General features: G+C 65.4%; 53 protein-coding genes (1 of these 53 only partly in view). 19 read left to right on the forward strand and 34 right to left on the reverse strand.

The window, feature by feature from the left end:
• Nucleotides 1–515, forward strand: partial view of a gamma carbonic anhydrase family protein gene (locus AC54AG_RS15765; protein ID WP_331777765.1) — the 3' portion only. The gene continues 25 nt to the left of window position 1, outside the view; 515 of the gene's 540 nt are visible here — the last part of the coding sequence; the start codon falls outside the window, past its left edge; the stop codon is at nucleotides 513–515.
• 4 nt (nucleotides 516–519) lie between these two features.
• On the opposite strand, the gene AC54AG_RS15770 is transcribed toward AC54AG_RS15765, so the two are convergent.
• From AC54AG_RS15770 to AC54AG_RS15810, 9 genes are all read right to left on the reverse strand, one after another.
• Nucleotides 520–879 carry a hypothetical protein gene (locus AC54AG_RS15770; RefSeq protein ID WP_219328290.1) on the reverse strand — a complete coding sequence of 120 codons (360 nt, stop codon included), beginning with the start codon at nucleotides 877–879 and terminating at the stop codon, nucleotides 520–522.
• The gene (locus AC54AG_RS15775) at nucleotides 861–1,256 is read right to left on the reverse strand and encodes a helix-turn-helix domain-containing protein (RefSeq protein ID WP_072454667.1); all 396 of its coding nucleotides are present in this window, start codon (nucleotides 1,254–1,256) and stop codon (nucleotides 861–863) included. The genes AC54AG_RS15770 and AC54AG_RS15775 overlap by 19 nt, the downstream gene beginning before the upstream one ends.
• An 82-nt stretch (nucleotides 1,257–1,338) precedes the next feature.
• Nucleotides 1,339–2,253, reverse strand: a complete 915-nt coding sequence (locus AC54AG_RS15780) for an acyl-CoA desaturase (protein ID WP_496630897.1) — start codon at nucleotides 2,251–2,253, stop codon at nucleotides 1,339–1,341.
• Nucleotides 2,253–2,570, reverse strand: coding sequence for a DUF3144 domain-containing protein (locus AC54AG_RS15785; RefSeq protein WP_034757267.1), 318 nt, complete (start codon nucleotides 2,568–2,570; stop codon nucleotides 2,253–2,255). The genes AC54AG_RS15780 and AC54AG_RS15785 overlap by 1 nt, the downstream gene beginning before the upstream one ends.
• Nucleotides 2,571–2,641: 71 nt before the next feature.
• Nucleotides 2,642–3,142, reverse strand: coding sequence for a gluconokinase (locus AC54AG_RS15790; RefSeq protein ID WP_496630898.1), 501 nt, complete (start codon nucleotides 3,140–3,142; stop codon nucleotides 2,642–2,644).
• Nucleotides 3,143–3,144: 2 nt separating this feature from the next.
• Nucleotides 3,145–3,648 carry an outer membrane lipoprotein YfiB gene (gene yfiB, locus AC54AG_RS15795; RefSeq protein ID WP_070304319.1) on the reverse strand — a complete coding sequence of 168 codons (504 nt, stop codon included), beginning with the start codon at nucleotides 3,646–3,648 and terminating at the stop codon, nucleotides 3,145–3,147.
• 16 nt (nucleotides 3,649–3,664) lie between these two features.
• Nucleotides 3,665–4,924 carry a diguanylate cyclase DgcN/YfiN gene (dgcN, locus tag AC54AG_RS15800; protein ID WP_319992728.1) on the reverse strand — a complete coding sequence of 420 codons (1,260 nt, stop codon included), beginning with the start codon at nucleotides 4,922–4,924 and terminating at the stop codon, nucleotides 3,665–3,667.
• Nucleotides 4,925–4,932: 8 nt separating this feature from the next.
• Nucleotides 4,933–5,514, reverse strand: coding sequence for a regulatory sequestration protein YfiR (gene yfiR / locus AC54AG_RS15805; RefSeq protein ID WP_072454665.1), 582 nt, complete (start codon nucleotides 5,512–5,514; stop codon nucleotides 4,933–4,935).
• Between the two features lie 193 nt (nucleotides 5,515–5,707).
• Entirely contained in the window at nucleotides 5,708–7,360 is a 1,653-nt protein-coding gene (locus AC54AG_RS15810; protein WP_128139749.1) for a Na+/H+ antiporter, read from the reverse strand.
• A 190-nt stretch (nucleotides 7,361–7,550) separates the two neighbouring features.
• On the opposite strand from AC54AG_RS15810, the gene AC54AG_RS15815 reads away from it, so the two are divergent.
• The 4 genes from AC54AG_RS15815 to AC54AG_RS15830 all read left to right on the forward strand — a co-directional run bounded on the left by AC54AG_RS15815 (nucleotide 7,551) and on the right by AC54AG_RS15830 (nucleotide 12,459).
• Nucleotides 7,551–8,849: a cytochrome c gene (locus AC54AG_RS15815; RefSeq protein WP_496630899.1), complete on the forward strand. Its 1,299-nt coding sequence runs from the start codon at nucleotides 7,551–7,553 to the stop codon at nucleotides 8,847–8,849.
• Nucleotides 8,850–8,864: 15 nt separating this feature from the next.
• Nucleotides 8,865–9,332 carry a (2Fe-2S)-binding protein gene (locus AC54AG_RS15820; protein WP_496630901.1) on the forward strand — a complete coding sequence of 156 codons (468 nt, stop codon included), beginning with the start codon at nucleotides 8,865–8,867 and terminating at the stop codon, nucleotides 9,330–9,332.
• Nucleotides 9,325–11,643 carry a xanthine dehydrogenase family protein molybdopterin-binding subunit gene (locus AC54AG_RS15825; RefSeq protein ID WP_496630902.1) on the forward strand — a complete coding sequence of 773 codons (2,319 nt, stop codon included), beginning with the start codon at nucleotides 9,325–9,327 and terminating at the stop codon, nucleotides 11,641–11,643. Before AC54AG_RS15820 ends, AC54AG_RS15825 begins: the two co-directional genes overlap by 8 nt.
• 150 nt (nucleotides 11,644–11,793) lie before the next feature.
• Nucleotides 11,794–12,459, forward strand: a complete 666-nt coding sequence (locus AC54AG_RS15830; protein ID WP_051991852.1) for a dienelactone hydrolase family protein — start codon at nucleotides 11,794–11,796, stop codon at nucleotides 12,457–12,459.
• Nucleotides 12,460–12,468: 9 nt separating this feature from the next.
• Here AC54AG_RS15830 and fghA read toward each other — a convergent pair whose 3' ends face one another.
• From fghA to AC54AG_RS15860, 6 genes are all read right to left on the reverse strand, one after another.
• Nucleotides 12,469–13,335 (reverse strand): S-formylglutathione hydrolase, encoded by an 867-nt coding sequence (gene fghA / locus AC54AG_RS15835; protein ID WP_331777771.1) that lies wholly within the window; start codon nucleotides 13,333–13,335, stop codon nucleotides 12,469–12,471.
• Between the two features lie 56 nt (nucleotides 13,336–13,391).
• Nucleotides 13,392–14,255: an NAD-dependent protein deacetylase gene (locus AC54AG_RS15840; RefSeq protein ID WP_496630904.1), complete on the reverse strand. Its 864-nt coding sequence runs from the start codon at nucleotides 14,253–14,255 to the stop codon at nucleotides 13,392–13,394.
• 49 nt (nucleotides 14,256–14,304) lie between these two features.
• Entirely contained in the window at nucleotides 14,305–14,976 is a 672-nt protein-coding gene (lepB, locus tag AC54AG_RS15845) for a signal peptidase I (protein ID WP_034757284.1), read from the reverse strand.
• 172 nt (nucleotides 14,977–15,148) lie between these two features.
• Nucleotides 15,149–15,391, reverse strand: coding sequence for a hypothetical protein (locus tag AC54AG_RS15850; RefSeq protein WP_070304326.1), 243 nt, complete (start codon nucleotides 15,389–15,391; stop codon nucleotides 15,149–15,151).
• Nucleotides 15,388–15,639, reverse strand: a complete 252-nt coding sequence (locus AC54AG_RS15855; protein WP_034757293.1) for a hypothetical protein — start codon at nucleotides 15,637–15,639, stop codon at nucleotides 15,388–15,390. The genes AC54AG_RS15850 and AC54AG_RS15855 overlap by 4 nt, the downstream gene beginning before the upstream one ends.
• A 131-nt stretch (nucleotides 15,640–15,770) precedes the next feature.
• Entirely contained in the window at nucleotides 15,771–16,310 is a 540-nt protein-coding gene (locus tag AC54AG_RS15860) for a GNAT family N-acetyltransferase (RefSeq protein WP_070304328.1), read from the reverse strand.
• An 83-nt stretch (nucleotides 16,311–16,393) separates the two neighbouring features.
• Between AC54AG_RS15860 and AC54AG_RS15865 the strand changes: the two genes are divergently transcribed.
• A complete protein-coding gene (locus AC54AG_RS15865) occupies nucleotides 16,394–16,786 on the forward strand; it encodes a VOC family protein (RefSeq protein ID WP_496630906.1) in 393 nt (130 codons plus the stop codon).
• A 1-nt stretch (nucleotide 16,787) separates the two neighbouring features.
• On the opposite strand, the gene AC54AG_RS15870 is transcribed toward AC54AG_RS15865, so the two are convergent.
• Nucleotides 16,788–17,372: a DinB family protein gene (locus AC54AG_RS15870; RefSeq protein WP_496630907.1), complete on the reverse strand. Its 585-nt coding sequence runs from the start codon at nucleotides 17,370–17,372 to the stop codon at nucleotides 16,788–16,790.
• A 150-nt stretch (nucleotides 17,373–17,522) separates the two neighbouring features.
• Here AC54AG_RS15870 and AC54AG_RS15875 point away from each other — a divergent pair, with 150 nt between their 5' ends.
• A complete protein-coding gene (locus AC54AG_RS15875) occupies nucleotides 17,523–18,518 on the forward strand; it encodes an HDOD domain-containing protein (protein WP_496630908.1) in 996 nt (331 codons plus the stop codon).
• A 26-nt stretch (nucleotides 18,519–18,544) separates the two neighbouring features.
• Here AC54AG_RS15875 and AC54AG_RS15880 read toward each other — a convergent pair whose 3' ends face one another.
• From AC54AG_RS15880 to AC54AG_RS15930, 11 genes are all read right to left on the reverse strand, one after another.
• Complete coding sequence (locus tag AC54AG_RS15880; protein ID WP_496630910.1) at nucleotides 18,545–19,246, reverse strand: ABC transporter ATP-binding protein; 702 nt, start codon at nucleotides 19,244–19,246, stop codon at nucleotides 18,545–18,547.
• A complete protein-coding gene (locus tag AC54AG_RS15885; protein ID WP_034757316.1) occupies nucleotides 19,239–19,952 on the reverse strand; it encodes an ABC transporter ATP-binding protein in 714 nt (237 codons plus the stop codon). The genes AC54AG_RS15880 and AC54AG_RS15885 overlap by 8 nt, the downstream gene beginning before the upstream one ends.
• Nucleotides 19,945–20,907 carry a branched-chain amino acid ABC transporter permease gene (locus AC54AG_RS15890; RefSeq protein WP_496630911.1) on the reverse strand — a complete coding sequence of 321 codons (963 nt, stop codon included), beginning with the start codon at nucleotides 20,905–20,907 and terminating at the stop codon, nucleotides 19,945–19,947. Before AC54AG_RS15890 ends, AC54AG_RS15885 begins: the two co-directional genes overlap by 8 nt.
• The gene (locus AC54AG_RS15895; RefSeq protein WP_072454651.1) at nucleotides 20,904–21,776 is read right to left on the reverse strand and encodes a branched-chain amino acid ABC transporter permease; all 873 of its coding nucleotides are present in this window, start codon (nucleotides 21,774–21,776) and stop codon (nucleotides 20,904–20,906) included. The genes AC54AG_RS15890 and AC54AG_RS15895 overlap by 4 nt, the downstream gene beginning before the upstream one ends.
• 109 nt (nucleotides 21,777–21,885) lie before the next feature.
• The gene (locus AC54AG_RS15900; protein WP_072454650.1) at nucleotides 21,886–23,052 is read right to left on the reverse strand and encodes an ABC transporter substrate-binding protein; all 1,167 of its coding nucleotides are present in this window, start codon (nucleotides 23,050–23,052) and stop codon (nucleotides 21,886–21,888) included.
• Nucleotides 23,053–23,112: 60 nt separating this feature from the next.
• Entirely contained in the window at nucleotides 23,113–24,651 is a 1,539-nt protein-coding gene (locus tag AC54AG_RS15905) for a class I adenylate-forming enzyme family protein (RefSeq protein ID WP_496630913.1), read from the reverse strand.
• 11 nt (nucleotides 24,652–24,662) lie between these two features.
• Nucleotides 24,663–25,817, reverse strand: coding sequence for an acyl-CoA dehydrogenase family protein (locus AC54AG_RS15910; protein WP_219328303.1), 1,155 nt, complete (start codon nucleotides 25,815–25,817; stop codon nucleotides 24,663–24,665).
• A gap of 50 nt (nucleotides 25,818–25,867) precedes the next feature.
• A complete protein-coding gene (locus tag AC54AG_RS15915; RefSeq protein WP_035817702.1) occupies nucleotides 25,868–26,692 on the reverse strand; it encodes an IclR family transcriptional regulator in 825 nt (274 codons plus the stop codon).
• 256 nt (nucleotides 26,693–26,948) lie between these two features.
• Nucleotides 26,949–27,878, reverse strand: a complete 930-nt coding sequence (locus AC54AG_RS15920; RefSeq protein WP_496630914.1) for an alpha/beta hydrolase — start codon at nucleotides 27,876–27,878, stop codon at nucleotides 26,949–26,951.
• Nucleotides 27,875–28,735 (reverse strand): alpha/beta fold hydrolase, encoded by an 861-nt coding sequence (locus AC54AG_RS15925; protein WP_496630915.1) that lies wholly within the window; start codon nucleotides 28,733–28,735, stop codon nucleotides 27,875–27,877. The genes AC54AG_RS15920 and AC54AG_RS15925 overlap by 4 nt, the downstream gene beginning before the upstream one ends.
• 13 nt (nucleotides 28,736–28,748) lie before the next feature.
• Complete coding sequence (locus tag AC54AG_RS15930; protein WP_319992743.1) at nucleotides 28,749–29,810, reverse strand: sugar phosphate isomerase/epimerase family protein; 1,062 nt, start codon at nucleotides 29,808–29,810, stop codon at nucleotides 28,749–28,751.
• 140 nt (nucleotides 29,811–29,950) lie between these two features.
• Here AC54AG_RS15930 and AC54AG_RS15935 point away from each other — a divergent pair, with 140 nt between their 5' ends.
• Nucleotides 29,951–30,559, forward strand: a complete 609-nt coding sequence (locus AC54AG_RS15935) for a TetR/AcrR family transcriptional regulator (protein ID WP_219328305.1) — start codon at nucleotides 29,951–29,953, stop codon at nucleotides 30,557–30,559.
• Between the two features lie 16 nt (nucleotides 30,560–30,575).
• Here AC54AG_RS15935 and AC54AG_RS15940 read toward each other — a convergent pair whose 3' ends face one another.
• Complete coding sequence (locus AC54AG_RS15940) at nucleotides 30,576–30,947, reverse strand: flagellar basal body protein (protein ID WP_219328306.1); 372 nt, start codon at nucleotides 30,945–30,947, stop codon at nucleotides 30,576–30,578.
• Between the two features lie 214 nt (nucleotides 30,948–31,161).
• Here AC54AG_RS15940 and AC54AG_RS15945 point away from each other — a divergent pair, with 214 nt between their 5' ends.
• From AC54AG_RS15945 to AC54AG_RS15960, 4 genes are all read left to right on the forward strand, one after another.
• On the forward strand, nucleotides 31,162–32,301 hold the full coding sequence (locus AC54AG_RS15945; RefSeq protein WP_331777786.1) for a dienelactone hydrolase family protein: 1,140 nt from the start codon (nucleotides 31,162–31,164) through the stop codon (nucleotides 32,299–32,301).
• Nucleotides 32,302–32,412: 111 nt separating this feature from the next.
• Nucleotides 32,413–33,891, forward strand: coding sequence for an NYN domain-containing protein (locus AC54AG_RS15950; protein WP_496630916.1), 1,479 nt, complete (start codon nucleotides 32,413–32,415; stop codon nucleotides 33,889–33,891).
• A 101-nt stretch (nucleotides 33,892–33,992) separates the two neighbouring features.
• Nucleotides 33,993–34,610: a PAQR family membrane homeostasis protein TrhA gene (trhA, locus tag AC54AG_RS15955; RefSeq protein ID WP_034757360.1), complete on the forward strand. Its 618-nt coding sequence runs from the start codon at nucleotides 33,993–33,995 to the stop codon at nucleotides 34,608–34,610.
• A gap of 80 nt (nucleotides 34,611–34,690) precedes the next feature.
• Entirely contained in the window at nucleotides 34,691–35,572 is an 882-nt protein-coding gene (locus tag AC54AG_RS15960) for a LysR family transcriptional regulator (RefSeq protein WP_070304341.1), read from the forward strand.
• A 16-nt stretch (nucleotides 35,573–35,588) separates the two neighbouring features.
• Here AC54AG_RS15960 and AC54AG_RS15965 read toward each other — a convergent pair whose 3' ends face one another.
• Both AC54AG_RS15965 and AC54AG_RS15970 read right to left on the reverse strand, forming a co-directional pair.
• Entirely contained in the window at nucleotides 35,589–38,474 is a 2,886-nt protein-coding gene (locus tag AC54AG_RS15965; protein WP_070304342.1) for a bifunctional diguanylate cyclase/phosphodiesterase, read from the reverse strand.
• 154 nt (nucleotides 38,475–38,628) lie between these two features.
• Complete coding sequence (locus tag AC54AG_RS15970) at nucleotides 38,629–39,405, reverse strand: spermine/spermidine synthase domain-containing protein (RefSeq protein WP_034757369.1); 777 nt, start codon at nucleotides 39,403–39,405, stop codon at nucleotides 38,629–38,631.
• A gap of 157 nt (nucleotides 39,406–39,562) precedes the next feature.
• Between AC54AG_RS15970 and AC54AG_RS15975 the strand changes: the two genes are divergently transcribed.
• Both AC54AG_RS15975 and AC54AG_RS15980 read left to right on the forward strand, forming a co-directional pair.
• Nucleotides 39,563–39,838 carry a hypothetical protein gene (locus AC54AG_RS15975; protein ID WP_331777788.1) on the forward strand — a complete coding sequence of 92 codons (276 nt, stop codon included), beginning with the start codon at nucleotides 39,563–39,565 and terminating at the stop codon, nucleotides 39,836–39,838.
• Nucleotides 39,839–39,875: 37 nt separating this feature from the next.
• Nucleotides 39,876–41,027, forward strand: coding sequence for a GGDEF domain-containing protein (locus tag AC54AG_RS15980; RefSeq protein WP_496630917.1), 1,152 nt, complete (start codon nucleotides 39,876–39,878; stop codon nucleotides 41,025–41,027).
• A 10-nt stretch (nucleotides 41,028–41,037) separates the two neighbouring features.
• On the opposite strand, the gene AC54AG_RS15985 is transcribed toward AC54AG_RS15980, so the two are convergent.
• Nucleotides 41,038–41,382: a hypothetical protein gene (locus tag AC54AG_RS15985; RefSeq protein ID WP_496630918.1), complete on the reverse strand. Its 345-nt coding sequence runs from the start codon at nucleotides 41,380–41,382 to the stop codon at nucleotides 41,038–41,040.
• 304 nt (nucleotides 41,383–41,686) lie between these two features.
• Between AC54AG_RS15985 and AC54AG_RS15990 the strand changes: the two genes are divergently transcribed.
• From AC54AG_RS15990 to fdhD, 4 genes are all read left to right on the forward strand, one after another.
• Nucleotides 41,687–42,769: a calcium:cation antiporter gene (locus tag AC54AG_RS15990; protein WP_034757382.1), complete on the forward strand. Its 1,083-nt coding sequence runs from the start codon at nucleotides 41,687–41,689 to the stop codon at nucleotides 42,767–42,769.
• A 163-nt stretch (nucleotides 42,770–42,932) separates the two neighbouring features.
• Nucleotides 42,933–44,390 (forward strand): Ppx/GppA phosphatase family protein, encoded by a 1,458-nt coding sequence (locus tag AC54AG_RS15995; protein WP_034757385.1) that lies wholly within the window; start codon nucleotides 42,933–42,935, stop codon nucleotides 44,388–44,390.
• A gap of 101 nt (nucleotides 44,391–44,491) precedes the next feature.
• A complete protein-coding gene (locus AC54AG_RS16000; protein ID WP_331777790.1) occupies nucleotides 44,492–45,178 on the forward strand; it encodes a hypothetical protein in 687 nt (228 codons plus the stop codon).
• 77 nt (nucleotides 45,179–45,255) lie between these two features.
• The gene (fdhD, locus tag AC54AG_RS16005) at nucleotides 45,256–46,074 is read left to right on the forward strand and encodes a formate dehydrogenase accessory sulfurtransferase FdhD (RefSeq protein WP_442907264.1); all 819 of its coding nucleotides are present in this window, start codon (nucleotides 45,256–45,258) and stop codon (nucleotides 46,072–46,074) included.
• Here fdhD and AC54AG_RS16010 read toward each other — a convergent pair.
• Nucleotides 46,050–48,374 carry an FdhF/YdeP family oxidoreductase gene (locus AC54AG_RS16010; RefSeq protein WP_496630920.1) on the reverse strand — a complete coding sequence of 775 codons (2,325 nt, stop codon included), beginning with the start codon at nucleotides 48,372–48,374 and terminating at the stop codon, nucleotides 46,050–46,052. The genes fdhD and AC54AG_RS16010 overlap by 25 nt on opposite strands.
• A 144-nt stretch (nucleotides 48,375–48,518) precedes the next feature.
• On the opposite strand from AC54AG_RS16010, the gene AC54AG_RS16015 reads away from it, so the two are divergent.
• On the forward strand, nucleotides 48,519–49,280 hold the full coding sequence (locus tag AC54AG_RS16015; RefSeq protein ID WP_034757395.1) for a GNAT family N-acetyltransferase: 762 nt from the start codon (nucleotides 48,519–48,521) through the stop codon (nucleotides 49,278–49,280).
• On the opposite strand, the gene AC54AG_RS16020 is transcribed toward AC54AG_RS16015, so the two are convergent.
• Both AC54AG_RS16020 and AC54AG_RS16025 read right to left on the reverse strand, forming a co-directional pair.
• Nucleotides 49,213–54,678 (reverse strand): CHAT domain-containing protein, encoded by a 5,466-nt coding sequence (locus AC54AG_RS16020; RefSeq protein ID WP_331777793.1) that lies wholly within the window; start codon nucleotides 54,676–54,678, stop codon nucleotides 49,213–49,215. The genes AC54AG_RS16015 and AC54AG_RS16020 overlap by 68 nt on opposite strands.
• Nucleotides 54,679–54,948: 270 nt before the next feature.
• Nucleotides 54,949–55,236, reverse strand: coding sequence for a hypothetical protein (locus AC54AG_RS16025; protein WP_034757399.1), 288 nt, complete (start codon nucleotides 55,234–55,236; stop codon nucleotides 54,949–54,951).
• Nucleotides 55,237–55,412 lie beyond the last annotated feature (176 nt).

The following is a 55,412-nucleotide window of genomic DNA, read 5'->3' on the forward strand; positions in this document are numbered from 1 at the left end:
CCCGCCCCGTCGTGGGCGAGCGCGTCTACCTGCATGACACGGCGCAAGTGATTGGCGACGTGCAGATCGGCGACGACTGCTCGATCTGGTGCAACAGCGTGCTGCGCGGCGACGTCAACCGCATCGTCATCGGTGAAGGCAGCAATATCCAGGACTTTTCCATGGGTCACGTATCGCACAGGAACGCGGCCAAGCCCGACGGGTCACCGTTGACCATCGGCAAATACGTGACCATCGGCCACTCCGTCATCTTGCACGGCTGCACGATTGGCGACGAGTGCCTGATCGGCATGGGCAGCATCGTCATGGATGACGTGGTGGTGGAAAAGCACGTGATGCTGGGCGCGGGCAGCCTGGTGTCGCCGGGCAAGGTGCTGGAAAGCGGGCACCTGTACGTGGGCCGTCCCGCCGCCAAGGTACGCGCGCTGACGGAAGCGGAAATCGCCTACCTGCGCTATTCGGCCGAGCACTATGTGCGCGTGAAGAACAACTACCTGGTTGGCGAACCGGACTGATGCTTCAGGCTGGCGCCATGGCCAGCGCATTGATGCGCGCCGCCATGGCGCGTGCATCAGGCACGCCCAGCACCAGGCGCGCCCATTTTTCGCCTTGCAATTCGATGACCAGTGGCTGCATGCCACGCGTCATGAAGACGAACTGGCGGTCGCCGCCCTTGTGATACGTGCCTGCCGAAATGACTCCCGGCAGGTTGGTGCCCGGTGCGCGCAAGCCAAGGGCCGCGCCGCGGAAACCGTCATCGTCGGTGGCTCCACGCACATGTTGCAGGGGAATGCACAGGTTGCCCTGAAAGGACGCCAGTTTTTCCCACAGGGCCAGGCGGATGGTCAGTGCATCGTCGTTCAATTCGAGGCTAGGCATGGTGTCTCCTTCGTTGGTTGATCCAGATGGCTTAACAGGCGTTCGCCCAGCAGGCGGGACGTATCGGCACCCGTGTCCAGTACGGCGGCACGGCACAGCGCCGTGATGGCGGCGTCAGAGGGCGCCAGTTCCTTCAAGGCGATGATCAGCAAATCGACCGCTTCTTCCCGCGCTGGCCAGCCAGGCTGCAGTGCTTGTGTCAGCACGCGCTCAAACAGATGGCGTTTGGAGCCGAAAGCCTTGTACAGGCTGCCGCGCAGCAAACCCGTCGCCTTGACCAGGTCATCGATCGACGCGGCGTTGTAGCCCAAGCTGCCAAAGACGGCGGCGGCCTGGCTGGTGACGGTCGCTTCGTCAAAGTTGCGTGGTCTGGCCATGGTAGGTAGGCGATGGGTGCGACGGGGCGGGATGCCCTGTTTCTGGCACCACTATATGCATTGGTGAACGATTGGTCAATAACTATCTGCAGCCAGCCGTTTCGCGCAGTTCCGGCCGCGGCGCCAGGTCTTGCGGCAGGCGCAGGCCGGAGACGAGCCCCAGGCGCCGCAACAGCAGCAGCATCCACCAGCCCGGGTCCCATTCTCCCGGCAGCAGGCCCAGCCTGGCTGAGCCCGGATACGCGTGATGGTTGTTGTGCCAGCATTCGCCCATCGTCAGCAGCGACGTCAGGCGGATATTCCGGCCCTGCACGGCGGCGCCGTCGACGTGGAAGTGCATCTGGCCATGGTTGTGGGCGAAGTAGCCGATCAACCAATGGCCGAGCACGCCGGCGCTGACCCGCGCGCAGACGCCCCAGCAGACCAGGCCCCAGCCGCCCCAGACAAAGAACAGCAGGGCCCATGGCAGTTGCTGCAGCATCCAGCTTCTTTCCAGAAAACGGTAAAAGCGGTCGTGCGCGATGCGCGGCTCGATGGCGATGTGCGGCGGGTGGTCGAGGTCGAGGTGGCAGAACAATTGCCACCAGGCATCGCGCCAGAAACCGGCGCCGTGGCGCAAATAGGGGTGGCAATCGGGCAGGCGCTGCGCATAGTCGCGCAGTTCGTGCTGGCGCAGCAGGCCCAGCGGACCGCTGAGGCCCACCAGCACGCCCAGGTACACCAGCAGGTATTCCAGCCATTGCGGGCATTCAAAGCTGTCGTGGATCAGCTTGCGGTGGCTGCCCAGCGAGTGGCCGAACAGCAGGACGATGGCCGTGCCGGCCGCAAACAGCAGCAGACCGGTCCAGCTGAAGAAGCACAGGGCGCCCGTCACGGCGCCGGCCAGCATGACCGTCAGCCATAGGGAGGTCAGCGGCGCAAAGCGCACCGTGCCGTGCAGCACGCTATCGGCGCGGGTGGCGCGGGCGCGGTGGCCATCCAGGCTGGCCGCCGTCATCAGGCTTTGGGGGCCGACGATGGTTGCGTGTACTTGTCGAAGTTGGTGATGTAGTCGTTGAAGTTGTCGGTCAGCATGCGCTTGTATTGTTCCGTGAAGAAGGCCACGGCGCCTTCCTTTTCTTCCTGCATCTTGGCCACGTCATTGCTCTTGCTGGCGACGAGGAAGGCGTTGAAGCGGGCGGCTGCGTACAGCAGCGAGGTGGCCACTTCATTGCCGCCGCTGTGCATGCATTGCTCATTGGCCAGGGCGATGACCTGGTCGGCGCGTTCCCAGAATTCCGGGCCCGGTGCTGGTTTTGTCGTTGGTGTGCTCATAAAAATCCCTCATGAAAGTGCGCGCCAGTCTACACAGGGGGCCGCGGGCTGTCCAGCCGCGCAGCCGCCAGTCAGGGCGCCTGCAGGATTTGTTCCAGTAACACGGGTAGCGGCTGGCGGATGTCGAGCACCATGCCGGCCTCGTCCGGCTGCAATGGCTGCAAGGCGGCCAGCTGGCTGTCGAGCAGGCTGGCCGGCATGAAATGGCCGGGGCGCTGCAAGCGGCTTTCCAGCACGTCGCGCGGGCCATCGAGGTGGATGAAGCGCAGGGCCGGGTCGCCCTCGCGCAGCACGTCGCGGTAGGCGCGCTTCAGGGCCGAGCACGAGACGACGAGGCCGCTGCCTTGCGCGCGGGCCGTGGCGATGCGCTCGCGCAGGGCGGCCAGCCAGCCGGCCCGGTCGGCATCGTCGAGGGGAATGCCGGCCGCCATCTTGGCCACGTTTTCCGGGGAGTGCACCTCGTCGCCTTCGACGTAGGGCACGTGCAAGGCGCCGGCCAGCAGGCTGCCGACGGCGCTCTTGCCGCAGCCGGATACGCCCATCACGACCCAGCGCACGGCGGGCACGCCCATGGTCAAGGCGCCGAAACGATGACGGTGACGCGGCGGTTTTCCGCCTTGCCCGTCTTGCTGGCGTTCGAGGCCACGGGTTTGCTCATGCCCAGACCCTTGACGGTGATGTTCTCGCGCGGAATGCCCGATGCGCTCATGGCGTCGGCCACCACGTTGGCGCGCGCCAGCGACAGCTTGTTGTTGTACGCTTCCGTGCCTTCGTTATCCGTATGGCCTTCCACGCGCATGTGGGTAATGCCCACTTTCAGCAGGGCGGCGCTGATTTTCTGGATGGCGCCCCGGCTGGGTGCGATCAGCTTGGCGGCGTCGAATTCGAACAGCAGCTTGTCGGTAAAGCTCAGTTCCCAGCCTTCGTCCGTCTGGTTGAAGCCTTGTTCCTTCAAGGTGGCCACTTGCTCGGCATTGAACAGCGGTTTGATTTCTGGCGTGCTCTGGCAGGCGGCCAGCAGGCCCAGCATGAACAAGCCGAGTAAGCCGCGGCGTAATTGCGTGTAGATGAATTGCATGGTGTTGCTCCTTGGTTCAGGGGTGAGTATGGGGTTGCGGCAGGCGTGCCACCTGGCGCGTGCCGCGCTGCGCCTGCTTGGCGCGGTACATGGCTTCGTCCGCCGCGCCGACGAGCGAGATGGCGTCGATGGCGTGATCGGGAAAGACGGCCACGCCGATGGTCAGCGAGCTGACGATGCTGTTGCCGGTGGGCAGTTCAATGGCTTGCGCCATGGCGGCGATGATGTTGTCGGCAATGTGCATGGCGTCGCTGCTGTTGCGCAGCGGCTTGAGCACGATGGCGAATTCGTCGCCGCCCAGGCGCGCCACCAGGTCGCCTTCGCGCAATTGCTGCTTGATGCGCGCGGCGATCGTCACCAGCACGCGGTCGCCCGAGGCATGGCCGAAGGTGTCGTTGATGTACTTGAAGCGGTCGCTGTCGAGGAACAGCACGGCCACCTTGCCATTGCCGACCCGCGCGTCGAGGATGGCGCGTTCCAGTTCCGCTTCCATGAAGGCGCGGTTCGACAGGCCCGTCAGGCTGTCATGGTTGGCGCGGTGCGACAGCGAGGCGTGTTCCTTCTGCAGATGGCTTTGCCACGCTTCCAGTTCGTCGAGCAGGGCGTTGAAGTCGTCATTGATCTGGTTCAGCTCGGCGATATTGGCGGGCGGTACGCGCAGCTCGAACGAGCGGTCGCGCCGCACGCGGTGGGCCGTTTCCGCCAGGTGGCGCAGAGGCGACGTGATTTCCGTTTCCATGCTGCGCGACAGGCGCACGGCGACGACCAGGCTCAGCACCAGGCAGGCGAGCAGGCAGGAAAGGCCGCTGAGCAGGAAGGGCAGCAGGCTGCGGCTGTGCGGCACCAGCTTGATGCTGCCGATGGCCTGTTCATTGCGCATGATGGGGAAGGTCAGCGAATCGGGCAGCATCCAGCCCGTCAGCGCACGCTCGATGTAGTAGCGCGTGCCGTGTTCGCCCCGTTCCCAGCGGGCCAGCACCTTGCCGTCCTGGTCGCTCACCTGCGCCTGGTCGATATCTTCATTGACGCCGATCAGGGCCAGCGCTTCCCTGGCGGCCATGGAGTCGCCAAAGACGACGGCCCCTTCCACCGTATAGCTCATCGAACGGGCCACCAAGCGCAGGTTCTGGTCCGAATACACGCGCAGGGCCAGCAGCGCCACGGCAGTCAGCGTCAGGCCGGCGGCCAGCACGGCGATCAGCGACACGCTCAGGTGGGCGCGCCGCAGCACGCTGTCGAGCGTGCGGCGGGGCTGGCGGGCGTGCTTGTTGCTCATGCGGGCGCTCATGGCGGCGGTCCCTTGCGACGTGCAATTTGCAAGGCATTCGGATGCACGCGCAGGCCGCTGCGGGCGATGGCGTCGAGGTTGACGTCAAAACCGATCTGCGCCTCGGTCAGGCGCAGGCAGAACATGGTGCCCACGGCGCAGGAAGTACCCGGTTCGGCGACCGATAGAATCGGTTTGCCGATGATCTGCGCCAGCAGATGCTCGCGTTCGCCCTCGGGCAGGCTGCCCATATAGACGACGTCGCATTCGCTGGCCGCGCTGGCCATCGCCGGGAGTTTCACGCGGATGCGCTGGCCCAGACTGGAAGCGGGCGTGTCGACGATGGACGCGCCGTAGCGTGGCGCACCGAGCATGCAGACACGCACTTCCTGGCGCGCCACGGGCCAGCGCACATAACTGATGATGCCGAACAGGACCTGCGCCACTTCGGCGGGACGCCTGGCGTCGGCAGCCGCGCCCGTTTGCGCCCACGCCGCGCACGGCGCCAGCGCACCGCAGGCGAGCAGCGAGGCCAGCAGCACGACAGCGAGCAGGACGGGCGGCGCGGGGCGCTGCCGGTAGCGAGGGAAGGAGGGCACGGCGTCGGTGTCTTTATGCAGGTCGGTGGCTATTCAAATAGTTACTTCGCAACACAGACTCTACGGAAGTCCATGTTGAAAGTAAATCACGGCATGACGCCATAAACCTTGCATTATAAACACGAATGTGAAAACTTGCATTCTTTACCATGAGAATTACTTATCAACACTGCCTCGGCGGGCCAGAGTGTTGCTATTCTTCCAGTGTCGCTTCCAGCAAGTCGATTTCGCGCAGCAGGCGCAAGTGAATGGTGTCGTCCAGCTCGCCCGAGATGCGGCGGCGGAACAGTTCATCGCGCTCCGCATTGAGCGCTTCCAGGCGCAGCGAGCGTTCGGCCCTGGCCAGTTCCTGCAAGCGCATCGCCTCGTCGTTGCTGCTTTCGCCATACGCGAGGCGGCGCCGGTAGGCTTCGATCAGGCGGTTGGCCGCTTCCGTGACGACTTGCTGCTTGTCATTCTTGTCGATGCCTTCGCACACTTTTTCCAGCCGCGCGATGGCCGCTTCGGCGGCAGCGGCGCGGGCGTTGCGCTCTTCCGTCGAACGGCGCGCGGGCGGCGCGAAGACGAGGCCCTTGGTCAGCAGGGGCAGGGTGACGCTGGCCAGCAGCAGCGACAGCAAAATCACGCCCATGGCCAGGAAGATGACGAGGTCGCGCGCGGGAAAGCGCGTGCCATCGGGCAGGAACAAGGGCAGGGTCAAAATGCCGGCCAGGGTCAGCGCGCCGCGCACGCCCGCGAACGACGCCACCAGCAGCAATCGCAGGCTGGGGCGGGCCAGCAGCGCCGCGTCCTTCGGTTCGCCCGCCACCTTCTTGTGGTGCTTGAACAGGGTCAGCTTCATGGAAATGAAGACCCAGAGGAAGCGCATGAAGGTCAGTCCCACCGTGATGGCGATGACGAACAGCGGCAGTTTCCAGGCGCTGCCGGCGCCGATCTCGGCTGAGGCGGCGGGCAAGCCGGCAACGGTGGTGGGCAGCTGTGCACCCAGCATGACGAAGATCACGCCATTCAAGACCAGTTGCACGGTATCCCACACGGCCTTGCGCTGGGTGCGCGTGGCAGCCAGCGGGCGGCCGATCAGGTCGGCATAATGCATGGACACGCCCGCCGTGGCGGCGGCCAGGATGCCGGAGCCGTGGATTTGCTCGGCGCCCAGGTAGGCGGCAAACGGGATCAGGATGCTGATGAGGATTTGCAGGCCCGGTTCTTCGCCGACCTTGCTCACCAGCCATTTATTCGCCAGGCCCACGCCCCATGAGATGGCCAGACCGATGATGATGCCGCCGCCTGCTTCCTGCAGGAAACTCAGCGAGGCGGCGCCGATGGAAAAGCCGCCCGTCATCATGGCGCCCACGGCAAACGTGAAGCAGACGAGGCCCGACGCGTCGTTGAGCAGGGATTCGCCTTCGAGGATGTGCATCAGGCGCGGCGGGATCGGATTGCCTGCGGCGATCGCGGAGACGGCCACGGGGTCCGTCGGCGAGAGGATGGCGCCCAGCGCGAAGGCGACGGCCAGCGGCACGCTGGGAATCAGCCAGTCGATGAAAAAGCCCATGCCCAGCACGGTAAACAGCACGAGGCCGATGGCCAGCATCAGGATCGAGCGCGCATCGGAAAAGAAGGCGCCCTTGGGAATGCGCCAGCCATCGAGAAACAGCAGCGGCGGGATGAAGAGCAGGAAGAAAATATCGGGATCGAGCGGCACTTGCACGCCAAACACGGCCAATCCCGTGCCGCCGGCGATCTGGATCAGGGGCAGCGGTAGCTTGACCCAGCGCGAGCGGGCGAGAAAGCCGCACAGGACGACGGTCAACACGAGGATGAGGATGATGGTAACGGTATGCATGAAGGAGCGGCGGCGTGCTGAAACGCTGATTATAAGGCGCAGCCCGCCTGCAGGCGGCACGTGCGTGTCATTGCGTACATACAACAAGTCACAATCGCGGTAAGATTCTCCCATTCATTGCCACAATCTGCTCTGCTGCCGCCGTCCGTGCGCGGCAGGCGCGTGCCTGGCCTTTTACCGGACTCCTGTTTTGCTCAAGAAAATCTTCACCGGCTTGCTGCTGTCGCTGGCATTGCTCATCGTGGCGGCCCTGGCCGCGTATCTGTATTACTGGCGTCCCGCGCTGGCGCCCATCGATCCCCCTGCCGCCACGGCATTTTCCCCGCAAGTGGTGGAGCGGGGCCGCATCCTGGCCGGCATGGGCAATTGCGCCGCCTGCCATACGGCCAAGGGCGGCGCCGAGTATGCGGGCGGCCACGGCCTGGCCACGCCGTTCGGCACGATCTATGCGACGAATATCACGCCCGACAGGCAAACGGGCATCGGCCGCTGGTCGCAGGCCGCCTTCCAGCGGGCCATGCGCGAAGGCGTGGGCCGCGACGGTGCCCATTTGTATCCCGTCTTTCCGTACACCCATTTCAACCTCGTCTCGGATGACGACCTGGCGGCCTTGTACGCGTATTTCATGACGCGACCGCCCGTGTATGCGGTGGGGCCCGCCAACAGCGTGCCTTTCCCCCTGAACTTGCGGCCGCTGCAGGCAGGCTGGAAGCTGCTGTTTTTCAAGCCGGCCAGCTTTCAGCTGAACCCCGCGCAAGGCCTGGACTGGAACCGGGGCCGCTACCTGGCCGAAGGCCTGGCCCATTGCGCCGCCTGCCACACGCCGCGCAATGCGCTGGGCGCCGAACTTGCCGGCTCATCCTACCTGGGCGCGCCCATCGACCACTGGTATGCGCCGGCCTTGACCAGCGCCAACACGGCCCCGCTGCCGTGGACGCAGGACGAGCTGTACGCCTTTTTGCGCACGGGGGCGACGTCCCTGCACGGCGTGGCGGCCGGGCCCATGTCGGCTGTCGTGCATGAAGGCATGGGTGCTTCGCCCGATAGCGATATCCGCGCGCTGTCCGTGTATTTTGCGGGCGTGGCCGGTGCAGAGCAACGCCAGGTCGATACCGATACCGTGGTAAAAGCCGGCATCAAGCGTTCGCAGCGCGTCAGCCTGGTCGACAACGACCGTGGCGCCAGCCTGTACGTGGCCGCCTGCGCGTCGTGCCATTCGAACAGCGATGGCAAGCCCGCGGCGCTGCGGCCGGAACTGAGCCTGAACAGCGCCGTCAGCGCGCCCGATCCCGCCAACCTGATCCAGGTGATCCTGCACGGCTTGAGCAAGGACGAAGCCATGCCCGGCGTGCTGATGCCCGGCTTTGCCGCCTCGCTGACGGACAACGACGTGGCCCAGCTGGCCGCCTATCTGCGCCGCAGCCGCAGCCACCAGCCGGCCTGGACGAATCTGGAAGCGGCCGTGGCACGCGCCCGCGCTGGCAAGTAATTACTGAAAGACTCTATGTACAACATGACCGTGAATGGCCAGCCCTTCGGCACCGAGGTTGACGCCGAGACGCCCCTGCTGTGGGTGCTGCGCGACGAAGTTAAATTAAAAGGCACAAAGTTTGGCTGCGGCATCGGCATGTGCGGCGCCTGCACCGTGCACGTGGATGGCCGCGCTATGCGCTCGTGCATTACGCCGATTGCCGCCGTGGCCGGCTGCGCCATCACTACCATCGAAGGCCTGTCGCCCGATGGCACGCACCCGTTGCAGCAGGCGTGGCTCGCCACGCAGGCGCCCCAGTGCGGCTATTGCCAGTCGGGCCAGATCATGCAGGCGGCCACCCTGCTGAAAGACTATCCGCAGCCGACCGATGCGAATATCGACGCCGTCATGAGCGGCAACCTGTGCCGCTGCATGGCCTATGTGCGCATCCGCAAGGCCATCAAACTGGCGGCCGGCATGCAGGAGGCGCCCGGTGTTTAAGTTACCGAAAGAAAATTCAGCTACCCGCCCCAGCGCGCTGGGCCGGCGCGGTTTCCTGATCGCCGCCGTCGGCACGGGGTTTACCCTCGCCTTCTTGCGCGCCGACAACACCCTGGCCGCAGGCAAGGCGGCGCCCGTGCAGTCTAAGCAAAGCGTTGCGCCCGTGTTCGATCCCGGCATCTGGTTCCAGATCGGCCGCGACGGCATCGTTACCGTCAACATCGCCAAGGCGGAAATGGGCCAGCATATCGGCACGGCCCTGGCGCGCATCGTCGCCGAGGAGCTTGAAGCGGACTGGAGCAAAGTACGCCTGCATTACGTGGACACGGATCCGAAATGGGGCTTGATGGTGACGGGCGGCAGCTGGTCCGTCTGGCAGAATTTCGATCCACTCAGCCGTGCCGGCGCGGCCGGCCGCCTCGCGCTGGTCGAGGAGGGCGCGCGCCTGCTGCGCGTGCCCGTGTCCGCCTGCCACGCGAGGCTGGGCGTCGTGCATGGCCGGGGGCGGTCGATCAGCTATGGCGACATCGTGCGCCGTGGCAAGCTGGCGCGCCAGTACACGCCCGAGCAACTGAAAGCCATCGTGCTGAAAACGCCGCAGCAGCGCAGCCTGGTCGGCCAGCACGTGCAGGCGCTCGACATCCCCGCGAAAATCAATGGCACGGCCGTGTACGGCATCGATGCGGAAGTCGAGGGCATGCTGTATGCGCGCCCAAAGATCCCGCCCACGCGCTACGGCGCGAAAGTGGTCTCCATCGATGATACGGCCGCGAAAAAGGTGCCGGGTTATCTGCGTTCGTTCGCCTTGCAGGATCCCAGCGGCACGGTGCCCGGCTGGGTCATGGTGGTGGCCGAAACATATGCGGCCGCCATGCGCGCGGCCGACCTCGTGCAAGTGAAATGGCGGGCCGGCGCGGCGGCCCACGTGGCGGAGCAGGATATCTTTAACTACGCGACCAAACAGCTGGCCGACGCCAGCCTGGGCGCCCGCGTCGTCGATGACGATGGCGTGGAGCAAGCTTTCAACGATGCCAGCCTGCAGCTGGAGCGCCACTACACGACCAGTACCGTGCTGCATTTCCAGCTGGAACCCGTGAATGCCCTGGCGCAGGAAATCGACGGCGTCTGGCACATTCATGCGGGCAACCAGTGGCAATCGTTGATACTGCCCGTGCTGGCGCAGGCGTTGAAGGTCCCCGAGAGCCATGTCATGCTGCACACCTATCTGCTCGGTGGCGGTTTCGGGCGGCGCCTGAATGGCGATTATTGCGTGCCGGCCGCGCTGGCGGCGCAAGCCGTGGGGCGGCCCGTCAAGATGATTTGCACGCGGGCCGACGACGCCCGTTTCGATTCGCCCCGTTCGCCATCGGTGCAGCACGTGCGCATGGCGTTCGACGACGTCGGCAAGGTGTCGGCGATGGTGCACGAAGCGAGCGCGGGCTGGCCCACGCAAGCGATGATCCCCACCTTCCTGGCCAAGGATAAGCAGGGCCATCCGTATGACCCGTTCGCCATCGCCGGCGCCGACCACTGGTACACGGTGGGCGCGCAGCGCGTGCGGGCCGTGTCGAACGACCTGGCCAACAGCAGTTTCCGCCCCGGCTGGCTGCGTTCCGTGGGGCCCGGCTGGACGAATTGGGCTGTGGAAAGTTTCATGGACGAGGCGGCGCAGGCGGCCAAGGTCGATCCGCTGGCGTTCCGTTTGTCGCTGTTGCAGGCCACGGGGCGCAATGCGGGCAGCGCGCCGAACGCCGTCGGCGGCGCCGCGCGCCTGGCCCACGTGCTGCGGCGCGTGGCGGACAAGGCGGGCTGGGGTACGGCCATGCCGCCCGACACGGGCCTGGGCATCGCCGCCACGTTCGGCCAGGAACGCGACATGCCGACGTGGACGGCCTGCATTGCCAGAGTGAAAGTGGACCGCAGCACTTGCATGGTGAAAGTCGAAAAGCTGTTCATGGTGATCGACGCGGGCAGCATCGTCGATCCCGATGGCGCGCTGGCGCAGGCGGAAGGGGGCGCCCTGTGGGGCGTGAGCATGGCCTTGCATGAAGGCACGGCTTTCCTCAACGGCCAGGTGAAGGATACCAACCTGAATACCTACACACCGCTGCGCATGGCCGATGTGCCCGAGCTCGACATTGAATTTATTGCCAGCACGCAAACATCGACGGGCATGGGCGAGCCGCCCACGACGGCCGTGGCGCCGGCGATCGGCAACGCCATCTTTGCCGCCGTGGCCTCGCGCGTGCGGCACTTGCCGATCCGCCCGGAATCCGTGCTCAAGGGGCTGGACCGGCACGGCGCCGTCTGATGCGGGCGCGTGGCGAATTTGACGTGCGCCGCGCGAGAACGGGCGCAGGCTGGTACACTGAGGCTTGCCGCTCAGGGCATGCAGACACCGCCCGGCCCGGCTAGATCAGCTTAGCAGCAGCTGGATTTCAGCTCGATAGCGGAGGCAGCCATGCAAGAACAATTTGTCAGCATCACGGCCGATGAACTTCAAATGGACGGCGTGCTTGAAATGCCCGAGCGGCCCGTGGGCATCGTCCTGTTTGCCCACGGCGCGGGCGCCGATAGCGACTATCTGGGCGCTTCCAGCCACGCCACTTCCCAGGATTTTTTGCGAGCGGGCATCGCCACCCTGCGCTTCGACCAGGGCGGCATCGAGCCTGGCGGCGGCAGCAATGGCCACGCGTATTTCGTGCGCGGCGATATCGTGCTGCTGGCGCGCCAGCTGGAAAAAGCCCTGGGCTGGCTGCAAGTGGACCCGTCCACGCGGCGCCTGCCCTGCGGCCTGTATGGCTATGGCACCAGCGCGGCCGTCGTGATGCAGCTGGCGGCCTGGCGCAGCGCGGAAATCGCCGCGCTCGCCGTCTGCGATGGCCAGGTGGAAATGGCCGGCAAGGCGGCGCTGGAAAACGTGCGCGTGCCGTCGCTGCTGATCGTGGGCGGACGCGACCCCGACGTGGCCGGCCTGAACCGCATGGCCTTTGCCACCTTGCGCTGCGACAAGCAACTGGAACAGATCGCCGCGCCCAGCGGCCCCGACACGCGCCACCAGGCGGCGCTGCTGGCCACGGACTGGTACACGCGCCATTTCAACGGGCATACCAGTACGGCGCAGTAGCGCGGCGGATCAGGCGGCGCGCAGATTCCTCGCATGGAAGCGCACATGCTCTTCCATGAAGCTGGCGATGAAGTAATAGCCGTGGTCATAGCCAGCATGGCGGCGCAGCCGTAATGGCTGGCCGGCGTCGCGGCACGCCGCTTCGAAGACATCGGGGTGCAGTTGTTCGGGCAGGAATTTGTCGGCCAGGCCCTGGTCGATCAAGATGCCTTCGGGGAACAGCGGCGGCTGACCCTGCAGGCCGCGCATCAGCGCGCTGGCGTCGTACTGCTGCCAGCTGGCGGCATCACCGCCCAGGTAGCCCGTGAATGCTTTCTTGCCCCATGGACATTGGCTCGGTGCGGCGATGGGGGCGAAGGCGGACACGGAGCGGAACAGGGCCGGGTTGCGCAAGGCCAGCACCAGTGCGCCATGGCCGCCCATCGAGTGGCCGAAAACGCCCGTGCGTTGCGCATCGATCGCCAGTTCCTGCTCCAGCAGGGCGCGCAGTTCCAGCAGGTAGCTGTACATGCGGTAGTGGCTGCTCCATGGCGCCTCGGTGGCGTCCACGTAAAAGCCGGCGCCCGCGCCGAAATCCCAGGAGTCGCTTTCGCCCGCGATGTCCGCGCCACGGGGACTCGTGTCGGGGGCGATCAGGATCAAGCCTTCCTCGGCCGCCACGCGCTGCGCGCCGCCCTTGATCATGAACGTTTCTTCCGTGCAGGTCAGGCCCGCCAGATAAAACAGGGCGGGGCGCTTGGTAGTGACCGTGGCGCCTGGCGCCGTGTCGGGAATGAAGGCCGAGAAACGCATGGGCAAGCCGATGGCTTGCGCGTCGTGGCGATAAAAGCGTTGTACGCCGCCAAAACAGGCGTGTTCACTCAACAGTTCCAGCATGAATTCTCCTCGTTAATGCCACAGTATAGCCAGAGCGGCGCGGGGCCGGCACGGGATCAGCCCAGCATGGCCGCTAATGCAGGCAAGATGTCTTGTGCCGGGGCATCGGTCTTGAATGCCAGCAAATGGTCGGCGCGCGTCTTGCCCATGTTGATGGCGGCCACGGGCTTGCCCGTTTCGGCCGCCATGCGGCACAGGCGAAAGCTCGAATACACCATGACGGACGAGCCCACCACCAGCAGGGCGCTGGCCGCATGCATCTTGCTTTCGGCCTCGGCCGCACAGGCGGCGGGCACGCCATCGCCGAAAAACACCACGTCGGGCTGCAGGGTGCCGCCGCACCGGGGACAGGCAGGCACGTGGAAGGTGGCCAGCTGCGACGGCTCGAGCAAGGCGTCGCCATCGGGCGCCGGCGTGGCCGTGGCGCCCAGCAGTTGCGGATTGTCGCGTTCGAGCTGATCCTGGATCAGGCGGCGCGTGTGGCGGGTCCGGCAATCGAGGCAGACGACGCCATGTATGCTGCCGTGCAACTCCGTGACGGCGGCGCTGCCGGCTTGCTGATGCAGACCATCGACGTTTTGCGTGACCAGGCCGCCGACTTGCTGGCGCTGGGCCAGTTGCGCGATGGCCAGGTGGCCGGGATTCGGCGTGGCGCGCGCCAGGGTCGGCCAGCCCACCATGCTGCGCGCCCAGTAGCGGCGGCGCACGGCTTCCTGGCGGCGAAAATCGGGTCCTTGCACGGGCGCATTGCCGCGCCGTACGCCTTCCGTGTCGCGGTATGCCGGTATGCCGGACGCCGTGCTGATGCCGGCGCCCGTCAGCAGCAACACGTCGGGATGGCGCTGCAGGAACTGCGCCAATTGCCCGAGGGCAGGATCGTCGCTGGCGGACCGCTGGCTGGCTGAGGAAAAGTTTTGCATGATGCGCCATGCTAACCGAAAAGCATGGCGCTGTTGCACGGGACGGCGATTACTCCAGTTTCATGCCGAAACGCTGCAGCCGCGGCTGCCAATGCTCCTGGATATTGGCCGAGACAAGGATGCGCTCGGCCTTGCCGATCAGCAATGCGCGGGGCACGAAACCGAAGTAGCGCGAATCGGCGCTGTTGTCGCGGTTATCGCCCAGCATGAGAAAATGGTCGGCCGGCACCGTCACGGGGGCAAAGCTGCGGGCCGCGCCTGCGATTTGCGGCAAGATCTGGATGCGGTGCTGCTCTGTCTGGTTGCGTTCGCTGATGCGCTGCGCCGTCAGCTGTCCCACGTGGGCGATGGTTTCGGGCGCCGTGTCGAGCGCCGTGTACTGGGCGGGCTGGCCATTGATGACCAGCTGTTCATTGCGCATTTCCACCGTGTCGCCGGGCAGGGCGATGATGCGCTTGATCAATCGCGTGCCGTCTTTCGGCGAGGAAAAGGTGACGATGTCGCCCCGCTGCGGTTCGCCCAGGCGCTGCAGCACGATATCGGTGAGCGGCACTTTCAGGTTGAAGGCGAGGCGGTTGACGAATACCACGTCGCCCTCGAGCAGATTGGGGCGCATGGATGCCGACGGTATGGGATTCCAGTCCGCCACGGCCGTGCGGAACACGCCGAACAGCAGGAGAAACATCAAAAAACCTTTGTTGGCGCGCATCCATGTGCTCATGTCGGCTCTTTCGCTGGGCTGTGCCCGTGATGGTGAAGGGAAACGCCATGGCTGCTGGCGACCTGTTCACGATGCACGGCGAGGCTGAAGCCAGTCTTAAATAGGCGCACTGCGCAGGCAAATGGCAGGCATGGTGTGACTGCTGTTGCGTGCACGCATCACCATGCCGGTTTCAAGGATGGCGGCACGGCGACTGTGTATCGTCGCCATTGTGCAGGCGCTTGCCATGCATGTCATCCCACAGCTCACCGAGCGCCACCAGCAAGCCGCCACCCACGAAGGGGATGGCCACCAGCCATGGAATGCTGTCGAGCCAAGGGCCCAGCACGATGGCCGAGGCCACGGCGATGACGATGGCGCTGCACCAGAAGCGGCGCGGATGCCGGAGCGTCAGCAGGTAGTGAAGATCGTTCATAAATCCTCCTTGGTGAGCATGCGGAACAGCCGGGCGGCCAGGATGCTGCTGACGGCGATGACGATGCAGCCGTCCAGGAAAAACAGCACCTTGCCCACCAGGTGCATGCCCTGCACGAGATAGGCGGGTAGCTCCCGCGCTTCCGCCCACTGTGTCATGCGCGCCAGCACGATGGCGGCGGCAAAGATAACGACGGCCAAGGCCAGCACCAGCAGCACATGTTCGAACAGGCGTAGCCGCAATTTCATGTTGGACTTGGCAAGGTTGGGAAGATTCCCGAGCCTTGACGTTATCAGTCCATCATGGTGCGGCTTTGCGCTGTGACAAAGTCGCCCCTGATAGGATAAAAGTCGCGTTGCTGCCGGAAAAATGCGGCATCTCAGGCCATGGCTTGCGTGTTGCGCCGCTCAAAATACAGCAAGTCCGACCAGGCATTCTGGAAAAACATGGCTTGTTCCGACTTGCCATATTGATGAAAACCGTTGCGCTGCATGACCGCGACCGAGCCCAGGTTTTGCGGCCGTGCCGTCGCTTCCAGGCGCCACAGGTCCAGCGCGCCAAACGCTTCGTCCAGCAGCAGGGCCACCACGCGCGTGGCGTAGCCGCGTCCGCCGAACCGTTCGCCGATGCGGTAACCGAGCGCTGCCTTGTTGAAATAGGGGCGCGTGACGCCCGTCAGGTTGACCCTGCCGATGATTTGCCCATCCAGCTTGGCCAGGTACTGGTAGGCGCGGTCCTGTTCGCGTTCGCGCTGCGCCTGCTCGATGGCGGCGGCGATGGCTTCCTGGTGATAGTAGGACGGCGCGCGGGCCGTGACCCAGTGTTCAAAATACGCGCGGTTTTCCAGTTCGAAGGCCAGCAAAGCGGGAAGGTCGGCGCTGGAGGGCGGGTGCAGCTGAAGGCGGTCGAGGTCTGGCATGGGAGCGTGTCGGAAAGCGATGCGCCATTATAATCAGCTCGCGCATTGCGCCGCACACCCGTTTGAACTCAAGAAGGAGCAGCATGCTGTCCCATATCTGCCTCGGCACCAACGACTTTCCCCGCGCCTACGCTTTCTATACGGCCCTGCTGGGAGAACTCGATCTGATCGAGAAATTTCATGATACGGCCAAGCCCTGGGCGGGCTGGATGGCGCAGCAGGCGCCGCGGCCCCTGTTCGTGCTGACGGCGCCCCATGACGGCTTGCCGGCCGCGCCCGGTAATGGCCAGATGACGGCCTTGCTGGCGGCCAGCCGCGCGCAGGTGGACCGCTGCCACCAGGCCGTGCTGGCGCTGGGCGCCGTGTGCGAAGGGCCACCCGGTTTGCGCCCGCATTACCACGCCCATTACTATGGCGCCTACTTCCGCGACCTCGACGGCAACAAGCTGTGCGTCTGCTGCCACGCGGAGGAATAGTTCAGCGCGGGCCCCAGACGTCGTCTTCCGTCCAGCCCAGTTCCAGGAAATCCTGCGCCCGCTCATTCGCTTCCCCGGCGCAATAGAATTCGTCGAGCTGGGGCGGCGCGATGCGCGTGCCAGCCAGCATGGCATGCACTTGCCCACGGTGGTGGATCTGGTGCTGGAACAGGTGTGCCAGCAGGCGCTGGCGCGAGTCGACTTGCGGTGTGTCGCGCAATATCGTCACGGGCCGCGCCAGGTCCGCATCGCACAGGCTGCGGCAATGGGCGATCAGGCGCAGGTCCGATGCGCGCTGCGCCGCATGCAGGGCCGCGCAATCGCTGAACGGTTCATCCTGTTCAAAGAAGACGTAGCAGTCGGCATGCGGCGCTTCGCCGCGCAGCTCGCGTTCGAGCGCGTCGAGATAAAACCAGTCGCATGTGAGGATGTGGTTCAGGGTGAACTGGATGGTGGGAAAAAAGCTGACGCGTGTGGCCTGGAATTCGGCCTGGGTCAGCTGGCCGCACGCCTTCAGCAGGCGGTGGTTGGCCCAGGCGTTGTTGTACGCCTGGCTGGTGAGGTAGTGCGCAAGTGGATTGTTCATGATGGATCGCTTGTCGGGTAGGGCAGGGTTTTGCAATGCCACTTTAGCATGTTGCGGCAGATGGACAAAGCGCTCACGCCAGCCGCACCAGCGCTGCCATCATCAAGTAAAATCGTGGGGCGGATTGCGCGATAGTGATGCAGATAGGGCTTGGATAGCAAAATGGGCTGGATAGGAAAATTACTGAACGGCGGCGACGAAAAAAACAAGCCTGCGGCAGTCTCGGCAGCGGCGGCTGCCGAAGCGGCACGGCAGCCAGCCACCATCGCTGAAATCGATGCCATGTACTACCGCTGGCTGGCGGCCGCGAGTGCGGCGCAGGCTCCGGAGCAGACTGAACAGCAGATTCTGGACGAGCTGGCGCGCCTGGTTCGTGAACCGATCGCTGGCGCTGCGCTGGTACCGCGTATTCCAGCCATCATTCCGCAGTTGATGCGTACCTTGCAAGATGAAAACATGAGCGCGGCCAAGCTGTCGGCCCAGCTGGCCCAGGACGTGCTGCTGGTCGCCGAGGTCTACCGCGAAGCGAACCGGCCCTGCTACCAGTCGCGCTATAACGCCAGCCCGTCGATCAACAATATGGAAGGCGCCATCATGCTGCTCGGGCAAAACGGCATGCGCATGCTGCTCGCCCGCGTCGCCTTCCGCCCCATCGTCAGCATGCAAAGCGGCGGGCTGACCGTGCGCACGGCGCCGCTGATCTGGCGCCAGTCCGAGAAATGTGCGCTGGCGGCCAGCCTCGTCGCGCCGGCCATGCATGCCAACGCCTTCGATGCCTATCTCGCGGGACTGATGGCCAATGTCGGCCTGGTGGTGGCGTTCCGGCTGATCGACCAGATGCATGCGCCCGATGTCTTTCCGCAATCGGACGCCTTCATCGCCCAGGTGTTTGCGCAAGCGCGCATCCTGTCGGTGAGGATCGCCGAATTGTGGGAGTTTCCCCAGTCCGTGACCCGCGCGATCGGGCAGGTGGGGCAAGCCGATGCCGATCCGCAGGCGCAAGCGCTGGCGCTGGGCGAACGCTTGAGCAAGCTGCGCATGCTGGCCGATACGGGCCGCTTCTCCGCCGACGATCCTTTCGTGACGAGCGGACTCGACAAGAGTGCCTTGCTGGCGTTTGGCAAGCTGGCCGACGACGAGGACTGATGGCAACCGCGTGCGGCTGATATCGCTCAGCGCGCAAAATACAGTTCGTGCAGGTGCTCGAGGTCGACGTCAAGCGCCGCCTGCGACAGCGCCACTTTACCGCTTTGCATCAGGTAGACGTGATCGGCCACGCCCACGGCGCGCGCCGTGTTCTGTTCCACGAGGATGATGGTGCGCTTGCCGTCGTTCAGGCGCGCGAGAATCTCGAACAGCTCGTTGACCACCAGCGGCGCCAGGCCCAGCGACGGCTCGTCGATGATCAGGAGCGACGGATCCGACATCAGGCCCCGCGCCATCGCCAGCATCTGCGCCTCGCCGCCGGAGAGCGATCCGGCCAGCTGCTTGCGCCGTTCGTGCAGGCGCGGGAACATGGCGTAGGCTTCGGCCAGGCGCGCCGGCATGTGGCTGCGGTGCTCCTTCGGAAATGCGCCCATGATCAGGTTTTCTTCCACGCTCATGTCGCGGAACGTCATGCGCCCCTCGGGTATCATCGTCACTCTCGCGTCGCTCATTTTCCACGTCGGCGTGCCGTTGATGGGCGTGCCGTCGAGCGCGATGCTGCCCGCGCCGACCGGCAGCAAGCCCATGATGGCGCGCAGCAGGGTCGTCTTGCCGGCCCCGTTCGGGCCGATGATGGTAGTCAGCTTGCCCTTCTGGATAGCCAGCGACACATCCCACAGCACATTGATGGCGCCATAGCCGGCGCGCAGGTTTTCAACTTTAAGCATGGGCTGCCCCCGTATAGCTTTCGATGACGGCCGGGTCGCGGAAGACGGCGTCGGGCGTGCCGTCGGCGATCAGCTGGCCAAAATTGAGCACGGCCACGCGCTGGCACAGATTGCTGATGGTTTCGATATCGTGTTCGATCATGACGATGCCCACGCCAAAGGCCGCGTGCAAGTCCTTCAGCATGCCCATGAAGCGGCGTTTGCCGTTTGTTTCCAGGCCCGCCAGCACTTCGTCGAGCAGCAGCAGTTTCGGGTTCGTCGCCAGCGCTTTGGCCACTTCCAGCGCTTTCAATTCCGTCAGCGCCAGTTCGCTGGCCGCGTCGCGCCCGGCCTTGTCAAGCAGGCTGGTGAAATCGAGGATTTCATCGATCTTGCGCATGTCGACCTTGCCGGTGCCGAAGCGCTGCGCCACGACGAGGTTTTCGCGCACCGTCAATTCATGCATCGGTTGGGGGATCTGGAAGGTACGCCCCAACCCCAGGCGCGCGCGCTGGTACATGGGCGTGGCCATGATGTCGCGTCCTTCGAAGCGGATGCTGCCGCTGGTGGGACGCACGAGGCCCGAGATCGCATTGAACAGGGTGGTCTTGCCGGCGCCATTCGCGCCCACGAGGCCGATCACGTCATGGCTGGCCACTTTCAACGTGACGGAATCGACGGCCGTCAGGCCGCCAAAGCGCACGGACACATTATCGAGTTCAAGCATGTGCTTTCTCCTTCGCTTTGAACATTTTGCGTAGCAGCGGCAGCAAGCCGTTCGGGCTGAAGACGATCATCGCCACCAGCAGCACGCCCAGCACCAGCTGGTGGCCCGTGGGGATCAGCGACTTGAAAATGAGCTGGTCGACCAGGTAGACCACCACGGCGCCCAGCACGGGGCCGAGTATCGTGCGGTAGCCGCCGAAGATGGCCGCCACGATCGGCAAGGTCACCCACAGGCTGTTGAAGGCGTAGTCCGGTTCCAGGAAGTTGATGTAATGGGCGTTGAAGGCGCCGAACAGGCCAGCCATGAACGCCGACACGAGCAGCATCGCGCCTTTCAGCAAGGTGCTGTTGACGCCGACGACGCGCGTGGCGTCTTCGCTGTCGTGCATGGCGCGCAGGGCGATGCCGTAGTGGCTGGCGCGGATGCGGCTGTAGGCAAATGCGCAGCAGACCACCAGGGTCAGCACGACCAGGTAGGCGCCCGTCTTGCTGGCCAGATCGACGCCGAAGACGGTGGGCAAGGCGGGAATATTGTTGATGCCGCCGGCGCCGCCCGTCACCGAGCTCCATTCCGTGGCCAGGATGCGGAAGATGTGGGCGTAGGCGAGGATGGCCAGCGCAAAATACGGCCCGCGCAAGCGCAGCACGGGCAGCATGATGACGGCGGCGATGGCCGCCCCCGCGCCGCCCAGCAGCATGGCGGCAAACACGGGCAAGCCCAGTTTCACGGTGGCCAGCGCGGAGACATACGCGCCCACGCCGAAAAACGCGGCATGGCCGAAGCTGACCATGCCGCCCAAGTTACCGAGCAGGGCCCAGGACATGGCCACGCCGCCGATGATCAGGGCCGCCACCACCATGCTCATCACGTACTGGTTGGCGCCCAGGGCCAGCGGCACAGCGATATAGGCGGCCAGTAGCAGGCCCGTTGTTGAAATCAAAGTCGAGCGCTTCATCCGCGCCTCCGTTGTGCGCCGAACAAGCCGTTCGGCATGATGAACAGCACCAGCAGGAACAGCACCATGCCCGACAGTTCCTGCAGCGCGGAGCTGGCCAGGGTGACGGTCAGCGCTTCTGCCACGCCCAGCAGCACGGCGGCCAGCAGCACGCCGGGGATCGAGCCGATGCCGGCCAATACCGTGATGATGAAGGCTTTGACCGTCAGCGCGCCGCCGTAGGCAGGCTGGATCACGCCATAGCTGAACAGGGCGACGCCGGCGAAGGCGGCCAGGATGCCGGCGACCAGAAAGGACACGAGTTCCGTGCGGCCCGGGTCGATGCCCATCAGCTTGGCCGCGTCGCGGTTGCTGGAGACGGCGCGCACGGCGCGGCCATACCAGCTGGTCGACAGCCAGCGCCACAGGGCCGCCATCAGCACCAGGCTGACGCCAAAGAAAATCACTTCGCTGCGCATGCTGAAAAACGGACCGATTTCAAAACCTTCCTGCAGCCAGGTCGACGACGTCGAGCGGATGTCCGCCTTCCATACGAGCAGGATGAAATTGGTGAGGATCACGCCGATGCCGTAGGTGAGGATCAGCGAATTGATTTCGCGGTCCTTCTTGATGCGGCTGACGATCAGGTACACGCCCACGGACGTGAGGCTGACGATCACCAGCGCGATGGGAATGGCGAACATGGGACCGAGTCCCAGGCCTGATTCCACGCTGTAGGCGATGTAGGCTGCCAGCAGTACCAGCTCGCCGTGCGCCAGGTTGATCACTTTCATGGTGCCGAAGACCAGCGCCAGTCCCAGTGCGATCAGGGCGTAGGAGCCGCCCTGCAGCAAGCCCGAATACAGGGCTTGCAAGATTAATTCTGTCATGTCGTCATCCCGTCAGGCGGCCCTGGCGCATCTTGACAGATGCGCCAGGGCCGCCGTTCATCGGTGCGCGTCCATGCGGGCGCGCGCGTGTGCAGCGGGAGGCTGCCGTTTACCAGGGCAGGGCTGGATAGGCCAGCTTGCCCGTCGCGTGTTCCTTCGGCCAGACGATGACCACTTTCTTGTCCTGGTGCTGCGCCATGCGGTGCACGAAGTTCTGGTTGTCGCCATTGGCGGCAAACTGCACGCGGCCGATCAGGGTTTCGCGGTCCGTCTTGCGCATTTCCTCGGCCACGCCGCCTTTCTTGATGGTGCCCTTGTCGGCCGCGCGCGCGATCGCTTCGAACAGCAGCATCGATTGCACATAACCGAACTGGCCCAGGTAGTCCGGCTCCTTCTTGTACAACTGCTTGTAGGCGTCGCTGAAGGCCTTGCCGTCGGCTGTCTTGAATTCCGTGGGGAAGGGCAGCAGTGCCGTGCCGAACACGTTTGGCATCAGGTCGGGGAAATCGGCCGCCATTTTCGGCGTGGCCAGCGACCACACGCCCACCATGGCCTTGATCTTCGGTTTCAGCACGCGCGCGGCGCGGATGATGCCCACATAATCGTTTTCGTAGCCGACCATGGCCACGACTTCCGATTTATCCTGCAGCTTGATCTTGTTGATGATGGGCTTGAAGTCGGTAATGGCCGGGTCGAACGAGTGCGTTGTCACTTTCACGCCCTTGGCGGCCAGGGCTTTTTCCACGTCTTTCGCCAGGCCCGTGGTGGCGTCCTTGGTCGAATACACGATGGAGACGGACTTGGCGCCCACGTCCTGCAGCAATCCCAGCATGGCTTTTTCGTAGCCGGCCGTGTTATTGATGCGGAAAAAATTCTTGCGCCCGCTGGTCACCAGGCTGTCGTCCACGCCGCCCGAAGTGATGTAGACGAGGCCCAGTTTATTCGCCGTGTCCGAGGCGGGCGAGATATTGTTCGAGCCATAGCCGCCCGTGATCGCCACCACGCCCTGGCTGGCCAGCTTTTCCACGGCGGCGATGGCCTTGGCGGGCGCCGATTCGTCGTCGACGGTGATGATCTTGATCGTGTGCTTGCCGTTGGTCTTGTTGAATACCTCGGCCGCGACCATGATCCCTTCCTGCATGCCGGCGCCGACGCGCGCCAGGTTGCCCGTCAGCGGGATTTCCGCGCCGACCAGGAATTCGTCGGCGCTGGCGTTTGCCATCCAGGCGCTGGCAACCAGCGCTGCCATGGCGATGCGTGTGTAGGTGCGTTTCATCGTGTCTTCTCCGGTGATGTGGCTTGGTTTTATTGTCGGGTCTGGTACAGCAGGGTTAATTCACAGGGTATTCTGCGCCATTTGCCGCAGCTGCCCCTTTAAAATCTTGCCCGTGGCGGCGGCCGGCAGCGCTTCCATGACGATGATGACGGACGGGCACTTGTACGGCGACAGGGTCTGCGCCAGCCAGGCCTGCAATTGTGCCACGCTGGCGGGCTGGCGCGGGTCGAGTTCCACGTAGGCGATGACGTCCTCGTTGCCATCGGCGAGGGTGCGTCCCACCACGGCCGACTGCACCACGGAAGCGTGGGCATTCAGGGCCGTTTCCACTTCCAGCGGATACACATTGAAGCCGGAGCGGATGATCAGTTCCTTGGTGCGTCCCACGATGAACAGCGCGCCGTCGGGATCCTGGCGCGCCATGTCGCCCGTGTTCAGCCAACCGCCGTCGCGCATGGTGGCCGCCGTCATGGCCGGCTCGCGGTAATAGCCGGCCATGATGTTCGGCCCGCGTATCCACAGTTCTCCCGGCTCGCCCGGCGCCACATCCACGCCGGCCACGTCCACCACGCGCACTTCCACGCCGGGGATCGGCATGCCGACGGAATCGTCGCGGCGTGGCGTTTCCAGGCGCGTCTGGCTGATGGTGGGCGCGCTTTCCGTCATGCCGTAGCCATTGTGCAGCGCGGTGCCCAGCAGCTTTTCCACCTCGTGCTTGAGCGATGGCGCCAGCGGCGAGCCGCCCGCATACGCAAAGCGCAGCCGCGTGGGCAAAGGAGTTTCCGCGCCGCCCAGGGTTTGCAGCAGCTTGGCGTACATGGCCGGCACGCCCTGCAGGATGGTCAATTCATCGTCTTTCAGCGCGGCCAGCAAACCATCGACGGAAAAGCGCGGCACCAGATATAAGGCGGCGCCCGCATACAGGGTGCCCAGGGCTACCGAGGCCAGGCCGTACACGTGCGAAATCGGCAGCACGCCGTAGGCGCGGTCCGTGCACGTCAAGCCGCGCAAGGTGCTGGAGACGGCGGCGATGAACAGCAGGTTGCGGTGCGTGAGCATCACGCCTTTCGACTGCCCCGTCGTGCCCGTCGTGTAGATCAGCGCGGCCACCTGTTCGTTGCCGGGAACCGTGTCTTCCGCGATGGCAGCGTCGTTCAAGCCGCCCGCCAGCAGCTCGCCCATGCCATCGACGGTGACGGCGCTGGCCCCGCGCCGCGCCGCATGGACGGCCGCTTCCGGCGAGGCGCCGGCCAGGAACAGCACGCGCCGTGCGGAACTGTGCGTGGCGATGGTGTCGATCTCGCGCGCCGACAGGCGGGCATTGACGTTGACGATCCACGCGTCGATGCTGGCGGCCGCGAAGATCAGCGCCACCTGCAGCGCGCCATTTTCGCCTACCACCATCAGGCGGTCGCCGGCGCGCACGTCCAGCTGGCGCAGCAGCAGCGCCGCATGTTCCACACTGTGCTGCAGCTGCGCATAGGTCCAGCGGCGGCCACCTTCATGCAGCGCCGGCGCATCGGGCGCGCGCGCGGCCCAGTAGGCGGGGATGGCCGACAGGCGCGCCGGCAAGCCAGCCAGCAGGGCAGGGATGTCCATCGCGGCCGCCTTCACTTTTGCGCCGCCTTGATCATGTTGCGGGCGATGACGATTTGCTGGATCTGCGTCGTGCCTTCGTAGATGCGGAACAGGCGCACGTCGCGATAGAAGCGTTCGGCCGCGTATTCGCTGATGTAGCCGGCGCCGCCGTGGATCTGCACGGAGCGGTCGGCCACGCGGCCGCACATTTCGGAGGCGAACAGCTTGCAGCACGACGCTTCCGTCGAAATGTCTTCCTTGTTGTCGCGCCGGCGCGCCGCGTCGAGCACCATGCTGCGCGCCGCATAAATCTCGGCCTTGCTGTCGGCCAGCATGGCCTGGATCAGCTGGAATTCCGCGATGGGCTGGCCGAACTGCTGGCGCTCCATGGCGTAGGCAAGGGCGTCGGCCAGCATGCGTTCGGCCGCGCCCACGCAGACGGCGGCGATGTGCAGGCGTCCCTTGTCGAGCACTTTCATGGCGGTCTTGAAGCCCACGCCTTCCTTGCCGCCGATGATATTTGCGGCCGGGACACGGCAGTTTTCAAAGATCACGTCGCAGGTATGCGCGCCTTGCTGGCCCATCTTCTTGTCGGTCTTGCCCAAGGAAAGGCCCGGCGTATCCTTTTCCACGATGAAGGCGGAAATGGCCGAGGCACCGCGCTTGACGGGGTCCGTGCGCGCCATCACCGTGAAGATGCTCGCTTCGGGTGCGTTGGTGATATAGCGCTTGCTGCCGTTGAGGATATAGAAGTCGCCATCGCGCACGGCCGTCGTGCGCAGCGAGGCCGCGTCGGAACCGGAACCCGCTTCCGTCAGGGCGAAGGAGCCGATGATCTCGCCCGCCGCCAGCTTGGGCAGGTAGTATTGTTTTTGCGCTTCCGTGCCGTCGATGACGATGCCTTGCGAGCCGATGCCGTTGTTGGTGCCGATCAGCGAACGGAAGGCGGGCGAGGTACGGGCGATCTCGAAAGCGACGCGCACTTCTTCTTCCATGCTCAGTTCCAGGCCGCCGTACGCTTCCGGAATCGACAGGCCGAACAGGCCCAGTTCGCGCATCTGCGCCACGATGGCAGGCGGTATCGTATCTGTTTCAGCCACCAGCGCCTCGTTCGGCACCAGCACTTCGCGCACGAAACGGGCGATGCTGTCGAGCAGGATGTTCAGGGTTTCTTCGTCGCGTATCATCGGTTTCCTCGGCGCTTTGATTTGAGCTGTCGTTGAGAGGGGCGCGCAGTCTAACCGCGGCCCAGGTTTTTTTCCACTGTCTTGACGAGGGCCACCAGGCGCGGTCCCAGGTCCGATTCGAGTTTTTCACGCGACAGCAAAAAGGCGGGGCCGCCGCAATTGAAGGCCATCACCTGTTCGCCGTCGGCGCCCAGCATGGGTACGCCCACGGCATGCACGTCGTTCTGCCACTCGCCAGCCGAGATGCAAAAGCCCCGGTCCTGGTAATCCTTGAAGCCTTGTTCGATGCCGGCCTTGATACGGGGCCAGCGTTCCGTCTCGTGCACCCTGGCGTGGTCCATCAGGTAGTCGCGCTCGGCCTGCGGCAGGATGCACAGCAGGGCCTTGCCCATGGCCGTCGTCATCAGCGGAATGCGCGAACCGACATCGAGGCGCAAGGTGACGTTGGCGCTGCTGCGGCAGGTTTCCACGTAGACCATGCTGAGACGGTCGCGTGTGCCCAGCGAGACTGACGCCTGCGCGTGTTCCGCCAGTTCCTCCATCAGCGGGCGCGCCATCTTGCGTACGTCGAGATTCGACAGCATGCGGTAGCCGAGGGCCAGCACGCCGGCGCCCAGCTGGTACTTGCCCAGGCTGTCCGAATAATTGAGGTAACCGAGTTTGGTGAGGGTGTAGGTCAGGCGCGAAATGGTCGGTTTCGGGATGCCCGTGCGCTTGGCCATGTCCGCGTTCGACAGATAGACTTCGCCGGGGCGAAAGCAACGGAGCACTTCCAGTCCGCGTGCCAGCGCGTTGACGAACTGGCGGTCCTTGCCTTCCTCGTCATCGCCGAAGACGATGAGTTCCGGATCTGCTGCGGTCTGAATATTGGTCATATTTGCATTCATTTTCAGGCTCCCTGGAAACCAGTTTGCCTAGCCAAATTGTGCATGTCAACCGTTTTGTGAAACATTCGTTCGCACAGCGAAATGGTGCGGTGCATGAACGGTGCGGGAGAAATGTCTGAAAAATTGACTTGCGCAAGCGTTTCGGCGCTTGGCGCCTGAGCATCGCCAAACAAGACGATATACGGAGGAAGAAAACACCATGGCTAGTGGCGCCGCCGTGGAGCCATCCCCGGCGGCGGATTTTTTACATTGTCATTGCTTTCCTTATCGCCTGGCCAGCCACGTCGAACAATCCCCGCGCCGCTGGCGTCAAGCCCGCCATGTGCATAGCCGCATGGATCATGCCGTCCAGTTGCACGCAATCGGCCGCCACACCGCCGTCGCGCAGCCGCCGCGCATACGCGACGCCTTCGTCATGCAGCGGGTCGTGTTCGCATACGAGCACCGTCGCCGTCGGCAAGTCCTTGAGCGAAGCGGCCCGCAGCGGTGCCGCATAAGGCTGCATGCCATCTGCCGGTTTGTTCAGGTAGGTGGACCAGCAAAAACGCATGGCTTCCCGCGTCAGCGAAAAGCCTTCCGCGTGGCGCTGATACGAAGCTGTGTCGAAGGCGAAATCGAGGGCAGGGTACAGCAGCAACTGGTGCGCCAGCGCGGGACCGGCCTGGTCGCGCGCCATCAAGGCCGCTGCCGCCGCCAGGTTGCCGCCCGCGCTGTCGCCTCCCACGGCCAGCCGTTTCGCATCGATGCCCAGCGCCGCCGCATGCTCGGCGACCCAGCACAGCGCCCGGTAAAAGTCGTCGAGCGGAACGGGGAACTTGTGCTCGGGTGCCAGACGGTAGTCGACGGAAAAGATCACGCAGCCGGTGGCGTTGGCCAGCGCGCGGCACGGGTTGTCGTACAGGTCCAGCGAGCACAGACACCATCCACCGCCATGCGCAAAGACGATGGCCGGCAAGGGCTGGCCCGTGTCCGCACCGGCCGGCACATAGGCGCGCACGGTGAGCGCAGGCTCGCCGGGCAGCACGTAATCCTTGATGGCCGTGACGTCTTCCAATGGCCCGTGCAGCTGGCGCAGTCCCGTTTCCGTGGCCGCCCGCAGCGCTGCCAGCGAGGCGGGCGGCGGCGCATCCTTTGTTTCCTCCAGCCAGGCGGCGATCAGCGGATCGAGGCTCACGCCAGCTCTCCGGCCAGGAAGGGCAGCAGGTGGGCGATGAATGCTTCCGGCTGTTCTTCCATGATGAAGTGGCCGCATTCGGCGACGATGGCGCCTTGCAGATTGTCCGCCTTGCCCTGCATGGTCAGCAGGGGCGCGTCATTCGTCGCATGGTCGGCGCCGATGGCCAGCACGGGCATGGCCAGGCTGCGCTTGGCCCGCTCGAGGTTTTGCTTGATGGTTTCGGGGATGGCGCGGTAGTAGGCGAAACCGGCGCGCAGGGCGCCCGGCGTGGCGTAGGCATCCGCATACACGTCGACGGCCACCTTGTCGCGGCGGTACGACCAGCGGTCGAAAATGAAGCGGAGGTACTCGCGCTCCTTGCCCGCCGTGAGCATTTCCGGCAAGTCCAGCACCTGGTTGAACATGAAGTGCCACAGGAAGATGTTGTCGGACGGCGCGACAAAAATCGGCGGCGCGGGGGCCAGGCCGGGAATGACGGCTTCCGTCAGCGCCAGTTTCGTCACGGCCTGCGGGAAGTCGCTGGCCAGCGCATAGCCGACCCACATGCCGATGTCGTGGCCGACCACGTCGTACTGCGCATGGCCCAGGGCCAGCATGGCGCGGTGCAGGGTGGTCGCCACGGCGCCCGTGTCATAGCCGCCGGCCGGGCGGTCCGAATGACCGCTGCCCGGCGGATCGATGGCGATGGCCCGGTAGCCGCTGGCGGCCAGCGCCGCCATCACGTGGCGCCACGCATACCAGGTCTGCGGCCAGCCGGGGATCAGCAGCACGGGTTTGCCGTTGCCGGTACCCGCGATGACGCAATGGAGGCGCTGGCCGTCGATGCGGACGTAGTCGTGAATGAAGTCGTTCATAGGGTTTCCTTGATTAGTTGTGCCGGATGCCCAGCAGGGTATTGATCTGTTGCGCGCTGACGGGGGCGCCGGCGAAGTCGTCGAAGATCTTGTCGGTCACAGGAATGATGTGGGCGTTGATGAAGGCCACGCCTTCGCGCGCGCCCACCTCCTGGTCCTTCAGGCAGCACTCCCATTCCAGCGTGGCCCAGCCCGCGTAGTCGTTTTGCGCCATCTTCGAGAAGATCGCCTTGAAGTCGACCTGGCCATCGCCGAGCGAGCGGAAACGCCCGGCGCGGTTTTCCCACGACTGGTAGCCGCCGTAGATGCCTTGCCGACCCGTCGGATTGAACTCCGCATCCTTCACATGGAACATGCGGATGTGATCCTTGTAGATGTCGATGAATTCCAGGTAGTTCAGCTGCTGCAGCACGAAGTGGCTGGGGTCGAACAGCATCTTGCAGCGCGGGTGGCGTCCCACGCGCTCGTAGAACATCTCGAAGCTGATGCCGTCATGCAGGTCTTCGCTCGGGTGGATTTCGTAGCACAGGTTGACGCCCTGTTCCTCGCACACGTCGAGGATGGGCAGCCAGCGGCGCGCCAGTTCGTCGAAGGCCGTTTCGATCAGGCCGGGCGGGCGCTGCGGGAACGGGAACAGGTAGGGCCAGGCGAAGGAACCGGAAAACGTGCCCATGTCCGTGAGGCCCAGGCGTTTCGAGGCCATGGCCGCCAGCTTGACTTGCTCGATGGCCCACGCCGTGCGCGCTGCCGGCTGGCCATGCAGGTGTGCCGGCGCGAAGCTGTCGCACAGCGCGTCATAGGCCGGATGCACGGCCACCAGCTGGCCGAAGATGTGCGTCGTCAGTTCGCTGATGACGAGGCCATGGCCGGCCAGCATGGCGACCAGATCGTCGCAGTATTGCTGGCTGTGTGCGGCCTGCGCCACGTCGAACAGGCGCGCATCCCAGGCGGGAATCTGCAGGGCCTTGAAGCCCATGCCGGCCGCCCACTCGGCGATGGCGGGCAGGGTGTTGAAGGGCGCCGTGTCGGCGGCGAATTGGGCCAGGTGCAGGCTCGGTCCTTGAATGGTTTTCATATCGGCTCCTATTGTTTGTCGATTGACAAAGAATAGGCGAAATTTTTTGCGCGGTCAAGGCGGTCATGCAAAATAAATCGCGAATGCGCTGCGGGTGCCAGGCGTTATACTGGCCGCCAGTTCGCAAGCAGAGGATCAAAATGGCAGGAAGACCGAGGGAATTTGACCGCGCGCTGGCGCTGGCAAAAGCGCGCGACGCGTTCTGGATGCGCGGCTACGAGGGCGTGTCGATGGCCGACCTGGTGGCGGCGCTGGGCATCGCCTCGGCGCGCATCTATGCGGCGTTCGGCTCGAAGGAGCAGCTGTTCCGCGAAGCCGTGGAACTGTATGAAACGGGCGAGGGCGCGTTCGCCGTGCACGCGCTGGCCGCCAGCCTGAATGTACGCGACGCGGTGGCGCGCATGCTGGAAGAGGCTGTGCTGCTGTACACGCGCAGCGGCCAGCCGCAAGGCTGCATGGTGGTCACGGCCGCCACCAACACGAGCGCGGAAAACGCGGGCATCGCCGACTGGCTGGCGCAGCACCGCCGCGCGCGCACGCAAGCCGTCATCGAGCGCCTGCGCGCGGCGCAATTGGCGGGAGAATTGAAAGGGGAAGCGGACGTGCAGGCGCTGGGCGACTATTATGCGGCGCTGCTGCATGGCTTGTCGGTGCAGGCGCGCGACGGCATTCCCGCCGAGCGGCTGCTGGCGCTGATACGGCCGGCGATGGCGCCTTTGGTGCTGGAAATGAAAAACCAGGCTACCTAATCGATAGCCTTCAGGTTCAAGTCTTGACGTCGATCAGGCTGCCCAAGGCCTGGTCGGCTGCCTTGACGACATTCGCCGATAAATTAAAACCGGCCTTGTAGACGAGGTTATCCGTCAGTTCGGACGCGAGGCCCACGCCGTTTGGCCGGCTTTCGGCCGCCTTGGCCGCATTCGCATTGGCGCCGCTGACGCTTTCGCTGGCGGCCAGCTTGCGCCCTTCGATGGACAGGCTGACGCCCGTGCCGGCCGGGCTGCTTTCCTGGAATTCGGCCTTTTGCGGCTGGAAACCCGGCGTATTCGCATTGGCGATATTGTTGGCGGCCACATCCAGCGCGCGCTGGTTGGCGGTCAGCCCCGAGGTACCGGTGGTAAGGGCGGATATGGACATGGCAACTCCTTCAGTATGCGCCCAGTGTACTCCCGTCAACAGGAAAAGTGGTTGGTGCAAGGCAACAATTTTCCCCAGGTGGTTGCCGTAAAAAATATGTGCGTCACGTAATTTTTTTATATTGTTCTGTGGCATTTCACTGTCTAGACTGGCAGGGAAGTCATCCACGGAGTCCGCCATTTTTCACCTGTTTCGCCCCATTTTGCTGGGTTTGTTGCTCAGCCTGCCTTGTCTGCCACTGAAAGCCCAGCTTGTCCCTTCGCCGTTGCCGCTCGACGCACGCCTGAACGAGCAAGTCATCATGGTGCCGGCCGGCGACGGTTTGCGCGAGGTGCTGGAGACGACGGTGTTTCGTCCCGCCGGCCCCGGCCCGTTCCCCCTGCTGCTGATGAATCACGGCAAGCAGGCCGGCCCGGCCCGGCTGCAGCAGCGCGAGCGCTTTATCTATATGGCCACCGAATTCGTGCGCCGCGGCTATGCGGTGATGCTGCCCATGCGCGCCGGCTTTGCCCGTTCCACGGGCGCCTACCGCGATTTCGGCTGCGACATGCTGGGCAACGCGCAGGGCCAGGCGCGCGACATGCTGGCCGCGCTCGCGTATGCGCGCCGCCAGAGCTGGGTCGACCCGCAGCGCATCGTCGTCGCGGGCCAGTCGTACGGCGGCATGGCGGCGCTGGCGCTGGCCACCCGGGTGGTGCCCGGCGTGCGCGGCGTGCTCAATTTTTCCGGCGGCTTGCGCGTCGACATGCCCGGCTGCGATTGGCAAGGGGCGCTGGCGAAGACCTTCGCCACCCTGGGCGCCTATAACCATATTCCCAGCCTGTGGCTGTATGGCGCCAACGATTCCTACTTCGGGCCGGCCTTGGCGCAGCGGCTGTTTCGCTCGTTCACGGGTTCCGGCGGCCAGGCGCAACTGGTCGCCTATGGCCCGTTCAAGCGCGACGCCCACCTGACCCTGGGCAGCCGTGACGGGGTGGCCGTGTGGCTGCCGGCCACCGAGCGCTTCCTGCAGAAAATCGGCATGCCGGTGCGCCAGGTCTACCGCGTGGCCGATGCGCCGTCGCCGCCCGCCACGCATTTCGCGCCGCAGGACGATATCGCCGCCGTGCCGTATCTGGAAGAGCAGGGCCGCGCGGGCTACCGCGACTTCCTCGAGAAAACCGCGCCGCGCGCCTTTGCCCTGTCGGCCAGCGGTGCCTGGGCCTGGGCCGAGGAGGGCGAAAGCCCCGACGTGCGCGCCCTCGCTTCGTGCCAGCGGCGCAGCAGCCTGCCGTGCCAGCTGTATTCGGTCGATGAAAGCGTCGTCTGGCCCGTCGACGGCGCCAGCGCGAGCGCCGCCGGCGGCGCGCAATAGGCTGCCGCGCACGATAGTTGTCGCCGAAACGGGGGATGGGCGAATATACTAGGGGAAAAGGGAGGCGTTGCGCTTCCCGTCCGCCCTTATCATCAGCGAGAATTCACCCCTATGGCGTCATCCCCAGAAAACCTCAGCATGGCCGTGTTTTGCGACTTCGAGAACGTCGCGCTTGGCGTGCGAGATGCAAATTACGAAAAATTCGATATCAAGCCCATCCTCGAACGCTTGCTGCTCAAGGGCAGCATCGTTGTCAAGAAGGCATATTGTGACTGGGACCGTTATAAAAGTTTCAAGGGCACCATGCACGAAGCGAACTTTGAGCTGATCGAAATTCCCCACGTGCGCCAGTCCGGCAAGAATTCGGCCGACATCCGCCTGGTGGTCGATGCGCTGGACCTGTGCTACACGAAGGCCCACGTCAACACCTTCGTCATCATCAGCGGCGATTCCGACTTTTCGCCGCTCGTGTCGAAACTGCGCGAAAACGCCAAGCAGGTGATCGGCGTGGGCGTCAAGCAGTCGACCTCCGACCTGCTGGTGGCGAACTGCGACGAATTCATTTTCTACGATGACCTGGTGCGCGAGAGCCGCCGCACGGCCGCCAAGCGTGATGCGCGCGAGACCCCGGCGGCCAAGCGTTCGCCCGACGAAGAAGTGCGCCGCAAGGAAAAATACGAGTCGCGCAAGACGGAAGCGATCGAGATGGCCGTTGCCACCTTCGACGCGCTGGTCTCGGAGCGCGGCGACAGCGGCAAGATCTGGGCCTCGATGCTGAAAGAAGCGATCAAGCGCCGCAAGCCGGACTTCAGCGAGTCGTACTACGGTTTCCGTACCTTCGGCAACCTGCTGGAAGAAGCGCAGACGCGCGGCTTGCTGGAATTTGGCCGCGATGAAAAATCGGGCGCCTATGTCTACCGCAGCAGCGGCCTGGTGCCTGTCGCTGCGCCCGTGAGCGGGGAAGTGGCCAGCGAAGCCATCGTCACCGGCGAGACCGGCGTGGCGGCGGAAGAGGGCAATCAGCGCGAAGGCGGCAGCCGCCGCGATTCGCGCCGCAATGGACGTGGCGGCCGCAAGCAGAACGAACAACGCCGCGGCGAGTCCGCGCCACAGGCCTTCGTGCCGGTGGCCGACGCCGAAGCAGTCGTCGAACAGTATGCGCCGGCGCCGCAGCCGGAGGTGCAGCACGAGGTAGCGGAAGCCGCCGCCGAGGTGGTGGCCGAAGAAGGCAACGCCAAGCGCGGTTCGCGCCGCAATGGCCGTGGCGGCCGCAAGAATGGCGATGGCGCCCGCGAAGCGCGCGCCGAAGTTGTCGAAGTCGCTGCTGTGGAAGCCATGCCTGAGCCGGTAGTTGAAGCGATCGTGGAAGCCGTCGCCGAAGCGAAGCCGAAGGCCAAGCCGCGCACGCCGGCCCGCAAGGCGGCAGCGGCGAAGAAGCCGGCCAAGAAGGCGGCTGATGTTGTGGAATCGGCTCCTGTCGTCGAAGCGGCACCGGTGGAAATCGCGCCTGTAGCGGAAGACAAGCCAGCCAAGGCGCCGCGCAAGACGCCAGCGCGCCGTCCGGCCCGCAAGAAGGCGGAAGAAGCTTGATTGACCGCTCCCAGCGGAAGGCTGGGGTCAGACGGGGACGCCGAGTCCCGGCGGGTCTGACCCCGGGTGTCTGCTGCGTCTTGGCAAAGCGGTATTAAGCCATGTACCACGGCGAACGCTTCAACAGCATCTCCCATACGGTGGGCGCCGCGCTGGCTGCCATCGGCGGCGTCATCCTGATCGTCGTGGCGGCCCGCACGGGCGATCCGTGGAAAATCGTCAGCTGCAGCGTGTATGCGGCCATGCTGCTGACCTTGTATCTGACGTCCACCCTGTACCACAGCGTGCGCGGCAAGGCCAAGGCCGTGCTGCAGCGGCTCGACCACTGCGCCATCTACCTGCTCATCGCGGGCACCTACACGCCATTCATGCTGGTGACCCTGCGCGGGCCTTGGGGCTGGTCGCTGTTCGGCGTCGTCTGGGGCCTGGCCCTGTTTGGCATCGTGCAGGAATATGTGTACGCGAAAGGCGCGCGCATCCTGTCGCTGGTCATTTACGTGGCCATGGGCTGGCTGATCGTCATCGGCATCAAGCCGCTGCTGGCGGCGCTCGAGTGGAACGGCTTCCTGTGGCTGGTGGCGGGCGGCCTGTGCTACACGGGCGGCATCGCTTTCTATGCCACCGACCACAAGCTGCGCCATGGCCACGGCATCTGGCACCTGTTCGTGCTGGCCGGCAGTAGCTGCCATTTTGTCGCCATTTTGTTCTACGTTGCCTGACGTTGTTGCCTGCCCTCACTGTTGCCATGGTTCCATTATAATGGCGCGATATGTGAAACGCAGGCAATAATAAGGCAACAATGGATATCAATTCGGACGACCTGAAAATCTTCGTCACCGTCATCGACAGCGGCACCCTGAGCGCGGCCGCCGTGCACCTGGGGCAAACCACGTCGGGCGTCAGCCGCGCCCTGTCGCGGCTGGAAGACAAGCTGGCCACCTCGCTGCTGACCCGCACGACGCGGCGCATGGAGCTGACGGAAGAAGGGCAGCTATTCCTGGACAAGGCGCGCGCCATTCTCGCCTCGATGGAAGACGTGGAGGAATCGATCCGCATCCGCCGCCAGAAGCCGGCCGGGCGCCTGTCCGTCGATGCCGCTTCACCCTTCATGCTCCATTGCGTGGTGCCGCACGTGGCCGAATTTCGCGCCATGTACCCGGACATCCGCCTGGAACTGACCAGCAACGACCAGATCGCCGACCTGCTCGAACACCGCACCGATATCGCCATCCGCATCGGCGCCCTGGTCGATTCGACCCTGCATGCGCGCGCCTTGACGGCCAGCCCGCTGCACGTGCTGGCCACGCCCGCCTACCTGGCGCGCCATGGCGAACCGGCTACGCCGGAAGCGCTGTCCGGCCACGCGCTGCTGGGCTTTGCCCAGTATGACCTGGGCAACAACTGGCCGCTGCGCCACGAAGCGGGCAACAGCCTGCAGATCGTGCCCGCGCTGGCCGCCTCCAGCGGCGAAACCCTGCGCCAGCTGGCCCTGCACGACCAGGGCATCGTCTGCCTGTCCGACTTCATGACGAAGGACGACATCGCGGCCGGCCGCCTGGTGAAAGTGCTGCAGCCGTTCTATACGGGCTACCGCCAGCAGATCCACGCCGTCTACTACCGCAACACGCAGCTGGCGCAGCGCATCAGCTGCTTCCTCGAATTCCTGCAGCACAAGCTGTAAGGCCCGCGCCATATGTTCAAGTCAGGACGCCGCTGTCCTGCACCGCCGTATGCAGCAGCGCTTCCACTTCGTGCGCGGGCAGCGGGTGGCTGAAGTAATAGCCCTGCGCCTCGTCGCAGCCATGGCGGCGCAGGTAATCGAGCTGTTCGGCCGTTTCCACCCCTTCGGCCACCACGCGCAGTTTCAGGTTGTGCGCCAGCGCGATGATGGAGACGACGATGGCCGCGTCGTCCGCGTCGCGCGCCACGTCGCCGACGAAACTGCGGTCGATCTTCAGCACGTCGATGGGGAAGGTGCGCAGGTAGGCGAAGCTGGAATAGCCGGTGCCGAAGTCGTCGATCGACAGCTGCACCCCCAGCGCCTTCATGTCGTGCAGCTGGCTGACGGCCAGCGCCACGTCGTGCATGAACAGGCTTTCCGTCAGTTCCAGCTCCAGGCAGGCGGGCGGCAAGCCCGTTTCCAGCAGCACTTCGGCGATCGATGCCACCAGGTTAGGCTCGTTGAACTGGCGCGCCGACAGGTTCACGGCCAGGCGCAAGGTATCGAGTCCCGCCGCATGCCAGCGTTTCACCTGCGCGCACGCTTCGCGCATGACCCAGGCGCCGATCGGCACGATCAGGCCCGTGTCTTCCGCCAGCGCGATGAAGCGCTGCGGCGCCACCATGCCCAGATCCGGATGCTGCCAGCGCAGCAGCGCTTCCACGCCGACGATGCGCCCGCTGGCCAGGTCCACCTGCGGCTGGTAGTGCAGCACGAACTGTTCGCGTTCGAGCGCGTTGCGTAGCGCTGTCTCGATGCGCAGGCGCTCCAGGGTGGCCTGGTTCATGGCCGTCGTATAGAACTTGATGTTGTTGCGGCCCTGTTTCTTGGCGCAGTACATGGCGATGTCGGCCTGCTCGATCAGGTTTTGCGTCTCGCCATTTAGGGTCACGTCGCCGGGCGCGTCGTAGCGCGACATGTCGTAGACGGCCACGCCGATGCTGCAGGTGACGAAGAATTCCTTGCCATCCAATAGTACGGGCTGGGCCACGGCATCCATCACGCGCTGCACGATGGCGCTGCTGAGCACTTCGTCCGCCTGTTCGCACAGGATGGCGACGAATTCGTCGCCCGACAGGCGCGCCACCGTATCGCTTTCGCGCAGGCTGGCCTGCAGGCGCGTGGCGATGGTTTTCAGCAGCAGGTCGCCAGCCTTGTGACCGAGGCTGTCGTTGACGAACTTGAAGCGGTCGAGGTCGATCAACAGTACCCACAATGCGCGGTTCTTGCGGCGCGACAGGGCCATCGCCTGCGCCAGGCGGTCGCGCAGCAGGGCGCGGTTGGGCAAGCCCGTCAGCACGTCGTGGTGGGCGATGTGCTGGATTTGCTGCTCGGCCAGCTTGCGTTCCGTGATTTCGGAACCCGTGCCCCGGTAGCCGCGGAATTCACCGAGTTCGTTGAACAGCGGTTCGCCATTGATGCTGAACCAGCGCAGCTGGCCATCGCGGTCGTGCATCGCATATTCGAGGTTGGAGAAGGGCAGGTGCGCTTCCAGGTTGGCGATATGCTGCTTGCCCCAGCGCGAATTGCGCATCTCCGGATTGTTTTCCCAGCGCGTCATGCCGATGAAGCGTTCCAGCGGCATGTTCGACTTGTCCGTGAAACCGCTGGTGATGTGGGTAAAGCAGAAGTTGGCATCCTGTTCCCAGTACCAGTCCGAGGACAGGGCCAGCAGGCGGCGGAAGCGCTTCTCGCTTTCCTGCAGGGCGCGCTCCGTGCGCTGGCGCGCCCGCACGTCGGCGCTGAGCAGCTCGTTGCTGCGCTTGAGGTCGGCCGTGCGTTGCTCCACCAGCAACTGTACGCGGCGCGAGCGCTGCGTCAGCGATTGCACGAAGGCGGCCGTCAGCAAGCTGAACAGCAAGCCCGTGATCACGGTGAATAATGAGCCCAGATGGTCGGCCAGGAAGGGGCGCGGATGGGCCACCACGCGCACATGCCAGGGCCGGCCGGCGGAAGTAAAGGCCCGGTCATAATGGTCGTGGTAGGCAAAGTGCAGCCAGCGCGGCAAGGATTCCCAGGCGCCGCCAGCTTCGTTGGCGGGCGCCTGGCCATGCCGGAAGATCAATTGGCGCGGGTCGGCGCCGGCGTCCGCGTAGACGCTCAGTTCGAGCTGCGGGTCGCCCAGCAGGTCGGCGCCGGCGAGGATTTTCTGCACCAGCTCCCCGGCCAGGATGACGGCCGCCGTATCGCCTATCAGCGCCGCGCGCCGCTGCTGCACCGTCTGCAGGGGCGCGCCGTGGCGGTACACGGGATGCACCATGACGAAACCTTGCCGTGGTCCCTGCGCCAGGGCCAGCAAGCCGGTGGCGGTGGTCTGGCCGCTGATGATCGCCTGTTCCAGCGCGCGCGCCAGCACGCCGTTCGGGCTGACGTTCAGGCCGAAGGCGGGGCCGTTGCCCTGCAAGGGTTCGAGGTAGTCCACCACCAGGTAGCTGGCGCGCGTCGTCGCGGGCACGACGACGCCGTCGCGCATTTCCGTCATGGCGTAGTCGGGCACGATGCGCCGCAGCTCCGCTTCGAATGCGGCGCGCTGCGCATGCGGCACGATGCGGTGGAAATTGAAGGCCTGGATGAACGGGTGGCGCCGCAGCAGCGGTGTGGTGAAGTCATGGAACTGTTCACGAGTGACGGGCACGACGGCGGCAAACAGCTGGTTCGTCGTGGTCAGCACCTCGACCGCATCGTCGAGTCCCTGCTCGATGGCGGCCACCCTGGCGCCGGCGCGCTGCTGCAGGCTCAGGCTCATCTTGTCGTATTCGAGCTGGCTGATGGCGGCGAACAGCACGGCCGTCACGCTGACGCCGCAGGCAAAGGTCAGCGCGGCCGCGGCGGAAATCGACAATGGCAGGCGGCCACGCAGCATGGTTTTTCCTATCTCACTTCATGGTCACTTGGGTTCCGCAGCGCCTGCCGGCCCCACGCAGGCCGTAGTTTGTCATAAACCACATCCGGCATGCTGATTTTGCACCAAAACACTGCAAATAAGCAACAATATCTCTGGCCGGGGAAGATGACTTTCAGTCGCTGCCCGCGCCGGACTGGCGGCGCAAACGCCACAATTGCCATGCCGGCAGAAAGCGGTTCAGGAACGCCAGGCCGGCCATCCGGCGCCAGCGCACCAGGCGCACCACGCGCACGGCGCGGCCGCCGGCGCCCGGGTCCTGCCCGGGCTTGGCGGCGAAGACGATGCGGTTATTGCCGGCGATGCCATCGAAGTGGCACACGGCGCCGCGGAAGGTGAGCATCAGCCGCGCCAGCATGGCGGGGTAGTGCTCGTCATAGCTGAACAGGTTGGCCACCAGCACGCCGCCGGGCAGCAGGGCGCGCAGGCAGTCCGCGTAGAAGCGAGCGCTGCCGAGGGCGGGGGGCAAGCCCGTTTCGTCGTAGCCGTCGAGCAGCAGCACGTCCGCGCAGCCCGGATGCTGGCGGATGTAGCTGACGGCATCCGTCTCGATGATGCGCAGGCGCGCATCGTCGGGCGGCAGCATGAACTGCTCGCGCAGGGCGATCACGTCGGCGCGCAATTCCAGCACCGTGATGCGCGTATCGGGCAGGTGGCGGTGGCAGAATTTCAGCAGCGAACCGCCGCCCAGTCCCACCATCAGGATGTGCCGCGGGCGCGGCACGAACAGCGTAAAGCACATCATCGCGCGCGCATAGCGCAGCAGCAGATGGTCGGGGCGCGACAGCAGCATTTCGCTCTGGATCATGCCGGGCTGGAATTCCAGGCGGCGCCGGTCGCCACAGGTATGCACCTGCGGGGCAAGTGGGGTGGTGCTTCTGTTTTCCGGCATGGGACGACTTCGCTGAGTAGGCTGGGGGAGATGCTTTGTTGCATTCAGAGAAATCTGATAAGCTCCCGTGAGCATACCCGATTAATCCGCGCCGAGCATGCGTATATGTACGGCGCGCGGCGGCACGGCCGCGCAGTCGGGCACCATGGAGACAAGCATGTTTTTGGATCACCCCATCATTACGGCGACGAACAGTTTCACGGAGCCTGACCGCATCGAGCGGCTGACGCGCGTGTATGGTTACGCGGCGGCGCTGGCCGACCAGGCCGCCAATGTCGGATTCATTGAAAAAGTGGCGCAGATCCACGACCACAAGGGCACCCTGATCGTGTTCTGGCACGAGGCGCCCAGCGAAGTGGAAAAGCAGTATTTCGTGCAGGCGTGGTCCAGCAAGATCGGCGACGGCAGCACCAATGTCGAACACGAAATCTGACCTGGCGCGCCGCGCCTGCGCATCGATCGCGTAGCCCATGGATATCAAGACCCTGGTACTGGCCCTGGCGCTCGGCAACCTGAGCCTGTGCGCGGCCCTGTTCTTCTTCGAGTACGAGCGCAAGAAGTCGCTCAGCATGTCCACTTGGGCGGTGGCCAAGCAATGCCAGGCCGTGGCCTGGTGTCTGCTGTATTTCCGCGGCGTGCTGCCCGATTTCCTCTCCATCCTGCTTGGCAACAGCCTGCTGTTTGCCGGCATGGCGCTCGATGCGGGCGCGCTGTGGCAGGCGGCCGGGCGCAGCGGCTGGCGCCGCACCGTTCTGCCGGCGCTGGGCCTGTCGGTGGGATTGTTTGCCGCCTGCTACCTGTTCGACGTGGCGCCGCTGCTGCGCAGCGCCGGCGGTTCGCTGATCGTGGCCGGCTTCTTCCTCTCCGGCGTGGCCGCCCTGTGCCTGAAGTGGCGCGAGGCGAGCATGCTGCGCCGCTTCCTCGTCGTCAGCATGGGCATCCTGTCGCTGCTGATCGCCGCGCGCGGTGTGCTGGCCGCCGCCGTCCCCGGTTTTGACGCGGAGCTGATGCAGCTGGCCGGCTTCGGCGCCCTGTACCTGATGATGCTGACGAACGCCTTCGGCTATCTGCTGCTGTCGCGTGAAAAACTGGGCGGCGAGCTGGCGCGTCTGGAAGTGCTCGATGCGGCCACGGGCGTGCCGAACCGGCGCGGTTTTTACCAGGCGCTGGCGCCATGGATGGCGCTGGCGCGCCGGCCCGGTTTGCCGACGGCGCTGGTGGTGCTCAATATCGACCACTTCAAACGAGTCAACGACAGCTATGGCCATCCCGTCGGCGATGCTGTGCTGAAAACCATCGTCGACACCTGCCGCCAGCAGTTGCGCGACAGCGACCTGATGGGCCGCCTGGGCGGCGCCGAATTCGCCATCCAGCTGCCGCGCACGACCCTGGTCGATGCGCTGATGGTGGCCGAGCGGATCCGCGCCGCTGTCGAAGCGCTGCCCGTCAAGACGGAGCGCGCCGTGCTGCAGCTGACGGCCAGCCTGGGCGTGACCACCATCCGCGCGGAAGACAGCACCGTCAGCCTGTTCAAGCGGGCCGACGAGGCGCTGCAATCGGCCAAGCAGGCGGGCCGCAACCGCGTCGTCGAGGCGCAGGGCGCCAGCACCCTGGACGTATAAATAAATCAGCTTATTTCTTGTGCGAGCCCAGCCAGCTCGGTTCCTTGCCGCATTCCTTGGGCAGGAACAGGGCATCGAGGCCCGGATCGCAGCGCCGGTCGGGCACTTTCATCGGCTCGACGGTCAGCCATTCGCTCTTGGGCAGTATCTTTTCTTCGCGTGGCGCCACGGGCGGCGCGGGCGGCAGGCTGTCTTGCCAGCGTGACTCTGACGCTGTTGCCGGCGCGGCCGCAGTGGCCCAGTCCGCGTCAACTTGCGCGGCGTCCGCTGGCGGCGTGTCCGCGTGCGCGGCGGCGCACAGCAAGCTGCCCGCGAAGAAGAACATGCGCATGGCTGTGCTGTTTAGGGAAATCATGGTTGGTCCTTGGTCGGTGCCGCGAAGGCGGATCCTGCATTATGACGGCAGCCGGAAGCAAAAAGACAAGGAAATTGCAACGGCATGTTACCAAAGGGACTATAGTTGCTGGTAGCAAGCACGTGCGCCACGGCAAGGTGATTGAACGGTGAGCCAGGCGTGGAGCGCCTTCACCGGAACATGTGCATTCCCTAACTTTCATTTAAGCTAGGCAAGTTATGCTGTGGCATGCACGCCAGGCTGCCCTTGTTGTCCTTTGCTGTCCGCACCGCAGTTCCCCTTTTTTACTCTTGCCAGGCCCATAATGAAAATGCTTAAATCCCTGCCTGTATGGCCGCTTGCCGCCCCGATTGCCGGCTGGCTGTTCCTGTTCGGTTCCACCTTCAATGTCGGCGGCGCCTACCAGATCCTGCTGGTCGCTGGCCTGATCGGCAGCGTGCTGGCCGCCGTGTACCACGCGGAAGTGGTGGCGCACCGCATCGGCGAACCGTACGGTACCCTGGTGCTGGCACTGGCCGTGACCCTGATCGAGGTGGCGCTGATCGTCTCGCTGATGCTGGCAGGCGGACCGGAAACGACGGGCCTGGCGCGCGACACCGTGTTTGCCGCCATCATGATCATCCTGAACGGCATCGTCGGCATCTGCCTGCTGCTGGGCGCCGGGCGCCACCGTGAGCAGACCTTCGGCCTGCTGGGCGTGAGCGCTTCGCTGGCCACCCTGGCGGCCATCGCCGTTCTGACCCTGGTGCTGCCGAACTACACGTCGAGCGCCGCCGGCCCCTTCTACAATTCCAGCCAGCTGATCTTCATCGCCGTCATTTCCCTCGTCCTGTACGGCACCTTCGTGCTGGTGCAGACGGTGCGCCACCGCGATTACTTCCTGCCCAAGGAGGCCGTCGGTGATGAAGAGGTGCATGCGGCGCCGCCCACGCCAACAGTCGCCTGGGTCAGCGCCGGTGCGCTGCTGGTGTGTCTGGGCGCCGTGGTGCTGCTGGCCAAGTCGCTGGCGCCCGCGCTGGAGACGGCGATTGCCGCCATGGGCGCGCCGAAAACCCTGGTCGGTATCGTCATCGCCGCCATCGTGCTGCTGCCAGAAGGCCTGGCCGCCGTGCGCGCCGCGCGTGCCAACCGCCTGCAAACGAGTCTGAACCTGGCGCTCGGCTCCGCACTGGCCAGCATCGGCCTGACGATACCGGCTGTTGTCGTGGTGTCGCTGGCCACGGGCCTGACGATCACCCTGGGTCTCGATATCAAGTCGACGGTGCTGCTGCTGCTGTCGCTGATGGTGGCCACCCTGTCGCTGGGCACGGGCCGCACCACGGTCATGCAGGGCACCGTGCACCTGGTGATTTTCGCGGTATATTTATTTACCACCATCGTGCCGTAAGCTGCCGCACGGCTGCCGTTTTGTCACAATCCTGTCACGCCGCTGTCATACGATGGGGGTAGTGTGGTAGGATTTTTAAATCGTTTAAATGATTTATATAGTTTAGCAACTGAGTTTGCCAACTTTTTCAGTTGGCACAGCAATGACAAGACAAGAGGCCAGTATGTATGCAGCGGTGGACCTGGGGTCCAACAGTTTTCGTTTACACGTCGGCAAGCATGATGGCGACACGATCCGCGTGGTCAAGAGCGTGCGCGATCCGATACGCCTGGCCGCCGGCCTGGATGCCAATGGCGACCTGACCGAGGCGGCCATGCAGGGCGCACTGGCCTGCCTGCAGCGCTTTCGCGCCATCCTCGCGGGCTTCGAGCTCGATGCCGTGCGCGTGGTGGCCACATCGGCCATGCGCGTGGCGCGCAACGGCGCCGTCTTCCTGCCGCTGGCCGAGCAAGCCATCGGCTACCCGATCGAGATCATCTCGGGCGAGGAAGAGGGGCGCTTGATCTACATGGGCGTGGCCAATGCGCTGGCCATACCCGGCGAACGCCGGCTGGTGATGGATATCGGCGGCGGCTCGACCGAACTGATACTGGGGCGCGGCAACGATATCGAGCGGGTCGAGTCGTTCAGCCTGGGCACCGTCAAGCAAAGCCTGTCGTTCTTCATCGGCGGGCGCATCGACGCGCCGTCGTTCGAGGCGGCCATCCTGTCGGCGCGCAGCCATTTCGAGGATGCGGCACCGCCATACCATCCGCAGCACTGGAAGACGGCCTATGGTTCTTCCGGTACCATCCGCACGATCGCCGACATCATCGCCCGCAACAAGCTCGGTGACGGCTTGCTCACGAGCGCCAGCCTCGACGCGCTGGCGCGCCGCTTCATCGAACTCGGTCACACGAGCCGCATCGACATGCCCGGCTTGCGGCCCGACCGCGCCAGCACCATCGTCGGCGGCCTGGCGATCTTGATTGGCCTGTTCCGTGAACTGGCCATTCCCGCCATGACGCCGATCGAGGCGGGTTTGCGCATGGGCGTGATGTGGGATCTGTACCTGCGTTCGACCAAGCGCGACCGTCGCGAACAGTCGGTGCAGGGCTGCATGGAGAAATTCCATATCGACCAGCAGCGCGCCGGCCGGGTGGCCGAGCAGGCGCTGGCCATGTATGCGCAGCTCAAGCCCACGTCCGACGCGCTGGTGAAATGCCTGCGCTGGAGCAGCCTGCTGCATGAAGTGGGCCTGGCCGTGTCGCAGACGGGCTACCACAAGCACGCCTCCTACATCGTGGAAAACGCGGACTTGCCCGGTTTTACCACGCGCGAGCAGAAGACTATGAGCCGGCTGATCCTGGCGCAGAAGGGCAACTTGCGCAAGATCGGCGAAGTGCTGTCCGACCCCGATTTCGCCAAGGCCGTGCTGGCGCTGCGCCTGTCGATTTTGCTCATGCATGCGCGCATCGAAGCCGATTTCAGCGAACTGCGCCTGCGCATGAAGAACCGCATCGAGCTCGATATCAAGCGCGGCTGGGTGGCGCACCATCCGACTGTGTCGTTCTGGATCGAGAAGGAGCAGGAATTCTGGGACGAGGTGGGGGTCGATTTCACCATCCGCGCCAGCGCGTAGTGGATCATTGGGTCATGCCATGCGCATGACTTGATGTGCAGCAAGCAAGATTTTTAAAAACAGTATATATTGTTTATATTATTTACTAGATTGGAAAATCCATGACCAAAACCGTCCCAGCGAAAAAGCCCGACAGCGCGCCCGTATCGATGTTCCCTACCAGCGCCTCGATCAATGCGGCAGCGGCCAAGGCCGCACCGGCCGCCAAGCCTGCAGTGAAGCCTGCAGCCAAGCCGGTGGCAAAAGCCGCCGTCAAGCCAGTGGCCGCCAAACCGGCCGCAGCGAAGCCGGCAGCAGCGAAGCCAGTAGCAGCGAAGCCTGCCGCCGCCAAGCCTGCCGCTGCCAAGGCGCCAGCCGCCAAGCCGGCGGCCAAGGCCGTCGTCGCCAAACCAGCCGCCAAGGCGGCAGTGAAAGCCGTTGCCAAGCCAGCGGCCAAAGTCGCTGCGAAACCCGCCGCCAAGCCGGCAGCGAAAGCCGCCGTCAAACCGGTAGCCAAACTAGCCGCCAAGCCTGCGCCAGCGAAAAAAGCGCCGGCGGCCAAGGTCGTCGCCGTCAAGGAAAAAGCCCGCAAGCCGAAACTCGTGCGCGACAGCTTCACCATGCCGGAGGCGGAATACGAAGTCCTGGGCCAGGTGAAGAAAGCCTGCCTGAAGGCCGGTTTCGAGATCAAGAAAAGCGAATTGCTGCGCATCGGCGTAGCGCTGATCAGCCAGATCGACCTGGCCACCCTGCAAAACGTGCTGGCCGGCTTGCCGCAGCTGAAAACGGGCCGTCCGAAGAAGGATTGATGGCGCGGGCAGGGGCCGCCCCCTGCTTGGCCGTTCTGGTTTACCATGGGGCCTGTGAAAGTTCCCCCATGGTTGCCATGTCAGAAGATACAGAGATCGAACGCGCCGGCTTCGTCGAGCGCGCCATCGTCCGCCACCAGGCGGGCGTTGCTACCCCCGCCATCGACCACGTCGCCGAGGAAATCCCCGTCGCGCTGGTCTTCAATGGCATTTCCCACGTCGTCATGATGGCCACGCCGCGCGACCTGGAAGCGTTTGCCTACGGCTTCGCGCTGACGGAAGGCGTGGTCGTTTCCGCCGATGCCATCTTCGATTGCGAAGTATTTTTGCGTCCCGACTCCGCCGAAGTGGCCTTGCGCATCGCCCAGGAAGATTTCGTGCGCCTGAAGGACCGGCGCCGCCAGCTGACGGGCCGCACGGGCTGCGGCGTGTGCGGCATCGACAGCATCGACATGCTTGACTTGCAACCGGCGCCGCTGCCGCCATCCCTGATCCGCGTCGACCTGCCGGCCGCACTGGCGCGTGCCTCCGCCGGCTTGCGCGAGCACCAGACGCTGATGCGGGAAACGGGCGGCGTGCACGCGGCCGCGTGGTGCACGCCCGATGGCGATATCGTGCACGTGTTCGAGGATGTCGGCCGCCACAACGGCCTCGATAAACTGATCGGCCATCTCGCGCTGCACGGTATCGACATGCGGCGCGGCTTCGTCTTCCTGTCCAGCCGCGGCAGCTACGAGCTGGCGCGCAAGGCGGCGCGCATGCAGATTCCGCTGCTGGCGACGATTTCCGCCCCCAGTTCGCTGGCCATTTCCATCGCCACGCAGGCAGGCATGAAGCTGGCGGGTTTCTGCCGCCAGGATGCCTACGTCGATTACACGCCCGGCGTCACCTTGTAGTTTCCGCTGCGTTCCAGCAGCACGGGCACGGACTTCGACGTGGGCGTGCCGGCGCCGTCGGCCGTGCTGGCCAGCGGCACCAGCGCGTTCGTCTCCGGGTAATATGCGCCCAGGCAGCCGCGCGGGATGTCGTAGGCGACGAGACGGAAGCCATCGGCGCGGCGCGCCACGCCATCGTCCCAGGCGCCGATCAAGTCCACCATGTCGCCATCGGCAAAACCCAGCATGGCGATATCGTCCGCATTGGCGAAGACCACCTTGCGCGTGCCGTACACGCCCCGGTAGCGGTCATCCATGCCGTAGATGGTGGTGTTGTACTGGTCGTGCGAGCGTGTGCTCATCAAGACCATCAGGCGCTCGCCGTGGCGCGCTCTAGCACGGTGCAACGGCGTATCGAGGTCCAGCGGGGCGACGAGGAAGCTGGCCTTGCCGCTGGCCGTCTTCCACACGCGCTCGCGCGACGCCACCGTCAGATGAAAGCCGCCCGGCTGCGCCACCCTGGCGTTGTAGTCGTAAAAATCGTCAAACACCTTTTCGATGTCGTCGCGGATGCGCGCATAGTCGGCCGCATACGCGCGCCAGTTCACCAGGACGCTCCCCACCGTCGCTTCAGCCATGCCGGCCACGATGGCCACTTCCGAGCGCAGCTGCGGCGCAGCGGGCGCATTGCGGCCGTACGAGATATGCACCATGCTCATCGAATCTTCCACCGTCACGCCCTGCGCCACACCGCCTTGCACGTCGATTTCCGTGCGCCCCAGGGTGGGCAGCAGCAGCGCTTCCTTGCCGATGACCAGGTGGCTGCGATTGAGCTTGGTGGCCACCTGCACCGTCAGCGCGCACTGGCGCAGGGCGGCAAAGGTCAGCGGCGTGTCGGGCGTGGCGGCGGCGAAATTGCCGCCCAGCGCAATGAATACCTTGACGTCGCCGCGCTGCATGGCTGCGATGGTGGCCACCACGTCGTGGCCATGCGCGCGCGGCGGCGCGAATCCATACACCTGGCCCAGGCGGTCGAGGAAGGCCGCCGTCGGCTTTTCCTCGATGCCCACCGTGCGGTCGCCCTGCACGTTCGAGTGGCCGCGCACGGGGCATAGCCCGGCACCCGGCTTGCCGATCTGCCCGCGCAGCATCATCAGGTTCGACAGCATGCGGATGGCCGCCACGCTGTGCTTGTGCTGCGTCAGGCCCATGCCCCAGGTGGCGATGATGCGCTGGCCTTTGATGAAGATGTCCGTCAATGCCTCGATCTGCGCGCGCGCCACGCCCGATTCTGCCACGAGCAGTTGCCAATTCTCTGCGCGCAGGTCGTCGCGGAAAGCGTCGAAGCCGCTGCAGTGTTCAGCAATGAAAGCGTGGTCGATGACGGCGGGCCTGCCTGCCGCCTGCGCCGCATCGTCATGCTCGACGACCCGCTTGGCGATGGCCTTGATCAGGGCGAAGTCGCCGCCCAGCGTCGGTTGGACGAACAGGCCGGCCAGGCGCGTGCTGCCCAGGGTCGCCATTTCCAGCGCGCTTTGCGGGTCCATGAAGCGCTGCAAGCCCCGTTCGCGCAGGGGATTGATGGAGACGATGCTGCCGCCGCGGCGCGCGCAATCGCGCAGTTCGCCCAGCATGCGCGGGTGGTTGGTGGCGGGATTCTGGCCGAAGATGAGGATGGTGTCGGCCAGTTCGAAGTCGGCCAGGGTCACCGTGCCCTTGCCGATGCCCACGGTGGCTGGCAAGCCGCGGCTGGTCGCCTCGTGGCACATGTTGGAGCAGTCGGGGAAGTTATTCGTGCCGTACAGGCGCGCCATCAGCTGGTACAGAAAGGCGGCTTCGTTGCTGGCGCGCCCCGACGTGTAGAACGCGGCCTGGTCCGGGTCGGGCAGGGCGCGCAGGTGGCGGCCCACGAGGGCAAAGGCGTCTTCCCAGGAAATCGGCACATAGCGGTCGCTGGCGGCGTCGTACACCATCGGGTCGGTCAGGCGGCCGTGCTGTTCGAGCGCGTAGTCCGATTGCTCCAGCAGCTGCGTGACGGTATGGCTGGCGAACAGCTCGGGGCCGGCGCGGCGGCTGGTCGCTTCGGCGGCGACGGCCTTGGCGCCGTTTTCGCAAAAGGCAAACGTGGAAGCGTGGTTGCGGTCGGGCCAGGCGCAGCCGGGGCAATCGAAGCCGTCCGGCTGGTTTTGCGCCAGCAGCGCCTTCAGATTTTCGGGCGCGACCCGCTCCTGGCGCAGGCTGATGGTCACGTGTTTCAGGGCGTCCCAGCCGGCGGCCGGCTTGGTGTAGGGCGTGATGTGCGGTGCGTCCTGGTCTTTCATGGGCTCTTTCGGCTGGGCGAGTGTGGTAATTATGCACGATCCCCGAATGACATTGACTTGCGTCACGGAAATGACATTCGGCTGTCATTTTCCTGACATATTAGGCAAGTACGCTGGAGTCGTCTTGATCACAGGGATGAAACCATGCAAAACATAATCGCATCAAACGAAGCCAAGGCCCGTCCGGTCCAACTGGTGCTGAGCCAGGCCACGACAGCGTCGGAATTGCGCGAAGTGCAGCGTTTGCGTTACAAGGTGTTTATCGAGACCATGGGGCTGACGTCGCTGGCGAACGCCGATGGCCTCGACAGCGATGAATTCGACGCGCACTGCGATCACCTGATCGTGCGCGACGCCGATACCCTGAAAGTGGTGGGCACCTACCGCGTGCTGAGCGCGGCCAAGGCGGCCAAGATCGGCCGGCTGTATTCGGAAAACGAGTTCGACCTGAGCCGCTTGAAGAACCTGCGCGGACGCATGGTCGAAGCGGGCCGCGCCTGCATCCACCCGAAATACCGGGGCGGCAGCGTGATCATGCTGCTGTGGTCGGGCCTGGCCGAGTACATGCGCCGCGAGCGCTGCGACTACCTGGTCGGCTGCGCCAGCATCAGCCTGGCCGATGGCGGCCATAACGCCGTCGCCGTGTACCAGGCGCTGGCCGAAAAGCACATGGCCCCAAGCGAATACCGCGTCACGCCGCACCTGCCTTTCCCCATCCACCAGGTGGAAGCGGCGCACAAGCCGCAAGTGCCGCCGCTGATCAAGGGCTATCTGCGTTCGGGTGCCTGGATTTGCGGCGAACCGGCATGGGATCCTGATTTCGAAAGCGCCGACATGTTCATGATGATGCCGCTGGCGAATCTGGACGAACGCTATGCGCGCCACTACGGGGTGGTACCTGGCTGATAGCGGGGAATGATGCCTGCAGCTGGCCGGCCAGCGCCTGCACGGCGCTGCGCAAGGCGGTGTCCGGGCTGTCGGACGGCAGCAGTTCGAGCAGGAAGCGCAGCGGCGCCGTGATCGTTTCGGGTTCGCCGATGCTGCCGTGGCGCCGCACGGCGTCGTGGTACAGGGCCAGGAAAGCGGCGCGCGCGGGCGCGTCGAAAGGCTGGCCGTCCGGCACCTGCCACAGGGCCGCCAGCAGTGCGGCGCGCACGGGGGCGCCGGCGTCGATGGCGCGGTGTTCATCCGCGTGGCGCTGGCGCGCGTAGGCGATGGCGTCGTGCAGCAAGTCGCCCAGCTGCGGATCGAGCGCGCGCCAGGCGCCGCCGTCGCCATGGGCTTTCAGCAGCAGGGCACCGGCCAGCACCTGGAAAATCAGGTCGCAGTCGGCTACGCCGCTGCGCCGCCGCGCTTCTTCCAGCGCGGCCAGGCAGGCATCCGTCATGGCGCGCAGGGCCGGCGCGCCCGAGTTTCCTTCGCGGCAGGCCAGGCGCGCCTGCAAGGCCCAGTAGCGTCCCAGCAGGGCCAGGCGCTGTGCCGTGGGCGCCAGCGCCACCAGCAGGTCGATATGCTGTTTCCCATCCTGCAGCAACCGGCGTCCCTGCGCCATATCGGGTACGGCCGGCACCTCGATGCCGGCGCCCGCATCGAGGCCGCACAGGGCCGCGCCCTGGCGTATCTCCAGTTCCGCCCAGTGCGCCAGCGCGCGCAAGCCCACCTTGCCGTCGGCCGCGCTGTGCGCCGCCCGGTAGTGTTCGATGGCGCGCAAGGTGTTCTCCAGCCCACCGAGGCCGGCGCGCGTGGCGGCCATGTTTTCGCGGATGTCGGCGCAGCCGAAGAAGCGCGCGCGCACGGCTTCCTCGATGCTGCCCAGCTTTTCCTCGATGGCCGCGCGGCGCCCAGGATCGGCGCCGGCCAGGCGTGCGTGCAGGGTTTCCAGGTCGGCCAGCAAATGGCCGTGGTAGTGGTAGTCGGGCGCTTGCCAGGGCCGGCTCTGGGTGTTCGGAAAGCGGTAGCGGTCGTCGCCATACGCCTGGTAGGCGCCCCAGGTGTTCGAGGCGGGGAACTGCAGGTATGCCGCTTCGCGCGCCAGGCGCACGGCATCGCCGAAATATTCGCCGCTCAGCATGGCGTGATAGAAGCTGTGCGCGAAGATGCTGGCCGCCTGGTCGTCGATGCGCCAGCCGGCCGCGATCACGGCCTGCGAACCCATTTCAATGAATGCCGTGGCCAGGCTGGCGGCCAGTTTCGACCACGGCGCGATGGCGTCCGGGCGCATGTCGCCCAGGTGGCAGCAATTGATGAAGACGAATTGCGGCACGCGTTTGAGTTTGCCCACCTGCGCCGCCGTCAGCCGCGTCTTCGGTCCCAGCACCAGGCCCGTATGGGCGATGCCGGGACCGGCCACTTCGCCATGGCCGGCCAGGTGGATGGCGAAATAGCGCTCGTCGAACAGGTGCACGAGCACGCGCTGGGCCTGCGGGCGCAGCAGCTCGCGCACCTGGTAGCCGTACGTGCCGAACATGTGCGCCACGTCCTGCGCCTCGGCCTGCGCGGCGGGCAGTTCGGGCAGGCCGGAATCGGTGTCGCCGATCACCAGCACGCTGTTGCTGGGCGGGCTGACGGCGGGCGGCTGCTCGCGCAGGCTGGCCAGTTGGCGCACCATGCCGATGCGCGTCGACAGCGGGCTTTCCTCGCTGCCCGCCTCGTCGCGCATAAGTTCCCACGGATAGATGGCGGCGCTCTGGTCGACGGCCAGGATCAGGCCACGCATTTCGGGGATGGCCGCCTTCAGGCCATTGGGCAGCATCAGTTCGTACAGCGCGCGCGACAGGCCCGGCTGGTCGGTGGTGTTGTCGGTGGCGTCCATGATCAGGCCATCGACGGCCTGCCGCTGGTTCGGTTCCTCGTCGACGCTGTTGTGGGCGCGGTCCGTCAGCACGGTGAAGCGCAGGGCGCCGGAGAGGTCGGCGGCGACGATCTGCACGCGGCGCCAGCCATTGTCGCCGCTCAGGCTGGGCAGGATGCGCCGGTAGCCGCCGGGGCTGTGGCGGATGCGCCGCTCGAACGTGAAGCTGCCCTGGTAGCGCGCTTCGGCCATGATCTGTTCGATGGCCACGGCGGCGGCGATGGCGCGCGCCTCGGACTGTTCATAGATGGCGATGTGGCCGATGCGGCACGCCATGCCCGCGTCTTCGAGGCGCCGGTTGGCGCTGCGCGCGCCGTCGATCAGGGCCCGCGCGCACAGGGCGATGCTCAAGCCGCCATAGCCGGAACCGGACAACAGGCTGGCCACGCGCAAGCCGTGCTCGCCCATCGGCGGCGCGGCCACGTGGCCGGCGGCGCGCACCTGCAGGCAGACGCACGCGTATTCGAGCAGGCCGCCGGCAAAGGCGCGCGCCAGTTCGCCCGGCGTCAGTTCGCCCAGCGCGCCCAGGCCAATGACGATGGCGCCGCCGGGCCGGCGCGCCGCATCGGGCTGCAGCACCACGAGGGCGGAGTCGGGGCGCTGCGGAAAGCGGCCCAGCGCGTGGATTTCCTGCAGCTTGCCCGCCAGCAGGCGGTCGAGAAAACTCATGCTGCCGCGCAGCGATTCGGACGCGTAGCAGCCGCTCATGACGGGCGCGTCGGCCGAGGCCATGCTGCCGTGGATGACGGATAGGCTCAACTGCGGCGCGCGGCTTTCCGGCGCGCTGGCCGGGCCGGCGGCGCCGATGGCCGCGTCGAGCAATTCCTGCGGCTGCGGGTACAGCGGCGTCGCCTCGGGCACGTAGGGATGGAAGCGGGGCGGGGCGCCGCCGGGCGCGTGCGGCGGGTGGCGGGGCAGGGCTGCGGCCTGGCCGCTGTCGAGCAGCTGCGCGATGGCCGGGTAGTAGTCTTTTTGCAGCAGCAGGTCGCCATGCGCCACGGGCAGGTAGCAGGCGGCCACGCCGTCGGGCACCGCGCCTTGCCAGGCCGTGCGGCCATCGCCGTCGGGCGACCAGGCCGTCTCGATGCCGCCGTCGCGCAGGCGCAGCGCCACCGGCGTGTCGGCGCAGCCGGCCAGGTAGCTGCAAAGGCGGGCGTCGAGCGGGGCCGCTTCCAGCAAGGCGACGGTGGCGCGCGCCGCAGCCAGCGCTTGGGCCTCGGGCGCCTGCCAGCCGCCGGGCAGGTTCGCTTGCGCGTCGCCGGCGGCCAGCTGCGCCCATGTATTGGCGTCGAAATAATCGACACCGCCGGCCGCCTGCGGCCACGGCAGCATGTCCAGCACGCCGGGAAAGGCGCGCACGAAGCCGAGAAACTGGCGCCGCGTGTGCTTCCAGCCGATCCAGCAGGCCAGCATCTGCACCAGCCGGTCGCGCCCCAGCAGCACTTGCACCATCGCCTGCGTGCCGCGGTTGGCCGTGCCCACCTGCAGCAATCGGCTGCCGGGCAGGGCGCCGAAGCGCTGCCAGCGGTCTTTCAGGGCCAGGCGCGCCACCAGCCCGCCCATGCCGTGGGCGACGATGCGCAGCGGTTGGCCGCGCTGTTCCGCGTCGCGCATGGCGTCGTCGAGCACGGGCAGGAAGGCGCGGCACGACTCCTGCAGCGACAATCGCCAGTCATAGGTAAAAGGCCGCACTTCCTGGTTTTGCGCGAGAAAGCGGGCAAACGGTTCATAGCAGGACTCGATCCAGCCGGCGCTGACGATGTGCGGCTGGCCCACGGCCAGGCGTTCGATGCGCCCTTCGACGAGATTGACGGGGTCGAACCAGATGCGGTTGCTGCCCACTTGCAGGTGGCTGCCCATGATGTCGGGCAGCAGCAGCGCGATGGGCGCGTGCGCGCGCCGTTTCGGCACTTCGCCGCCGCGCGCCAGCGGGCCGTGCTCGATGCCGGGCAACGGCTGGTAGGCTGCCTCGTCGCCGGTGAGCACCTGCACGGCGGCCTGGCTGGACGGCGCGCGCTCGAAGTAGTTCATGTGGTGCGTGTGCGGCCCGCGCAGCAGCAGTTGCCGCACCGGCGTGCTGCGCGTGGCGCCGCCGGCCATCGAGGCGCAATTGACCACCAGGTCGTTCTGCCCGCCGTACAGCTGGTCGCCGAGGCAGTCGCCCAGCCAGCCCAGCAAACCATCGCCGCTGCAGGCGCCGGCCAGCACGTGCAGCGGACTGGCCACGCGCACGTCGGGCGCGTTGAGCAGCGCCACCAGCGGCGAATCGGGCATCATCGCTTCCAGGCCGGGCAGGATGCGCGCGTCGCAGCGCTGCCGCACCACGGCCAGCAGGAAGGCCATGGCGCCATCGGGAACGCCGCCATGCAGCAGCAGGTTAAACATCACGCTGGCCCAGCGGTCGAGGCGGCCCGACATCAGGGTGGTGCCGCGCGCAGGACACGCCACGCGCACGAAGCGGGCGATGCGGATGGCGCGCGTCTTCAGTTCCACGCTGAGTGCGCGCAGGCGCGCCGCATCTTCGTCGTAGCCACCGCGTCCGCCCAGCCGCGCCTGCGCCGTGAAGTGTTCGATATCGTGGCTGTTGAACGCTTCGCCGCCCACGGTGTTTTCGCTCAACCGCTCCAGGCCGTCGCCGGCCAGGTCGACGGCGCCGCGGCTGTCGATGCGCTGCGCGCGCGCCAGCAATTCGCCGACCAGGCCGCCGCGCGAATGGGCCAGCAGGTGCAGCACGGCGCCGTGCGGCAGCTGGCGCACGAGGGCCAGCGCATTCTCGATGGGGCTGTCGCTGAGGCTGCGGTGCTCATAGCCGTAGATGCGGTTGCCGTACTGCGCCGCCAGTTGCGGCGCCAGGCCGTTGCGCCACAGGCCGCCAAAGCTGCGCTGGGTCGACGAGGCTGTGCCGTGCAACAGCAGCAGCACGGGTTCCGGCCCGGCGGGCAGGCTGGCGACGGCCGTCATGCTACCCGCCTCGATGCCGCAGCGGTACAGGCCCAGGCGCTGTTCCAGCTGGCGGTCCTGGAAGGCGCCCGCCGCCGCCAGCGCCGTCATGGCGGCGGCGCCGCAGCGGTACACGCGCACGGCCCGCAGCATCCAGGCGCCCAGGCCGTCGCGGCTGGCGCCGGGTGGCTGGCGCGCCGCCTGCGGGCGCAGGGCCAGCCCCACTACGATGCTGGCGGGCGCACCGTCGCGCGCCACTGTGGCCGGACCCAGGTAGCGTGGCAGGTCGAGGCTGCCCGCCAGCAGCGAACTGCCGTCGCACAGCAGCAGTTGCACGACGTCGGACGGGCCGATATCGAGCACGGTGCGGCAGCTGCCGATGCCGCGCGCGCTGGACAGCACATGGGTTTCGGCGTGCCAGCCGGGCGCGGCGGGGCAGTCGCCGGCGCTGGCGAGGGGATCGCGCGTGAGCGTCAGGCGCAGCACGGACGGCGCAAGGGGATCGCTGGACATGCGGTTGGGATCGCTGGTTAAAAGCTGACCTTGATGCCTGCTGGGACTATGCGTGTTGTGTCAGATCAAGTTTGCGTGGAAATGCAGGGGAGAAGCTGGAGGGGACTTGCCGGAGCGGGAGGGCAGAGAAACGGTCAGCATGGTTTGGGCTGGGTCTCTTCGCTATCGTGCTCGGATGTTGTGCGGTGAGCGAACTACGCGAATTGTATGGCAAAAGTTCATGGCGCCGGGAACCTGGGTGCCTGGCATGGCATTACAACAGCGGGTGCTTCAATGGACTGGCGTGGCGGACAGTTCCTTCAGTTCGCGGATGGTGATGTCCGATTTTTCATGCATGCGCAATAAAATCGTTGCACCGACCGACAGTTTTCCGTGCCGAATCTTGCTGATGATGGGAGGCTGAACTTCCAGGACACGGCACAGTTCCGCATCATTTTTCAAGTTCAACTTCTCGATCAAGGTATCGAGCAGCTTGTTGGGCACAAAACTCGATGGTTCGAGCGCACGCGCCCGGTTCATCGCTTCAATCATTTCCAGCTTCTTTTGCCGAACGTTCATTTACTCCTCCTTCAGGTTATGCAAGGGACGAGACCACTTTATATGGTCCCGGCTATAGTTCGTCATCGCAGTACGGCTGTCTGGGTGACGTGACAACATTCGCGTTACAACATTGATAACCAGGCAAGTGTTTTAAATAATACTACGATAACAAAACTTGTGACAGATGGTCAGTT

The sequence above is a fragment of the Janthinobacterium sp. BCJ23 genome (assembly GCF_059617945.1).

Excerpts from the sequence above, each read along its gene's own strand:
- AC54AG_RS15770 (WP_219328290.1), bottom strand. The coding sequence starts at position 879 with ATGCCTAGCCTCGAATTGAACGACGATGCACTGACCATCCGCCTGGCC.
- AC54AG_RS15775 (WP_072454667.1), bottom strand. The coding sequence starts at position 1,256 with ATGGCCAGACCACGCAACTTTGACGAAGCGACCGTCACCAGCCAGGCC.
- AC54AG_RS15780 (WP_496630897.1), bottom strand. The coding sequence starts at position 2,253 with ATGACGGCGGCCAGCCTGGATGGCCACCGCGCCCGCGCCACCCGCGCC.
- AC54AG_RS15785 (WP_034757267.1), bottom strand. The coding sequence starts at position 2,570 with ATGAGCACACCAACGACAAAACCAGCACCGGGCCCGGAATTCTGGGAA.
- AC54AG_RS15790 (WP_496630898.1), bottom strand. The coding sequence starts at position 3,142 with ATGGGCGTGCCCGCCGTGCGCTGGGTCGTGATGGGCGTATCCGGCTGC.
- yfiB (WP_070304319.1), bottom strand. The coding sequence starts at position 3,648 with ATGCAATTCATCTACACGCAATTACGCCGCGGCTTACTCGGCTTGTTC.
- dgcN (WP_319992728.1), bottom strand. The coding sequence starts at position 4,924 with ATGAGCAACAAGCACGCCCGCCAGCCCCGCCGCACGCTCGACAGCGTG.
- AC54AG_RS15810 (WP_128139749.1), bottom strand. The coding sequence starts at position 7,360 with ATGCATACCGTTACCATCATCCTCATCCTCGTGTTGACCGTCGTCCTG.
- AC54AG_RS15820 (WP_496630901.1), top strand. The coding sequence starts at position 8,865 with ATGTACAACATGACCGTGAATGGCCAGCCCTTCGGCACCGAGGTTGAC.
- AC54AG_RS15830 (WP_051991852.1), top strand. The coding sequence starts at position 11,794 with ATGCAAGAACAATTTGTCAGCATCACGGCCGATGAACTTCAAATGGAC.
- fghA (WP_331777771.1), bottom strand. The coding sequence starts at position 13,335 with ATGCTGGAACTGTTGAGTGAACACGCCTGTTTTGGCGGCGTACAACGC.
- AC54AG_RS15840 (WP_496630904.1), bottom strand. The coding sequence starts at position 14,255 with ATGCAAAACTTTTCCTCAGCCAGCCAGCGGTCCGCCAGCGACGATCCT.
- lepB (WP_034757284.1), bottom strand. The coding sequence starts at position 14,976 with ATGAGCACATGGATGCGCGCCAACAAAGGTTTTTTGATGTTTCTCCTG.
- AC54AG_RS15850 (WP_070304326.1), bottom strand. The coding sequence starts at position 15,391 with ATGAACGATCTTCACTACCTGCTGACGCTCCGGCATCCGCGCCGCTTC.
- AC54AG_RS15855 (WP_034757293.1), bottom strand. The coding sequence starts at position 15,639 with ATGAAATTGCGGCTACGCCTGTTCGAACATGTGCTGCTGGTGCTGGCC.
- AC54AG_RS15860 (WP_070304328.1), bottom strand. The coding sequence starts at position 16,310 with ATGCCAGACCTCGACCGCCTTCAGCTGCACCCGCCCTCCAGCGCCGAC.
- AC54AG_RS15865 (WP_496630906.1), top strand. The coding sequence starts at position 16,394 with ATGCTGTCCCATATCTGCCTCGGCACCAACGACTTTCCCCGCGCCTAC.
- AC54AG_RS15870 (WP_496630907.1), bottom strand. The coding sequence starts at position 17,372 with ATGAACAATCCACTTGCGCACTACCTCACCAGCCAGGCGTACAACAAC.
- AC54AG_RS15880 (WP_496630910.1), bottom strand. The coding sequence starts at position 19,246 with ATGCTTAAAGTTGAAAACCTGCGCGCCGGCTATGGCGCCATCAATGTG.
- AC54AG_RS15885 (WP_034757316.1), bottom strand. The coding sequence starts at position 19,952 with ATGCTTGAACTCGATAATGTGTCCGTGCGCTTTGGCGGCCTGACGGCC.
- AC54AG_RS15890 (WP_496630911.1), bottom strand. The coding sequence starts at position 20,907 with ATGAAGCGCTCGACTTTGATTTCAACAACGGGCCTGCTACTGGCCGCC.
- AC54AG_RS15895 (WP_072454651.1), bottom strand. The coding sequence starts at position 21,776 with ATGACAGAATTAATCTTGCAAGCCCTGTATTCGGGCTTGCTGCAGGGC.
- AC54AG_RS15900 (WP_072454650.1), bottom strand. The coding sequence starts at position 23,052 with ATGAAACGCACCTACACACGCATCGCCATGGCAGCGCTGGTTGCCAGC.
- AC54AG_RS15905 (WP_496630913.1), bottom strand. The coding sequence starts at position 24,651 with ATGGACATCCCTGCCCTGCTGGCTGGCTTGCCGGCGCGCCTGTCGGCC.
- AC54AG_RS15910 (WP_219328303.1), bottom strand. The coding sequence starts at position 25,817 with ATGATACGCGACGAAGAAACCCTGAACATCCTGCTCGACAGCATCGCC.
- AC54AG_RS15915 (WP_035817702.1), bottom strand. The coding sequence starts at position 26,692 with ATGACCAATATTCAGACCGCAGCAGATCCGGAACTCATCGTCTTCGGC.
- AC54AG_RS15925 (WP_496630915.1), bottom strand. The coding sequence starts at position 28,735 with ATGAACGACTTCATTCACGACTACGTCCGCATCGACGGCCAGCGCCTC.
- AC54AG_RS15930 (WP_319992743.1), bottom strand. The coding sequence starts at position 29,810 with ATGAAAACCATTCAAGGACCGAGCCTGCACCTGGCCCAATTCGCCGCC.
- AC54AG_RS15935 (WP_219328305.1), top strand. The coding sequence starts at position 29,951 with ATGGCAGGAAGACCGAGGGAATTTGACCGCGCGCTGGCGCTGGCAAAA.
- AC54AG_RS15940 (WP_219328306.1), bottom strand. The coding sequence starts at position 30,947 with ATGTCCATATCCGCCCTTACCACCGGTACCTCGGGGCTGACCGCCAAC.
- AC54AG_RS15950 (WP_496630916.1), top strand. The coding sequence starts at position 32,413 with ATGGCGTCATCCCCAGAAAACCTCAGCATGGCCGTGTTTTGCGACTTC.
- trhA (WP_034757360.1), top strand. The coding sequence starts at position 33,993 with ATGTACCACGGCGAACGCTTCAACAGCATCTCCCATACGGTGGGCGCC.
- AC54AG_RS15960 (WP_070304341.1), top strand. The coding sequence starts at position 34,691 with ATGGATATCAATTCGGACGACCTGAAAATCTTCGTCACCGTCATCGAC.
- AC54AG_RS15965 (WP_070304342.1), bottom strand. The coding sequence starts at position 38,474 with ATGCTGCGTGGCCGCCTGCCATTGTCGATTTCCGCCGCGGCCGCGCTG.
- AC54AG_RS15970 (WP_034757369.1), bottom strand. The coding sequence starts at position 39,405 with ATGCCGGAAAACAGAAGCACCACCCCACTTGCCCCGCAGGTGCATACC.
- AC54AG_RS15975 (WP_331777788.1), top strand. The coding sequence starts at position 39,563 with ATGTTTTTGGATCACCCCATCATTACGGCGACGAACAGTTTCACGGAG.
- AC54AG_RS15980 (WP_496630917.1), top strand. The coding sequence starts at position 39,876 with ATGGATATCAAGACCCTGGTACTGGCCCTGGCGCTCGGCAACCTGAGC.
- AC54AG_RS15985 (WP_496630918.1), bottom strand. The coding sequence starts at position 41,382 with ATGATTTCCCTAAACAGCACAGCCATGCGCATGTTCTTCTTCGCGGGC.
- AC54AG_RS15990 (WP_034757382.1), top strand. The coding sequence starts at position 41,687 with ATGAAAATGCTTAAATCCCTGCCTGTATGGCCGCTTGCCGCCCCGATT.
- AC54AG_RS15995 (WP_034757385.1), top strand. The coding sequence starts at position 42,933 with ATGTATGCAGCGGTGGACCTGGGGTCCAACAGTTTTCGTTTACACGTC.
- AC54AG_RS16000 (WP_331777790.1), top strand. The coding sequence starts at position 44,492 with ATGACCAAAACCGTCCCAGCGAAAAAGCCCGACAGCGCGCCCGTATCG.
- fdhD (WP_442907264.1), top strand. The coding sequence starts at position 45,256 with ATGTCAGAAGATACAGAGATCGAACGCGCCGGCTTCGTCGAGCGCGCC.
- AC54AG_RS16010 (WP_496630920.1), bottom strand. The coding sequence starts at position 48,374 with ATGAAAGACCAGGACGCACCGCACATCACGCCCTACACCAAGCCGGCC.
- AC54AG_RS16015 (WP_034757395.1), top strand. The coding sequence starts at position 48,519 with ATGCAAAACATAATCGCATCAAACGAAGCCAAGGCCCGTCCGGTCCAA.
- AC54AG_RS16020 (WP_331777793.1), bottom strand. The coding sequence starts at position 54,678 with ATGTCCAGCGATCCCCTTGCGCCGTCCGTGCTGCGCCTGACGCTCACG.
- AC54AG_RS16025 (WP_034757399.1), bottom strand. The coding sequence starts at position 55,236 with ATGAACGTTCGGCAAAAGAAGCTGGAAATGATTGAAGCGATGAACCGG.